The 54,951-nt window shown below is 67.6% G+C and carries 52 protein-coding genes, 1 tRNA gene and 2 pseudogenes; 25 read left to right on the top strand and 30 right to left on the bottom strand.

The genetic code is table 11. The features are described from left to right. Nucleotides 1–142 precede the first annotated feature (142 nt). Nucleotides 143–1,285, top strand: coding sequence for a branched-chain amino acid ABC transporter substrate-binding protein (locus Q3A80_RS28235; protein ID WP_040142930.1), 1,143 nt, complete (start codon nt 143–145; stop codon nt 1,283–1,285). A 194-nt stretch (nt 1,286–1,479) separates the two neighbouring features. Here the strand turns inward: Q3A80_RS28235 and Q3A80_RS28230 are convergent, their stop codons facing one another. Then, on the bottom strand, nt 1,480–2,694 hold the full coding sequence (locus Q3A80_RS28230) for an MFS transporter (RefSeq protein ID WP_446332100.1): 1,215 nt from the start codon (nt 2,692–2,694) through the stop codon (nt 1,480–1,482). A 261-nt stretch (nt 2,695–2,955) separates the two neighbouring features. Between Q3A80_RS28230 and Q3A80_RS28225 the strand changes: the two genes are divergently transcribed. The 3 genes from Q3A80_RS28225 (at nt 2,956) to Q3A80_RS28215 (ending at nt 5,658) form a co-directional block, all read left to right on the top strand. Beyond that, on the top strand, nt 2,956–3,615 hold the full coding sequence (locus tag Q3A80_RS28225) for a HugZ family pyridoxamine 5'-phosphate oxidase (RefSeq protein ID WP_446332099.1): 660 nt from the start codon (nt 2,956–2,958) through the stop codon (nt 3,613–3,615). Nucleotides 3,616–3,969: 354 nt separating this feature from the next. After that, nucleotides 3,970–4,263 (top strand): H-NS histone family protein, encoded by a 294-nt coding sequence (locus Q3A80_RS28220; RefSeq protein WP_006491875.1) that lies wholly within the window; start codon nt 3,970–3,972, stop codon nt 4,261–4,263. 237 nt (nt 4,264–4,500) lie between these two features. Beyond that, a complete protein-coding gene (locus Q3A80_RS28215) occupies nt 4,501–5,658 on the top strand; it encodes a cation diffusion facilitator family transporter (RefSeq protein WP_446332098.1) in 1,158 nt (385 codons plus the stop codon). 31 nt (nt 5,659–5,689) lie between these two features. Here Q3A80_RS28215 and Q3A80_RS28210 read toward each other — a convergent pair whose 3' ends face one another. From Q3A80_RS28210 to Q3A80_RS28200, 3 genes are all read right to left on the bottom strand, one after another. Continuing rightward, nucleotides 5,690–6,160, bottom strand: coding sequence for an Lrp/AsnC family transcriptional regulator (locus Q3A80_RS28210; protein ID WP_006477376.1), 471 nt, complete (start codon nt 6,158–6,160; stop codon nt 5,690–5,692). A gap of 79 nt (nt 6,161–6,239) precedes the next feature. Continuing rightward, on the bottom strand, nt 6,240–6,899 hold the full coding sequence (locus Q3A80_RS28205) for an exonuclease (RefSeq protein WP_446332097.1): 660 nt from the start codon (nt 6,897–6,899) through the stop codon (nt 6,240–6,242). After that, nucleotides 6,896–7,540 carry an MBL fold metallo-hydrolase gene (locus Q3A80_RS28200; RefSeq protein ID WP_446332096.1) on the bottom strand — a complete coding sequence of 215 codons (645 nt, stop codon included), beginning with the start codon at nt 7,538–7,540 and terminating at the stop codon, nt 6,896–6,898. The genes Q3A80_RS28205 and Q3A80_RS28200 overlap by 4 nt, the downstream gene beginning before the upstream one ends. 659 nt (nt 7,541–8,199) lie before the next feature. Here Q3A80_RS28200 and Q3A80_RS28195 point away from each other — a divergent pair. Then, nucleotides 8,200–8,811, top strand: coding sequence for a septal ring lytic transglycosylase RlpA family protein (locus Q3A80_RS28195; RefSeq protein ID WP_446332095.1), 612 nt, complete (start codon nt 8,200–8,202; stop codon nt 8,809–8,811). Nucleotides 8,812–8,907: 96 nt separating this feature from the next. Here Q3A80_RS28195 and rsmI read toward each other — a convergent pair whose 3' ends face one another. Beyond that, the gene (gene rsmI / locus Q3A80_RS28190; protein WP_446332094.1) at nt 8,908–9,786 is read right to left on the bottom strand and encodes a 16S rRNA (cytidine(1402)-2'-O)-methyltransferase; all 879 of its coding nucleotides are present in this window, start codon (nt 9,784–9,786) and stop codon (nt 8,908–8,910) included. Between the two features lie 46 nt (nt 9,787–9,832). Between rsmI and Q3A80_RS28185 the strand changes: the two genes are divergently transcribed. The 9 genes from Q3A80_RS28185 (at nt 9,833) to Q3A80_RS28145 (ending at nt 16,304) form a co-directional block, all read left to right on the top strand. Next, nucleotides 9,833–10,258, top strand: coding sequence for a YraN family protein (locus Q3A80_RS28185; protein ID WP_446332110.1), 426 nt, complete (start codon nt 9,833–9,835; stop codon nt 10,256–10,258). Between the two features lie 127 nt (nt 10,259–10,385). Continuing rightward, nucleotides 10,386–10,970 (top strand): SIS domain-containing protein, encoded by a 585-nt coding sequence (locus tag Q3A80_RS28180; RefSeq protein WP_446332093.1) that lies wholly within the window; start codon nt 10,386–10,388, stop codon nt 10,968–10,970. A gap of 17 nt (nt 10,971–10,987) precedes the next feature. Beyond that, a complete protein-coding gene (locus Q3A80_RS28175) occupies nt 10,988–11,785 on the top strand; it encodes a BON domain-containing protein (RefSeq protein ID WP_446332092.1) in 798 nt (265 codons plus the stop codon). Beyond that, the gene (locus tag Q3A80_RS28170) at nt 11,782–12,141 is read left to right on the top strand and encodes a c-type cytochrome (RefSeq protein ID WP_446332091.1); all 360 of its coding nucleotides are present in this window, start codon (nt 11,782–11,784) and stop codon (nt 12,139–12,141) included. The genes Q3A80_RS28175 and Q3A80_RS28170 overlap by 4 nt, the downstream gene beginning before the upstream one ends. Nucleotides 12,142–12,207: 66 nt before the next feature. Further along, nucleotides 12,208–12,283: transfer RNA gene (locus Q3A80_RS28165), tRNA-Ala, on the top strand. Between the two features lie 335 nt (nt 12,284–12,618). Continuing rightward, on the top strand, nt 12,619–13,059 hold the full coding sequence (locus tag Q3A80_RS28160; protein ID WP_446332090.1) for a hypothetical protein: 441 nt from the start codon (nt 12,619–12,621) through the stop codon (nt 13,057–13,059). 33 nt (nt 13,060–13,092) lie between these two features. Continuing rightward, nucleotides 13,093–13,797, top strand: a complete 705-nt coding sequence (locus Q3A80_RS28155; RefSeq protein WP_446332089.1) for a PspA/IM30 family protein — start codon at nt 13,093–13,095, stop codon at nt 13,795–13,797. Nucleotides 13,798–13,830: 33 nt separating this feature from the next. Continuing rightward, nucleotides 13,831–14,490 carry an OB-fold-containig protein gene (locus Q3A80_RS28150; RefSeq protein ID WP_446332088.1) on the top strand — a complete coding sequence of 220 codons (660 nt, stop codon included), beginning with the start codon at nt 13,831–13,833 and terminating at the stop codon, nt 14,488–14,490. A 92-nt stretch (nt 14,491–14,582) separates the two neighbouring features. Continuing rightward, nucleotides 14,583–16,304 carry a flotillin family protein gene (locus Q3A80_RS28145; protein WP_446332087.1) on the top strand — a complete coding sequence of 574 codons (1,722 nt, stop codon included), beginning with the start codon at nt 14,583–14,585 and terminating at the stop codon, nt 16,302–16,304. A gap of 80 nt (nt 16,305–16,384) precedes the next feature. On the opposite strand, the gene Q3A80_RS28140 is transcribed toward Q3A80_RS28145, so the two are convergent. Further along, on the bottom strand, nt 16,385–17,782 hold the full coding sequence (locus Q3A80_RS28140; protein ID WP_446332086.1) for an enolase C-terminal domain-like protein: 1,398 nt from the start codon (nt 17,780–17,782) through the stop codon (nt 16,385–16,387). 63 nt (nt 17,783–17,845) lie between these two features. After that, the gene (locus Q3A80_RS28135; protein ID WP_446332085.1) at nt 17,846–19,186 is read right to left on the bottom strand and encodes an MFS transporter; all 1,341 of its coding nucleotides are present in this window, start codon (nt 19,184–19,186) and stop codon (nt 17,846–17,848) included. On the opposite strand from Q3A80_RS28135, the gene Q3A80_RS28130 reads away from it, so the two are divergent. The 3 genes and pseudogenes from Q3A80_RS28130 to Q3A80_RS28120 form a co-directional block, all read left to right on the top strand. Beyond that, the gene (locus Q3A80_RS28130; protein ID WP_446332084.1) at nt 19,185–19,436 is read left to right on the top strand and encodes a hypothetical protein; all 252 of its coding nucleotides are present in this window, start codon (nt 19,185–19,187) and stop codon (nt 19,434–19,436) included. The two genes, Q3A80_RS28135 and Q3A80_RS28130, sit on opposite strands and share 2 nt — an antisense overlap. 39 nt (nt 19,437–19,475) lie before the next feature. Further along, nucleotides 19,476–20,108 (top strand): DUF2239 family protein, encoded by a 633-nt coding sequence (locus tag Q3A80_RS28125; protein ID WP_446332083.1) that lies wholly within the window; start codon nt 19,476–19,478, stop codon nt 20,106–20,108. A 16-nt stretch (nt 20,109–20,124) separates the two neighbouring features. Beyond that, nucleotides 20,125–20,472, top strand: a pseudogene (locus Q3A80_RS28120) (carotenoid oxygenase family protein); the annotation flags it as partial. Here the strand turns inward: Q3A80_RS28120 and Q3A80_RS28115 are convergent. The 4 genes and pseudogenes from Q3A80_RS28115 to Q3A80_RS28100 form a co-directional block, all read right to left on the bottom strand. After that, nucleotides 20,433–21,515: pseudogene (locus Q3A80_RS28115) on the bottom strand (ABC transporter permease); the annotation flags it as partial. The pseudogenes Q3A80_RS28120 and Q3A80_RS28115 sit on opposite strands and share 40 nt — an antisense overlap. Nucleotides 21,516–21,523: 8 nt before the next feature. After that, nucleotides 21,524–22,678 carry an ABC transporter permease gene (locus tag Q3A80_RS28110; RefSeq protein ID WP_446332082.1) on the bottom strand — a complete coding sequence of 385 codons (1,155 nt, stop codon included), beginning with the start codon at nt 22,676–22,678 and terminating at the stop codon, nt 21,524–21,526. A gap of 18 nt (nt 22,679–22,696) precedes the next feature. Next, complete coding sequence (locus Q3A80_RS28105; protein ID WP_446332081.1) at nt 22,697–23,395, bottom strand: ABC transporter ATP-binding protein; 699 nt, start codon at nt 23,393–23,395, stop codon at nt 22,697–22,699. Between the two features lie 10 nt (nt 23,396–23,405). Then, nucleotides 23,406–24,611 (bottom strand): efflux RND transporter periplasmic adaptor subunit, encoded by a 1,206-nt coding sequence (locus Q3A80_RS28100; protein ID WP_446332080.1) that lies wholly within the window; start codon nt 24,609–24,611, stop codon nt 23,406–23,408. 370 nt (nt 24,612–24,981) lie between these two features. Between Q3A80_RS28100 and Q3A80_RS28095 the strand changes: the two genes are divergently transcribed. Beyond that, nucleotides 24,982–25,215, top strand: a complete 234-nt coding sequence (locus Q3A80_RS28095) for a hypothetical protein (protein WP_446332079.1) — start codon at nt 24,982–24,984, stop codon at nt 25,213–25,215. A gap of 161 nt (nt 25,216–25,376) precedes the next feature. Here Q3A80_RS28095 and Q3A80_RS28090 read toward each other — a convergent pair whose 3' ends face one another. Continuing rightward, the gene (locus Q3A80_RS28090) at nt 25,377–26,144 is read right to left on the bottom strand and encodes a Mut7-C RNAse domain-containing protein (RefSeq protein WP_446332078.1); all 768 of its coding nucleotides are present in this window, start codon (nt 26,142–26,144) and stop codon (nt 25,377–25,379) included. 98 nt (nt 26,145–26,242) lie between these two features. Here Q3A80_RS28090 and Q3A80_RS28085 point away from each other — a divergent pair, with 98 nt between their 5' ends. Both Q3A80_RS28085 and Q3A80_RS28080 read left to right on the top strand, forming a co-directional pair. Next, the gene (locus tag Q3A80_RS28085; protein WP_446332077.1) at nt 26,243–27,112 is read left to right on the top strand and encodes an NAD(P)-dependent oxidoreductase; all 870 of its coding nucleotides are present in this window, start codon (nt 26,243–26,245) and stop codon (nt 27,110–27,112) included. 71 nt (nt 27,113–27,183) lie between these two features. Further along, nucleotides 27,184–27,819, top strand: a complete 636-nt coding sequence (locus Q3A80_RS28080; protein WP_446332076.1) for a LysE family translocator — start codon at nt 27,184–27,186, stop codon at nt 27,817–27,819. Between the two features lie 98 nt (nt 27,820–27,917). Here Q3A80_RS28080 and Q3A80_RS28075 read toward each other — a convergent pair whose 3' ends face one another. Then, nucleotides 27,918–29,195, bottom strand: coding sequence for an MFS transporter (locus Q3A80_RS28075; RefSeq protein WP_446332075.1), 1,278 nt, complete (start codon nt 29,193–29,195; stop codon nt 27,918–27,920). A gap of 97 nt (nt 29,196–29,292) precedes the next feature. Here Q3A80_RS28075 and Q3A80_RS28070 point away from each other — a divergent pair, with 97 nt between their 5' ends. Next, nucleotides 29,293–30,213, top strand: coding sequence for a LysR family transcriptional regulator (locus Q3A80_RS28070; protein WP_446332074.1), 921 nt, complete (start codon nt 29,293–29,295; stop codon nt 30,211–30,213). 204 nt (nt 30,214–30,417) lie between these two features. On the opposite strand, the gene Q3A80_RS28065 is transcribed toward Q3A80_RS28070, so the two are convergent. From Q3A80_RS28065 to Q3A80_RS28035, 7 genes are all read right to left on the bottom strand, one after another. Further along, the gene (locus tag Q3A80_RS28065) at nt 30,418–31,251 is read right to left on the bottom strand and encodes an OmpW/AlkL family protein (RefSeq protein WP_446332073.1); all 834 of its coding nucleotides are present in this window, start codon (nt 31,249–31,251) and stop codon (nt 30,418–30,420) included. 16 nt (nt 31,252–31,267) lie between these two features. Next, a complete protein-coding gene (locus Q3A80_RS28060) occupies nt 31,268–32,512 on the bottom strand; it encodes a DUF2957 domain-containing protein (protein ID WP_446332072.1) in 1,245 nt (414 codons plus the stop codon). Between the two features lie 155 nt (nt 32,513–32,667). Beyond that, a complete protein-coding gene (locus Q3A80_RS28055) occupies nt 32,668–34,104 on the bottom strand; it encodes a DUF2957 domain-containing protein (protein WP_446332071.1) in 1,437 nt (478 codons plus the stop codon). A 430-nt stretch (nt 34,105–34,534) separates the two neighbouring features. Continuing rightward, entirely contained in the window at nt 34,535–35,485 is a 951-nt protein-coding gene (argC, locus tag Q3A80_RS28050; protein ID WP_446332070.1) for an N-acetyl-gamma-glutamyl-phosphate reductase, read from the bottom strand. A gap of 196 nt (nt 35,486–35,681) precedes the next feature. Further along, entirely contained in the window at nt 35,682–36,254 is a 573-nt protein-coding gene (locus Q3A80_RS28045) for a flavodoxin family protein (RefSeq protein ID WP_446332069.1), read from the bottom strand. A gap of 215 nt (nt 36,255–36,469) precedes the next feature. Further along, complete coding sequence (locus Q3A80_RS28040) at nt 36,470–37,075, bottom strand: YbhB/YbcL family Raf kinase inhibitor-like protein (RefSeq protein ID WP_446332068.1); 606 nt, start codon at nt 37,073–37,075, stop codon at nt 36,470–36,472. 239 nt (nt 37,076–37,314) lie between these two features. After that, on the bottom strand, nt 37,315–38,001 hold the full coding sequence (locus Q3A80_RS28035; protein WP_006752465.1) for an orotate phosphoribosyltransferase: 687 nt from the start codon (nt 37,999–38,001) through the stop codon (nt 37,315–37,317). A 469-nt stretch (nt 38,002–38,470) separates the two neighbouring features. Here Q3A80_RS28035 and Q3A80_RS28030 point away from each other — a divergent pair, with 469 nt between their 5' ends. Then, nucleotides 38,471–40,741, top strand: a complete 2,271-nt coding sequence (locus tag Q3A80_RS28030) for an NADP-dependent malic enzyme (RefSeq protein ID WP_446332067.1) — start codon at nt 38,471–38,473, stop codon at nt 40,739–40,741. A 175-nt stretch (nt 40,742–40,916) separates the two neighbouring features. Here Q3A80_RS28030 and Q3A80_RS28025 read toward each other — a convergent pair whose 3' ends face one another. After that, nucleotides 40,917–44,507, bottom strand: a complete 3,591-nt coding sequence (locus tag Q3A80_RS28025; RefSeq protein WP_446332066.1) for an indolepyruvate ferredoxin oxidoreductase family protein — start codon at nt 44,505–44,507, stop codon at nt 40,917–40,919. Between the two features lie 319 nt (nt 44,508–44,826). On the opposite strand from Q3A80_RS28025, the gene Q3A80_RS28020 reads away from it, so the two are divergent. Further along, entirely contained in the window at nt 44,827–45,021 is a 195-nt protein-coding gene (locus Q3A80_RS28020) for a hypothetical protein (RefSeq protein ID WP_446332065.1), read from the top strand. A gap of 142 nt (nt 45,022–45,163) precedes the next feature. Here the strand turns inward: Q3A80_RS28020 and hppD are convergent, their stop codons facing one another. Then, nucleotides 45,164–46,261 carry a 4-hydroxyphenylpyruvate dioxygenase gene (gene hppD, locus Q3A80_RS28015; protein WP_446332064.1) on the bottom strand — a complete coding sequence of 366 codons (1,098 nt, stop codon included), beginning with the start codon at nt 46,259–46,261 and terminating at the stop codon, nt 45,164–45,166. Between the two features lie 211 nt (nt 46,262–46,472). Here hppD and Q3A80_RS28010 point away from each other — a divergent pair, with 211 nt between their 5' ends. Continuing rightward, entirely contained in the window at nt 46,473–46,997 is a 525-nt protein-coding gene (locus Q3A80_RS28010; RefSeq protein ID WP_446332063.1) for an Lrp/AsnC family transcriptional regulator, read from the top strand. A gap of 56 nt (nt 46,998–47,053) precedes the next feature. Here Q3A80_RS28010 and Q3A80_RS28005 read toward each other — a convergent pair whose 3' ends face one another. The 8 genes from Q3A80_RS28005 to paaA all read right to left on the bottom strand — a co-directional run bounded on the left by Q3A80_RS28005 (nt 47,054) and on the right by paaA (nt 53,323). After that, nucleotides 47,054–47,701, bottom strand: coding sequence for a GNAT family N-acetyltransferase (locus Q3A80_RS28005; protein WP_446332062.1), 648 nt, complete (start codon nt 47,699–47,701; stop codon nt 47,054–47,056). Between the two features lie 235 nt (nt 47,702–47,936). Further along, nucleotides 47,937–48,542: a TetR/AcrR family transcriptional regulator gene (locus tag Q3A80_RS28000; RefSeq protein ID WP_151066598.1), complete on the bottom strand. Its 606-nt coding sequence runs from the start codon at nt 48,540–48,542 to the stop codon at nt 47,937–47,939. A gap of 16 nt (nt 48,543–48,558) precedes the next feature. After that, nucleotides 48,559–49,380, bottom strand: coding sequence for a DUF1835 domain-containing protein (locus Q3A80_RS27995; protein ID WP_446332061.1), 822 nt, complete (start codon nt 49,378–49,380; stop codon nt 48,559–48,561). Between the two features lie 129 nt (nt 49,381–49,509). Further along, on the bottom strand, nt 49,510–50,598 hold the full coding sequence (gene paaE, locus Q3A80_RS27990) for a 1,2-phenylacetyl-CoA epoxidase subunit PaaE (RefSeq protein ID WP_446332060.1): 1,089 nt from the start codon (nt 50,596–50,598) through the stop codon (nt 49,510–49,512). A 2-nt stretch (nt 50,599–50,600) separates the two neighbouring features. Further along, nucleotides 50,601–51,164 (bottom strand): 1,2-phenylacetyl-CoA epoxidase subunit PaaD, encoded by a 564-nt coding sequence (gene paaD, locus Q3A80_RS27985; protein ID WP_446332059.1) that lies wholly within the window; start codon nt 51,162–51,164, stop codon nt 50,601–50,603. Between the two features lie 25 nt (nt 51,165–51,189). After that, nucleotides 51,190–51,993, bottom strand: coding sequence for a 1,2-phenylacetyl-CoA epoxidase subunit PaaC (gene paaC / locus Q3A80_RS27980; protein ID WP_446332058.1), 804 nt, complete (start codon nt 51,991–51,993; stop codon nt 51,190–51,192). Between the two features lie 10 nt (nt 51,994–52,003). Beyond that, entirely contained in the window at nt 52,004–52,288 is a 285-nt protein-coding gene (gene paaB / locus Q3A80_RS27975) for a 1,2-phenylacetyl-CoA epoxidase subunit PaaB (protein WP_006752453.1), read from the bottom strand. A gap of 36 nt (nt 52,289–52,324) precedes the next feature. Then, nucleotides 52,325–53,323 carry a 1,2-phenylacetyl-CoA epoxidase subunit PaaA gene (paaA, locus tag Q3A80_RS27970; protein ID WP_446332057.1) on the bottom strand — a complete coding sequence of 333 codons (999 nt, stop codon included), beginning with the start codon at nt 53,321–53,323 and terminating at the stop codon, nt 52,325–52,327. Between the two features lie 200 nt (nt 53,324–53,523). On the opposite strand from paaA, the gene Q3A80_RS27965 reads away from it, so the two are divergent. Continuing rightward, nucleotides 53,524–54,789, top strand: a complete 1,266-nt coding sequence (locus Q3A80_RS27965; protein ID WP_446332056.1) for an SGNH/GDSL hydrolase family protein — start codon at nt 53,524–53,526, stop codon at nt 54,787–54,789. Nucleotides 54,790–54,951 lie beyond the last annotated feature (162 nt).

Genomic DNA, 54,951 nt, shown 5'->3' with positions numbered 1-54,951 from the left:
GCTAAAAGCGGCCGTTTCCCCACGTGCTTGAGGCCAAGTGCATGAACGATGCAACCGGCGAATCGTCCAGTGAATGCAAACACAGGGATGGCAGCGGGGCACCGGGCGATGGCGTTTATTGGGACCGAAACTGGAGACTTACATGAATATCAAGATGCAAAAGCTGTTGCCGATCACCGCCGCAGCGATGCTGTGTGCTGCAGCTGCAAGCAACGCGTCCGCCGATCAAGTCGTCAAGATCGGCCACGTCGCGCCGTTGACGGGCGGCATTGCACACCTGGGCAAGGACAACGAAAACGGTGCACGTCTCGCAGTCGAGGAGATCAACGCCAAGGGTCTCACGATCGGCGGCCAGAAAATCACGCTGCAACTGGACCCGCAGGATGACGCGGCCGACCCGCGCCAGGCGACGCAGGTCGCGCAGAAGCTCGTCGACGACAAGGTCGTCGCGGTGGTCGGCCACCTGAACTCGGGCACGTCGATCCCGGCATCGAAGATCTACAGCGATGCGGGCATCGTGCAGATCTCGCCGTCGGCGACCAACCCGGCTTACACGCAGCAAGGCTTCAAGACCACGTATCGCGTGGTCGCGACCGATGCGCAGCAGGGTCCGGCACTCGCCGACTACGCGCATTCGAAGGGCATCAAGAGCGTCGCGGTGGTCGACGACTCGACCGCTTACGGCCAGGGTCTCGCGAACGAGTTCGAGAAGAAGGCGAAGGCGCTCGGCCTGAAGGTGATGTCGCACGACGCGACCAACGACAAGGCGGTCGACTTCCGCGCGATTCTGACCAAGATCAAGGGTGAAAACCCGGACGCGATCATGTACGGCGGCATGGACGCCACAGGTGGCCCGTTCGCGAAACAGGCGAAGCAGCTCGGCCTGCGCGCGAAGATCTTCGCGGGCGACGGCGTGTGCACGGAGAAGCTGGCCGACCTGGCCGGCGACGCGACCGACAACATCGTGTGCTCGGAAGCCGGTGCTTCGCTCGAGAAGATGCCGGGCGGCGCAGCGTTCAAGGCGAAGTACGAGAAGCGCTTCGGCCAGCCGATCCAGATCTACGCACCGTTCACGTATGACGCCGTGTACATCATCGCCGACGCGATGAAGCGCGCGAACTCGACGGACCCGGCGAAGATCCTCGCGGCGATGCCGGCGACGAAGTACACGGGCGTGATCGGCACGACGACCTTCGACTCGAAGGGCGACCTGCAGCACGGCGTGATTTCGCTGTACAACTACAAGAGCGGCAAGAAGACGCTGCTCGACGAAGTGAAGATGTAAGCTGACAAGCGGTCGACAGAAGGGGTGAAGGCGCGCCCGCGGCAACGCGGGCGCGCCTTTCTTTTTGCGCGACGCGACGCGGCAGCGGACGGCGCGCGCCGCCGCGCGGTCGGATCTTCAGATGCGCGAGTAGCTTCGGCGCGACGGCCGACAGGCGCGCGGGGCGGCACCGCGCGGCGTGCGCCGCCGCCCCGTCAGATCTTCAGATGCGCGAGCACCTTCGGCGCGACGGCCGCGACGAGCGCCGCGCACAGCGCGACGACCGACAGCCCGACCGTCAGGTTCGCGGTTTGCGCGACGCCGCCGATCACGACCGGACCGAACAGCAGTCCGAAATACGCGAGCCCGGCCACGTGCGCGAGGCCTTCGGCCGCATGAATGCCCTTCACGCGCGCGGCGGCGGCGAACAGCACGGGCATCATGTTCGCGAGGCCGAGGCCCATCAGCGTGAAACCCGTGAGCACGGCGATCGCATTCGGCAACAGCAGCGCGCCGACCATCCCGGCGCAGGCAAGCGACGCGCTCGCGAACACGAGCTGCGGCGCGCCGAAGCGGGCGCGCACAGCGTCGCCCGCGAAGCGCGCGATCGCCATGCCGCCGGAGAACGCCGCATACGCGGCGCTCGCGAGCGCGGGGCTCGCCGCGACGACGTCGCGCATGTAGACCGTCGCCCAGTCGTACATCGCGCCTTCGGCGATCAACGCGACCAGCGCGATGCCGCCGAGCATCCACAGCGCGGCCGAGCGCCAGCGATTGCCGCCGCCGTGCGCGTGCTCGTGGTGCGGGACGTGCGGCAGCACGGCCGGGCTCGCGGCCAGCAGCACGGCCGCGTTGAGCGCGGCCGCGAGCGCGAGATGCACGGCCGGCGCCATGCCGGCCGACAGCAGCGCGCCGCCGGCGGCCGCGCCCGACATCCCGCCGATGCTGAACATCCCGTGCAGCGACGACATGATCGGCTTGCCGAGCGCGAGCTCGACCGCGCTTGCTTCGGCGTTCATCGCGACGTCGAGCGTCGCCATCGAGAAGCCGAACAGCGCGAGCACGACGAGCAGCATCCAGTAGTCGGGCACGACGAGGATCAGCGCCGCGCACGCGGACATCACGAGCCCGCCGGCGAGGCACGCGGTGCGCGAGCCGACCCGCGCGATCCAGCGCGCGATCGTCAGCATCGCGGCGATCGAGCCGCCCGCGACCGCGAACAGCGCGATCGACAGCAGCCCGGGGCTCAGCGCGAACTTGTCGCGCACGGTGGGCACGTGCACGCCCCACGACGCGTACATCATGCCGGCGACGAAGAACAGCGCCATCGTGGCCGTGCGGGCGCGCTGGCGGACCGGCAGCGCAAGCACGCGATGCGCGTCGGGCGCTGCCGTGAAGTCGGGCGAGGATCGGGACGAGGATTCGGACACGGAAGGCTCTTCAATGAAAAATGCGCGGGGCGCGCCGCGCCCGTCGGATTCGTCCGATTCTATCGAACCGCTTACGGTCTTGCCGGCGCGCTGGCCGTCCGGCCGACCCTGCGCGGCGGATCGCGCGTGCGCGGCCCGCATCGGCCATCCGGCCAGTGCCCAGCGTACCGCTGCCGCGAGTAACATCGATGCGCAGGCGGCATGCCCGAAACCTCTGCAGGGCGCGCTTGCGCCGCCGCCGACACGACCGCAGGAGTGACCTTGAACATCGATCCCGACCTTCCGCTGCATCTGCTGCACCGCTGCGCGCTCGGCACGCTCGCGACGCATGCGCGCGACCCGCAAGGCTTTCCGTATCCGACGGTCGTGCCGTTCGCCCCCGATGCGGCGCATCGGCCGGTGATCCTCGTGAGCGGCCTCGCCGAACACACGCGCAACCTCGCCGCCGATCCGCGCGCGGGCTTCCTCGTCGTCGATGCGCCGGACGGCGACGTGCTGAATGCCGAGCGCGCGACGCTGCTCGGCCGCTTCGTGCCGCTCGGCGACGATCCGCATGTCGCCGCCCGCTATACGCGCTACGAGCCGGATGCCGCGCGCTATCTCGCGCTCGGCGATTTCGCGTTCTGGGCGCTCGACGTCGAGCGGCTGCGCTATATCGGCGGGTTCGGCCGGATGGGCTGGGTCGACGGCACGGCGCTCGATGCGCTGCCGCCGCTCGGGTTCGACGACGAACAGGCGTTGTGGGCGGCGTATGACGCGAGCGATGCGCGCCGCGACGGGCTCGAACTGCTCGGCGTCGACCGCCACGGCGCCGACTGGCGCTGCGACGGCCGCCGCGTGCGCACGCCGTTCGGCGCTGTGGCGGGCGACATCGGCGCGCTGCGCGAGCGATTGATGGCATCTGCGCGGGATGTGGCGTGACGTCGCGGCGGCCATCGCGTGTTTAGCGCGATATGGCCGCGTGATTTTCCCGAACTTGTCGCGGGATGAAAGCTTCGATTTTCCGGATGCAGGGTAATTGCGTATGTTGATAGACCGAATACCGGATCGGTAATGTCCTAATCTCTATGCAACCGCGTAAAAATTTGAGAAAAGGCCGTGGCCGGTCAAAATGACATGCGTGAATTACAATTGGTCTCGGGATTTTCATGAATCCCGGCTTCTATCAAATCTTTTTTGTGCTAATCTCTGCCTTCGAAAATCCGAGGCACAAATATTTCATGAATGGCGAGCTGGCTGTAGACCGGTGCCATTGATCATATCGAAAGGGAAACTATGTCTTCTTACAAGGACCTGCTGGCCCAGCGGGAGAAGCTGGAGAAGCAAATCGAAGAAGCGAAGTCGCGCGAATACGCCGAAGTGCTGAATGACGTGAAGCAGAAAATTGCCGACTACGGCTTTTCGCTCGCCGAACTCGGCCTCAGCCGCGCGAAGGCAGGCAAGGTCGGTCGCCCGCGCGCAGGCGTGGCCGCCAAGTACCGCGATCCGGAAACGGGCGCGACGTGGTCCGGCCGTGGCAAGCCGCCGCGCTGGATCGCCGGCAAGAACCGCGAACAGTTTGCGATTTAAACGATCGTTTAAGTCGTTGCCTCAAAAAGAGCCGCGTATCCATGCAGGAACGCGGCTTTTTGCATTGTGGTAACGGAATGTATGCGCGTTGTCATGGAAATGTCAGAATCGGTGCGTGAATGAAAATGCGACCCGTTCGCATAAGCGGTTGATTTAAATGGAAAATTTTGGGTTATCGGAATGCCCGGCGGGCCGCGTTTGATAGAATTCCGTATCCCAACCGATATCTCGTATTTCATGTCCACGTTCTCTGCCGACGCGCAAAGCGCGGATAAGCACGCGGTCGCACGCAAGAGCACGCTCGTCAGTATCGTGCTGAATGTCGTGCTGGCGACGTTTCAGATCGCCGTCGGCGTGGTTGCGCATTCGCAGGCATTGATTGCCGATGGCGTCCATTCGATTTCCGATTTGATCTCGGATTTTGTCGTACTGGTTGCCAATCGCCATAGTGGTGCATCGCCCGATGCCGATCACAATTACGGACACAGCCGCTACGAGACGGTCGCGTCGCTGTTTCTCGGCGCAATCCTGATCGCGGTCGGCATCGGCATGCTCTGGCGCGCCGGCGACCGGCTCGTCAATCTCGAAAACATTCCGGCCGTCCATTTCTCCGCGTTGATCGTCGCGCTGACCGTGCTCGTGTCGAAAGAGGGGCTGTTCCGCTACATGCTGCGCGAGGCGCGGCGCGTGCGTTCGGCGATGCTCGTCGCGAATGCGTGGCATGCGCGCTCGGACGCCGCGTCGTCGCTCGTCGTCGCGATCGGCATCGTCGGCAGCCTGGCCGGCGTGCGGCTGCTCGATCCGATCGCCGCCGCGATCGTCGGCTTCATGGTCGCGCGCATGGGCTGGACGTTCGGCTATGACGCGCTGCAGGACCTGTCGGATCGCGCGCTCGACGCCACCGCGTCCGCCGAAATCCGCGCGCTGCTCGCCGCGACGCCGGGCGTGCGCGACGTGCACGACCTGCGCACGCGCAAGATGGGCGATGCGGCGCTCGTCGACGCGCACATCCTCGTCGATCCGATGATCTCGGTATCCGAAGGGCACTACATCGCGGAAACCGCGCGTGCGCGCGTGCTGGACGATCCGCGCGTGCTCGACGCGCTGATCCACGTCGACCCGGAGAACGACGCCGCGCGCCGTCCGGCGCTCGCGCTGCCGCCGCGCGACGAGATCGCGGCGCGGCTCGAGGCCGCGCTCGCGCAGCGCGGACTGCATCCGGCCGCGATCAACCTGCATTACCTGAGCACGGGGCTCGAGATCGACGTGACGCTCGACGCCGGCGCAGGCGACAGCGACGCGGCGCTGGCCAGCCGGCTCGATGTCGACACGCTGAAGCGCCAGTTTGGCGCGCGCCGGATCGGTTTCACGCGCGGGCTGCCCGCGCAGGCGTGAGCACGCGCGGCGGGCGAACGCGGCGCGTGCGCTACAGCGGCAGTTGCGTGTCGAACTTGATTTCGCGCAGCACGACGCTCGTGCGCACCTGCGACACGGCCGGGATCTTGAAGATCCGTTCGTGCAGGAACACGTCGTAGGCCTTGATGTCGGGCGCGACGATCTTGAGGATGTAATCGGCTTCGCCGGTCGTGCTGTAGCACTCGGTGACTTCCGGGCAGGTCGCGATCTCGCGTTCGAACTGCTCGACCCCGCCTTCGTTGTGACGGGTCAGGTGCACGTGCGCGAGCGCGCACACGTGCAGGCCGAGCTTCTCGCGATCGAGCAGCGCGGTGTAGCGCTGGATCACGCCGGACTGTTCCATGTCCTTGATGCGCCGCCAGCACGGCGTGCTCGACAGCCCGACCTGGTCGGAGATTTCCTGCACGGAACGGCGCGCGTCGAGCTGCAACAGGCGAAGGATTTTTTGCGAAAAGGAATCGAGCGTCACCTGCGCCTCCATGCGGCAGCTACAACACGCTGAATGTTAGAGGGCCGCGAAAGGAAAGGCAATCTGGCAGCGTGCCGGTGAGCGAGATTCGCTAATTTGCGCGCGGATCCGTGGGGTTTTGTCCCGCGCCCGCCTGTTCGGACCGGTCGGTGTCGGATACCGCGAGGCCCGCGAGCGCCGCCTGCTGACGGCGCAGGTCGGCGAGCATGTTGCAGAACAGCGCGCCTTGCTCGATCGCATCGTCGAGCGCGACGTGCGTGTGCGGATGATCGTCGAACCAGTGCTTCGGAAAGCGCGGCTTGATCGCCTTGCGGTACGGCAGGCCCGTCATCGCGAACGCGAGCGTCTTGATGTCGAGCGCCGACCACGAGAACGGGCAGCGGCCCGCGAAGCGCATCATGTACCAGAACATGAACGTGAAATCGAAGCCGGCCGGCATCGCGACGAACACCGGCTTGCCGGGCAGCGCCTCGACCCACTCGACGTACGCGACGAGCGCCGCGTCGGGCGCCTGCAGGTCGCGCCGGCACGCGGCCCAAGCGTCCGGTTCCGTCTTCCACCACGCTTCCTGCACCGGATGGGCGCTGGCGCCGGGCAGCGTTTCGAGGTTCGCCGAGAACGTCGCGATCAGCTGCTTGTCCTCGGTATAGGCGGCCGACGCGAAGCTCAGCATCGAGTGCGGGCCGGGAATCGGGCCGTCGGCCTCGACGTCGGTGCTGACGTAGATTTCGGGGATCGCGGTCTGGTTCATCCGAACACCTTGTCCGACACGAACGGGTTCGTGCGGCGCTCGTCGCCGAAGGTCGACACCGGGCCGTGGCCGGGCACGAACGTGACGTCGTCGCCGAGCGGCCACAGCTTCTCCTTGATCGAACGCACGAGGTCCGCGTGGTTGCCGCGCGGGAAATCGGTGCGGCCGATCGAGCCGGCGAACAGCACGTCGCCGACGATCGCGACGCGGTGCGCGCGGCTGAAGAACACCACGTGGCCGGGCGTATGGCCCGGGCAGTGGTAGACCTCCAGCGTCTCGTCGCCGAACCGCACGGTGTCGCCGTCGTTCAGCCAGTGGTCCGGCTCGAACGTCTCGGCGGCCGGAAAGCCGAAGCGCTGGCTCTGCATCGGCAGCTGCTCGATCCAGAAACGCTCGTCTTCCTGCGGCCCGACGATCGGCACGCCGTAGTGCGTCGCGAGCGCCTTCGCGCCCGCGCAGTGATCGACGTGGCCGTGCGTGAGCAGCACCTTGTCGACCTGCACGTTCTGCCGCGCGATTTCCTGTTCGATCCGTTCGATGTCGCCGCCCGGATCGACGACGGCGGCGCGGCCGGTCTTTTCGCAGACGAGCAGCGAGCAGTTCTGCTGGAACGGCGTGACCGGGATGAGCGTGACTTTCATGGAAGCACCGGCGGCTAAAAGGATCGATTGTACCGGTCGCGCGCACGCGCTGCCGCCCTTGCGATGCAGTGCGCGGCGGGCGTCTGCGGGCAATCCCGGAGCATCCCGATTGTTACCGCCATAGAGAGAATCAATGGTCCGCCGCGGCCCCTTTTCGAGACAACGTTTTGATTTATGTATAATGCCGCCCATTGCGCGTGAATTTCACGCAATTCGCTGGTGTTTCGGCCCCGTTAAAGGAGGGGCATCGAAAACACCGTCAAGCATCGGCCGCCGGGGAGTCCGGCGGTGTATCCAGCACCGAGCGTTCGGTGCTCACGTCTTGTCCGGCCGGGTGCTGCGCGCCCGCCTGCGGCCTTGCTGCCGCGCCGCCGGATGAGGCCTGTGCCGCCGTTCCTGTGCGTTGGCTGTACGCGACGCGCGCGAACGTGAGAGCCATGTTCGATGGCGGCATGTGGGGTCTGGTCAGGCTGCCGGGGACAGGTTGCGCCAGACGTGAAAACTAATCAGGACGGTTGCGGCAGAAACGAAAGCCGCGCCCATGCTAGCCGCCTGCTCGCATCCGAGCGGGGCGTGCACGCATTTGCCGTCCGGGCCGCGTATCTGCGTTGTTCAGCAGCGTTGTATCGGTGCGGCCCGAACCAGAAGGCGACACGTCGATGAATTTTCGATTTCCGACTCGATTCGGGACCATTGCATTATTTTTTGCGCTCACGGGCTGTGCGGTGCCATCCAGCCAGACCACCGGCAGCATCGGACAGAAGAGCGCGGTCAACAAGACGGCCGCTGCCGCGAAAGCGGACGACGACAAGCAGCAACTGACTTTCGATTCCGCGCTGGCATCGATGCCGGCTGCCGACAGCAAGGACGCGAACAAGGCGTCGCTCGCGGATGCCGAGCCGATCGAAGGCTCGGATGTATCCGACTTCCGCCAGACCGGCCGGGCGTCGTGGTACGGCAAGGGCTTCCACGGCCGCCGCACCGCCAACGGCGAGCGCTTCAACATGAACGCGCTGACCGCCGCGCACCGCACGCTGCCGCTGTCGTCGTACATCAAGGTGACGAATGCGTCGACCGGCAAGTGGGTCGTCGTGAAGGTCAACGATCGCGGGCCGTACAAGCGCGGCCGCGTGCTCGACCTGTCGTATGCGGCCGCGAAGATGATCGGCCTCGTGCATGCCGGCACCGGCCGCGTGAAGATCGAAGGGCTGTCGCCGCAGGAAGCGCGCGAGGCCCGCGACGAGATGTTCGCGTCGCTGTCGTCGAAGTAACGCGGCGGTTCGTTCCGCACGATGCAAAAGGGCTGCCTTCGGGCAGCCCTTTTTCGTTTCCGCTCGCCGGGCGGCGGTGCCGCCCGGACTCGCCCGTCAGCCTTCCTTCAGCGCGAGCGCGCGCGCATACAGCGCGTTGCGCGACGCGCCCGTCAGCGCGGCCGCGAGCTTCGCCGCGCTCTTCACCGGCACTTCTTCCAGCAGCAGCTTGAGCAGCGCGTCGTGCGCGGTGTCGTCGGCTTCGCCGCTGTCGGCCGGCGCGCCTTCGACCACCAGCACGAATTCGCCGCGCTGCCGGTTCGCGTCGCCGTCGAGCCAGGTCTGTCCTTCGGCCAGGGTGCCCTGGAACAGCTGCTCGTGTAGTTTGGTGAGCTCGCGCGCGATCAGCAGCCGGCGCGCGGGGCCGAATGCGTCGGCCAGTGCGGTGACGGTTTCGGCGATCCGGTGCGGCGCTTCGTAGAACACCAGCGCGTACGGGTGCTGCACGAGCGCCTGCAGCGCGCTCGCGCGCTGCTTCGCCTTCGGCGGCAGGAAGCCCGCGAACGTGAACGCGCCGACCCAGTCGCCGGCCACGCTCAGCGCGGTGACCGCTGCGCTCGCGCCCGGCAGCGGCACCACCGCGAAGCCGGCCGCGCGCACCGCGTCGACGAGCCGTGCGCCCGGGTCCGAAATCCCCGGCGTGCCGGCGTCCGACACGTATGCGACGCGTTCGCCGGCGCGCAGCAGCTCGATCACGCGCAGCGCGGCTTCGCGTTCGTTGTGCTCGTGCACGGCGACGAGCGGTTTCGAGATCCCGTAGCGGGCCAGCAGCTGGCCCGTGTTGCGGGTGTCTTCGGCCGCGATGCGGTCGGCGAGGCCGAGCACGTGCAGCGCGCGCAGCGTGATGTCGGCGGTGTTGCCGATCGGCGTCGCGACCACGTAGAGCGCGGCGTCCGGGTAGTGCTGCGTTTGCGCGAGTTCGAGGAGGGCAGTCATGGCAGGCAATGCGCGCAAGGGCGGCGCAGGCGGAACAAGGACGGCATTGTGCCACGCGGCGGCGACCGCGCCCGGCGGCGGGCGGGGTTTGGCGCGCGGCGGCAACTTTTCCGGCACCGCGCGATCCAGATCGGTGGGCGCGACGTTCGAACAGCGCGCGCGGCAGTTCCTGGAGCGCCGCGGGCTCGCGTTCGTCGCGGCGAATGTGACGATGCGCGGCGGCGAGCTCGATCTCGTGATGCGCGCGCCCGACGGCACGCTCGTGTTCGTCGAGGTCCGCGCGCGGCGCAGCACGCGGCACGGCGGCGCGGCCGCGAGCGTCGGCTGGCGCAAGCGCCGGCGCGTGGTCGCGGCCGCGCTGCATTTCTGGGCGCGGCACGGCGCGGGCGCCGCGTGCCGTTTCGACGTCGTCGCGTTCGAGGCCGGCCGGCTCGAATGGCTGTGCGATGCGTTTCGTGCCGACGACGCGTAGCCGCGAGCTGTGACGAGATGTAAAGAGTTCTTCCCATACCCCCGGACAGCGCGCCGGAGTACGGTAAACTCGCCGCACCCATGACGTTGCGCGCGGGGTGCCCACGCGCCCAGTTCACCAGGAATCGATGTCAGTCGAACGTATTCAGCAACATTTCCGCGACAGTGCCGCGCTTCACGCCGAAGCGGCCGATGCGCTGTCGCTGCCGATCGCAGCCGCGGTCGACGCGATGTTCGCCGCGCTGGCGAACGGCAACAAGATCGTCGCGTGCGGTGACGGCCCGTCGGCCGCCGCCGCGCACTACCTCGCCGTGTCGCTCGTCGGCGGCTTCGAGCGCGAGCGCCCGGGCCTGCCCGCGATCGCGCTGGCCACCGATGCGTCGCAGGGCGGCCTCACCGGCGCGTCCGCCGCCGACCAGCTGTTCGCGCAGCAGGTGCGCGTACTCGGGCAGACCGGCGACATCCTGCTGGTGCTCGATGCGAGCGGCGCGTCGCCGCGCGTGCTGGCCGCGATCGGCGAAGCGCACGAGCGCGAGATGACCGTCGTCGCGCTGACGGGCGGCGACGGTCACGCCGTTGCTGCCGCGTTGTCCGACACCGATATTCCGATCAGCGTGCCCGCCTCGCGCGCGGCGCGCGTCCACGAAGTCCATCTGCTGACCATCCACTGCCTGTGCGACGGCATCGACGCGATGCTGCTGGGTGAGGATTGAACGAAGGAGAGCCGTCGATGAATCAAAGCCGCGTCAAACAGACGCTCGTCAGAACCACGTTGCTCGCCGCGCTGACGGCGGGCCTCGCGATGTCGCTGCAGGGCTGCGTGCTCGGCGTGCTCGGTGCGGCGGCCGGCGGCGGCGCGCTGATCGCGACCGATCGCCGCACGCTGGGCGCGCAGACCGAGGATCGCGAGATCCAGGTGAAGTCGCTCACGCAGATCAACAACGGGCTGCCGGACCAGTCGCACGTGAACGTGACCGTGTTCAACCGCCGCGTGCTGCTGACGGGCGAAGTGCCGAACGACGCATCGAAGCAGCGCGCCGAGGAAATCGTGCGCGGCATCAACAACGTGAACGGGATCGTCAACGAGCTGTCGGTCGAGCCGGCGTCGTCGCTGTCGTCGCGCGCGAACGACTCGTATCTCGAAGGGCGCGTGAAGTCCGAGTTCATCGCGACGAAGGGGCTGTCGGCGAACTACTACAAGGTCGTCAGCGAGCGCGGCAACATCTACCTGATGGGCCTCGTGACCGTCGACGAAGGCAATCGCGGCGCGGATGCCGCGAGCCAGGTGCCGGGCGTCGAGAAAGTCGTGAAGGTGTTCCAGTACATCCAGCCGCAGGACGCGCAAGCGCTGCAGGCCGCATCGCCGGGCAGCGCGTCCGGCGCGCAGGCCGCCGCGGCGCCCGCGGATGCCGCGACGGTCGGCGCCGTGCCCGATGCGTCGGTCCAGTCGACGCCGCTGCAACCGCCCGCGCCGATCTCGAATTCGTCGAACGTGCACCCGGGCAATCCGAAGGCGACGCCGCAATGAAGCCGACGCAGATGAAGATCACGCAATGGATGGTGCAGGCCGCCGCGGCCGCGGCGCTCGCGGGCGGTGCGCTCGGCACGGCGCACGCGGACGTCGGCGACGGCCTGAAGGTCGCGCGCAGCAACGCGTGCATGGGCTGCCACGCGGTGGACCGCAAGCTCGTCGGCCCGTCGTTCAAGGACATCGCCGCGCGCTACAAGTCCGACCCGCAGGCGGTCGCGAAGCTGTCGAAGAAGGTGAAGGAAGGCGGCTCCGGCGTGTGGGGTGCGATTCCGATGCCCGCGCACCCGCGGATGAGCGACGCGGATCTGCGCTCCGTGGTCGAATGGGTGCTCGCCGGCGCGCCGTCGAAGTGACGTGCGACGGGTGACGGAACCCCTATTGCCAAGCGCGGAAATGCCTGTGTATGATGGACGACTGTTGGGGCGGTAGCTCAGCTGGGAGAGCGTCGCGTTCGCAATGCGAAGGTCGGGAGTTCGATCCTCCTCCGCTCCACCAACGGAATTCCGGTATCCCGATGCTTTTCAAAAAAACCCCGCGGAGCGCTGCTCCACGGGGTTTTTTGCATTTCGACACGTATTCTGTCCGTCTCCTTTTCATTGCCGTCCGGAACCATCGGTGCTCCGGCCGCGCCCGCCCCGTCGACACTGCCGGTAACGCGTACTCGCGCTCTTCCGGTCCGCCGCGCAGTCGATTGCCCAATCTCAAAAATACAAACGTGTACATTCGCATACGATCGCACTATGCTTTGATCAATTGACTCGAAGAGGTTGCATATCATGCAAACCGTATCGGTAAGAATCCCCGAGGAGGATCTCGCGTGGCTCGTCGAATTGCAGCTGCCGGACGCGACGAGTCCGAGCGACAAGATCCGTGCGCTGATCGCGGACGCACGCCGCCGTATCAAGGGCGCCCACGACTTCGCCAGGTGCGCTGCGCTGTTCAGGGAGCAGGTACGGCCCGTCCTCGACGCGGTCGAAGCGTATGAACACGAGACGCATCACCATTCCGAACTCGTTACGCTGCTCGCGGCGCAGTTGCCGGACCTGATGGCGAGCCTCGTGACGGCGGCGCCCCCGGGCCGGGCGATCGCCGAAGCCGCAGGCGAGCTGGAAGCGCGATTGACCGCAAAAAGCATGCGGATGTTGCTCGGTTTGTTACGCCTGGCCGTGACCGGCAATCCTCCCGCGTATCATCGCGCCGTTCTCGATCCGTACGTGCGCGAAGTCAAGGAACTGGCGAATCTCATTCAGCCTTCACCGGCAGCGGGCTGAGCCGCCTGTTCGAACCACAAGGAGTGACAAGTCGTGACGACAGAACATTTCGGTACCCGGGTCAAAAGGCTGTTGACGGCCAATGTGCATGCGCTGATCGGTTCGCTGGAAACCCGCATGCCCCAGGCGATCCTCGAGCAGTATCTGCGCGAGTTCGACGACGTGATCGGTCAGGCGCGCGTGGCGCTCGGGCGGCACGAAGCCGCGCGCTACCAGGCAGCGAAAGCGATTGCGCGCATCAACAACGAAATAGAACGGCTGAACGACCTTTTGGGCACCGCACTCGCGCGGAGCGACGATGAAGCGCTGCGTGCGGGTGCGGAGCGCCAGATCGAACTGGAGGATCAACTCGGCGTGCTTCAGCAATCGCTTCACGATGCGAGCGAGCGTGCGCAGGTCGCCGAGTCCGAACTGCTGGGGCTACGTGCCAAGCGCGGTGAGATGGAAGTGGGTCTTCGCGAATTGATCGCGGCTCGCGCAGCCTGCACCGGCCCTGCCACGGGCGAGCCCCAGCCGGACAATGGGGCGGCGATCGATCCGCGAGCAGAGCAGCTCGAACATGGCTTCAACCGGACAATCGCCGGCGCGACCAGCGTAGCAGGGCTCGGAACCGCTGCATCGTCCGCCGATCCGTCGCTGTTGCATCGCCTCGAGGTTCTGCATAAGGAGCAGCGCATCGAAGAGCGGATCGCACGCCTGAAGTCCCGGCCGGGCGGAATGGCGGGCGACGTGTCCTGAGCGCCAGTCCGTGAACCTGAGAGCAAAACGATAATGACATCTTCACTGCTGCTGCCGGGCAACGCGCCGTTCATCGTCGCAATCGGCCTGATGGGGGCCATCGGGGTCCTGGAATGCCTGTCGATGCTGTTGGGGCTTAGCCTCACCGAGCATGCGGGCACGCTGCTCGTGCTGCATTTCGGTCTCGACCACGTGGATGGCGGCGCGGACGCCGGCGTCGTGGGGCAGTTTCTCGGCTGGCTGCACGTGGGCCGCGTCCCGCTGCTGATTTTGCTGATCCTCTTTCTGCTCGGCTTTTCGGTTGTGGGATTCGCATTACAGGCTGCGTTGCACGCGATAGCCGGCTTCATGATGCCGGCTGCGCTGGCAGCAGGACTGGCAGCGCTGGCGGCGCTACCGTTTGTGCGGCACACCGGCAAGCTCGTCGCGCTCATTCTCCCGCAGAGCGAAACCACTGCGCTGTCCGAAGTCGAATTCGTGGGCCGCACTGCGCGGATCGTGACCGGCGAAGCATCGGCAGGCAATCCCGCCGAAGCCAGGCTCGTCGACGAACACGGCCAGGCGCATTACGTTCGGGTCGAGCCGGACGAGGCCGGGCGATTGTTCGCGAAAGGTACGACGGTACTGCTCGTCTCGCGCATTTCTGGTTCGCACTATCACGCCATCGAAAACCCGCGGCCCGAACTGCTCTGAATCGCTCTTCGCCAACGCGCCGTCGTCATTCTGGACGGCGCGAGGGCGCATGTTGCTATCACCATCCGTAATACAGGAGTCGAACAAACATCATGATGAATGCACTCTCATACTGGGGCGCTGTCGCATTGGCAGTGATGGTGGGTCTTTGCGTGATCGGCCTGATCTTCGCGCGCCTTTACGTGCGCGCGTCCGCCGAACGGGCTTTTGTCCGTACCGGCCTCGGCGGACAGAAGGTGATCATGAGCGGCGGCGCGGTGGTGCTACCGGTCTTTCACGAGGTGATCCCGATCAACATGAATACGCTGAAGCTCGAAGTGAGCAGGGCGACACGGGACAGCCTCATCACGAAGGATCGGATGCGTGTCGACGTCGTCGTTGCGTTCTTCGTGCGGGTCAAGCCGACCGAGGAAGGCGTGTCGACTGCGGCGCAGACGCTCGGCCAGCGCACGCTCGCACCGGAGAACCTGCGCGCGCTCGTCGACGACAAGTTCGTCGATGCGCTGCGCTCGACCGCGGCGCAGATGACGATGCAGGATCTGCAGGACGCACGCGAGAAGTTTGTGCAGGGCGTGCAGAATACCGTCGCGGAAGATCTGACGAAGAACGGTCTCGAACTGGAGAGCGTGTCGTTGACCAACTTCAACCAGACGTCCAAGGAGTACTTCGATCCGAACAACGCGTTCGATGCCGAGGGCCTCACGAAGCTCACGCAGGAAACCGAGCGTCGCCGCAAGGAGCGCAACGAAGTCGAGCAGGACACCGAGGTGGCCGTGCGCGAAAAAAATCGCGACGCGTTGTCCCGGAAGCTCGAAATCGACCAGCAAGAAGCGTTCATGAAGCTGGAGCAGGAGCAACAGGTCAAGACGCGTACGGCCGAGCAGAATGCGCGCATCGCCGCGTTCGAGGCCGAGCGTCACCAGGAGGCCGAGCAGAGCCGGATCGTAGCCGAGCGGCAGATCCAGGAATCGGAAATCCAGCGTGAGCAGGCACTGCGCACGCGCAAGGTCGAGGCCGAGCGCGAAGTCCGAGTAAAGGAAATCGAACAGGCGCGTGTCACGCAGATGGCAGCGATCGAGCAGGCGAAGGTAACGGAGATCGCGCAGCAGGAGAAGGCCATCGTGATCGCCGAGAAGTCCGAGGCGCAATCGCAGGCGCAGGCGCGAGCGAGTGCATCGCTCGCGGATGCCGTGCGGGCCGAACAGCAGGTCGAGACCACGCGCCGGACGGCCGAGGCCGACCGGGCGAAGCAGGTCGCGCTGATCGAGGCCGCGCAGGAGGCGGAGACGCAGGCCGTTCACATCACGACGCAGGCGCGGGCCGAGCGCGACGCTGCGCAGATGCAGGCCGCCGCAATGGTGGAACTGGCGGAAGCGGCGCGCAAGAAGGGGCTCGCGGAGGCCGAGGCGCAGCGCGCGCTCAACGACGCGATCAACGCGCTGTCGTCCGACCAGACCAGCCTCAAGTTCAAGCTGGCGCTGCTGCAGGCGCTTCCGGCTGTGATTCAGCAGACCGTCGAGCCGATGAAGTCGATCGACGGCATCAAGATCATTCAGGTAGACGGGCTTAATCGTTCCGGGAGCACCGATGGTACGGTCGCCGCCGCGACGGGCGGCAACTTGGCCGAACAGGCAATGTCGGCCGCGCTGTCTTACCGCGCGCACGCGCCCCTGATCGATTCGCTGCTTGGGGAGATCGGCCTGTCTGGCGGATCGCTGCAAGGGTTGGTGCCGGGTGTCCGCCCGGATGCACCGCCGGTAGCGAACGTCGTCCACATGGCCGTGCCGCCCGAGTCCGGCAGCGGCGCGGCTTAACCCTCGATGCAGATGCCGCCGGGCCGGTCGGATGGTATGGCACGGGCCGTGCGGTTACCGCAACGCTGCCCGCGGTCACGTCACCCCCGCCCGAAACTCGGCCGCTTCGGATCGTACGTCCACCCCGGCACCAGATACCGCATCGCCATCGCATCGTCGCGCGCCGTGCCGCCGACCTCGCGATACAGCGCGTGCGCGGCTTCGACCTGCGCCATGTCGAGCTCGATCCCGAGCCCCGGCCGCTCCGGCACCGCGACCTGGCCGCCGACGATCCGGAGCGGCTCGCGCGTGAGCCGCGCGTCGCCTTCCTGCCAGATCCAGTGCGTATCGATCGCGGTGATCGTGCCGGGCGCGGCCGCCGCCGCATGCGTGAACATCGCGAGCGACACGTCGAAGTGATTGTTCGAGTGCGAGCCCCACGTGAGTCCCCAGTCGCGGCACAGCTGCGCGAGCCGCACCGAGCCCTGCATCGTCCAGAAGTGCGGATCCGCGAGCGGAATGTCGACCGCCTGCAGCCGTACCGCGTGATCCATCTGCCGCCAGTCTGTCGCGATCATGTTGGTCGCGGTCGGGATGCCGGTCGCACGGCGGAATTCGGCCATCACCTCGCGGCCCGAATAGCCGGCTTCCGGCCCGCACGGATCCTCCGCATACGCGAGCAGATGGCCTTGCCCGCGGCACAGCGCGATCGCTTCGGCGAGCGACCACGCGCCGTTCGGGTCGAGCGTCGCGCGTGCGTCCGGAAAGCGCGCCTTGATCGCCGCGATCGCTTCCATCTCGTCCGCGCCGGCCATCACGCCGCCCTTCAGCTTGAAATCGGCGAAGCCGTAGCGTTCGACCGCGGCCTCGGCCTGCTGCGCGATCGCCGCCGGCGTGAGCGCCGCTTCGTTGCGCAGCCGGAACCACGGATCGGTCGCGTGCGTGTCGTCGCGATACGGCAGGTCGGTGCGGCGCCGCTCGCCGATGTAGAACAGGTACGCGAGCATCGGCACCGCGTCGCGCTGCTGACCTTCGCCGAGCAGCGCCGCGACCGGCACGTCGAGATGCTGGCCGAGCAGGTCGAGCAGCGCGGCCTCGATCGCGGTGATCACGTTGTCGAGCCGCAGGTTGATCTCGTGCGGCTGGCGCAGCACGGCCGCCTCGCCGGCCGACGTCACTTCGTGGCGGATCGTGCGTCCGGCCCCCGCACCCGCGCCGGACAGCGCCGCGCGCACCGCGTTCAGCGTCGCCTGATAGCGCCCGATCGACTGGCCGACGACGAGGTCGGTCATTCGTTCGAGCGCCTGGCGGATGCCTTCGCCGCCGGGCACTTCGCCGACGCCTGTGTGGCCGCTGCTGTCGTCGAGGATCACGAGGTTGCGCGTGAAATACGGCGCGTGCGCGCCGCACAGGTTCAGCAGCATGCTATCGCGGCCGGCGACGGGGATCACCTGCATGCGCGTGACGCGCGGCGTGCCGGCGCGGCTGGATTCGGACATCGGTTTCGCTCCTGGTTCCGGTAAGGCACGGGCCGCCGGATGCGCCGGCGCGGCCCGCGCCATTCAGTTCAGCTCGACGCGGCGGATCTCGCCGACGACGAACAGGTAGCAGATCACGGCGACGAGCGCGTGCGCGACGACATACACCAGCGCGCCGTTGAACGAGCCGCTGCGGTCGACGATATAGCCGATCGCGATCGGCGTCGTGATGCTGGAAAGATTGCCGCACGTATTGAGCAGCGCGCCGCTCAAGCCGGCGATCTGGCGCGGCGCGGTGTCGGCGTTGACGGCCCAGCCGAGCGCGCCGAGCCCCTTGCCGAAGAACGACAGCGCCATGAACACGACGACGAGCACGTGCGAATCGGTGTAGTTGCAGACGATCATCGACATCGACAGCAGCATGCCGATCACGATCGGCACCTTGCGCGCGATCGACAGCGACCGGCCCTGCTTGAGCAGCGCATCGGACACGATGCCGCCGAGAATCCCGCCGAGGAAGCCGCACACGGCCGGAATCGACGCGACGAGTCCCGCGTTGAGGATCGACATCCCGCGCGCCTGCACGAGATAGACCGGAAACCACGTGATGAAGAAATACGTGAGCGCGTTGATGCAGTACTGCGCGACGTACACGCCGACGAGCATCCGGTTTCTCAGCAGCGCCTTCACGTGACGCATCGACGGGCCGCCGTCGCGCGCGCCGGTCGCCTGGTCGATGTTGACGAGCGCGCCGCCGTCGCTCAGATAGTCCAGTTCGGCGCGATTGATCCGCGGATGCACCTTCGGGTCGTACATCGTGCGGTTCCACACCAGCACGAACGCGAAGCCGAGCACGCCCATCACCGCGAACACCGACTGCCAGCCGAACGCGTGCACGAGCCAGCCCATCAGCGGCGCGAACACGACGGTCGCCGCGTACTGCGCGGCGTTGAAGATCGCCGATGCGGTGCCGCGCTCCGCGGCCGGGAACCACGTGGACACGATCCGGCTGTTGGCCGGGAACGATGGCGCCTCGGCCGCGCCGACGAGGAAGCGCAGGCCGAACAGCAGCGCGAACGCGGCCGCGCCGCCGAAGAAGCCGATGCCGCCTTGCAGCAGCGTGAACAGCGACCAGAAGAAGATGCTGAACGCATAGACGATCCGCGACCCGAAGCGGTCGAGCAGCCAGCCGCCCGGCAGTTGCGCGACCACGTACGACCAACCGAACGCCGAGAAGATGAAGCCCATCTGCACGTGCGTCAGGTGCATCGAGCGGGCCAGCGCCGGACCGGCGATCGCGATCGCCGCGCGATCCGCGTAGTTGATCGTCGTGACCGCGAACAGCACGGTCAGCACGAGCCAGCGCACGCGGGTGCGCCGGGCCGTTGCCGACGCGGATGCCGGCAATGCGTGAAGCGGATTCATGACTGTCTCCTCCGAAGGGCGGAAGGTGCCGTCGTGCGGCTGCGCGTCGGTGCGCGCGTTTTATGTGGCGAGCTTGCCGGCCGGAGGCCGGACGCCGATGCACGGTGGCGGGGCGTCCGGACCATTCTGTCATGGCGAAATTTGCGCTTTCATGCCAATTACTGACTTGATCGATTCAGGATTTGAATCAATCGTGAAATCGCCTGATTTTTACCCGGGCGATATTGACAACCAATTTATACCCGGATAAAAATAGCGCCATTCCGATTTCAGCCCATGGGCGGCCACGATGACGCTTTCCACGTTTGTTCCTTCCTGCACGGCATTCGACGGCCATCGGCGCGTCGCGTCGGGCGCGCTCGCGACGGTGGCGGTCGCGGTCCGGCACGCGTGCGGCGACGCGATGTCCGGCTCGATCGTGATCTTCGACGATGCGACCGGCCGCGCGATCGATCTCGACCTGCGCGGCACCGCGGATGACGTCCGTGCGCGTTACGCACCGGCGCCGGCACCGGCCGATCGCGCCACGCCGGCCGGCGCGCCGCCCGGCGCCGGCGAACAACGCGGCCGCGGCCGTCCGAAGCTCGGTGTCGTGCCGCGCGAAGTCACGCTGCTGCCGCGTCACTGGGACTGGCTCGCCGCGCAGCCGGGCGGCGCGTCCGTCGCGCTGCGCAAGCTGGTCGAGGATGCGCGGCGCACGCACGCGGCGGCCGACCGGCACCGCGACGCGCAAGCGCGCGCGTACCACTTCATGTCGGCGATCGCGGGCGACCTGCCGAATTTCGAGGAAGCCGCGCGCGCGCTGTATGCGGACGATCTCGCGCGGATGGCCGAACTGATTGCCGGCTGGCCGGACGACGTGCGCGATCATGCGCTCGCGCTGGCGCGCGGCGATCTGCCGCCGTCGGCCGAAGACTGCTGACGGAGCGCGCGACGCGATGTCCTCATTCGACCTGAACCGCGGCGCGCTCGCGCCGGTCGCCGACGAAGTCGATCTCGTCGGGTTGCGCGTGACCGGCACGATCCCGCCGGAGCTCGACGGCACGCTGCTGCGCAACGGCCCGAATCCGCCGGGCGGCCGCTTCGAAGGCAACGACGTGCTGTCGTGGTGGCCGGAAGCGGCGATGCTGCACGCGATCGCGTTCGACAACGGCCGCGCGCGTCACTGCGCGCGCAGCGCGTCGACGATGTTCAGCCGCGCGGCGCGCATCGCCGGCAGGAACCCGCCGACGAGCCCCATCACGAGCGAGAACAGCAACGTCTTCACGACGATCGCGGGCGTCAGCACGAAACGGAACGACAGGTCCGCGAAGGTCTGGAAGTTGGTCGTCGAGAATGACGCAAACTCCATCAGCGACGCGCACGCGAGCCCCATCACGCCGCCGACGAAGCCGAGCAGCAGCGCCTCCAGCAGGAACGCGGCAAGCACGTTCATGCGCTGGAAGCCGAGCGCGCGCAGCGTGCCGATCTCGGCGGTGCGGTTCGCGACCGACGCGTACATCGTGATCATCGCGCCGATCATCGCGGCGATCGAGAAGATCGTCGACAGCGTGATCCCGAGGATGTTGATGAAGGTCGACAGCGCCTTCGACTGGTCGCCATAGAAGGTCTGCTCGCGTTTCGCCTCGTCGGTCAGGCGCGGGTCGACGTCGATGTCGGCCTTGAAGCGCGCGAAGCCGTCCGCACTCGGGATGCGCAGCACCATCGACGAATAGCTGGTGCGCCGGAACGACTGCATCAGCTGGTCGACGTCGCCCCAGATCTCCGAATCGAAGCCGCTGCCGCCCGCATCGAACACGCCGACGACCGTCCAGTCGCGCTGCGCGAAATGCAGCCGGTCGCCGAGCTGCGTGCCGCTGAAGCCTTTCGCGATCGCGCTGCCGACGACGATCTCCGACGAACCGGGCGCGAACGGACGCCCGGCCACGAGCTTCACGCGCGGACGCAGCGCGAGCCCGGCCGGCGACACGCCGCGGATCACGACGTTCGACGGCTTGCCGCTCGACGTCTTCACGAGCGAGATCAGCACGACGGCTTCCTTCGACACCAGCGGCCGGCCGTCGGGGCCGAGCGCGACGGCCGGATGCATCTCGAGCGCGTTCGCCTGCTGGTGGTCGATCGCGCTCTGGATCTCGGTTTCCGCGCCCTTGCGGATCACCACCGCGTTGTCCGGTTCGCCGGTCGACACGAGCGTCTGCGTGAGCCCGGCATCGAGCATCTGCACCGTCGCGAACACGAAGATCACGAGCGCCATCCCGCCCGCGGTGAGCGCGGTCGTGAGCCGCCGGGTCCACAGGTTGCGTGCGATGTAGGTGAGCGGAATCGCCATGCTGGTCGTTACCCGATCGCCCGCAAACCCTCGACCACGCGCACGCGGGCCGCCTGCCACGCCGGCACGAGCGCGGCCGCGATGCCGACCGCCACCGAGCACGCGGCCTGCAGCGCCATCGTCCCGGTCGACACCCTGAACACCGGGAAGATGCCGCCCGCGGCCTGCTTGAAGAGGCTCGCGGCCGGCGGCGTCGCGAGCATCCCGAGCGCGCCGCCGGCCACCGCGATCACGACCGATTCGCCGAACACGATCAGCGCGATGAAGCCGGGGCCGAAGCCGAGCGCCTTCAGCGTCGCGTATTCGGCGGTGCGCTCGCGCGCACTCATCGCCATCGCGTTGGCCATCACGGCCGTGATGATCAGGATCACCACGTACGACACGACGCGGATCGCCGCGATGATCTGGTTCGACATCGCGACAAAGCCGAGCTGGAACGCCTGCTCGGTCTCGGTCAGCGTTTCGGCGAGCGAGTTCCTGAATACCGCGTCGACGTTGCGCGCGATCGCGGCGCCGTCGTCCGGGTTCGCGACGCCGAGCACGAACACGCCGACCTGGTCGGCCTGCTTCGGCGTGCGCTTGCGCACCGTCTCGTTCAGATAGTCCCAGTGGAACACCAGCTGGCGCGTGATCGTCGAGTCGTCGCGGCCGTCGAGGATGCCGCGCACGACGAAATCCCACGTGCCCGGATAGATCGTGCCCTTCAGCGGAATCACGTCGCCGATCTTGAAGCCGAACTGCGTCGCGAGCTGGCGCCCGACGAGGCAGCCGCGCCGGTCGCGGTCGTAGTCCGCGCGCTGCTGCGCCGGCAGGATGAATTCCGGATACAGGTCGAGGTAGTTCTCCGACACCGCGAAGCTCGCGAAGAAGTTCTTCGGATCGCGGTACACGCCGCCGAACCAGTTCGAGCGCACCACCGCCGTCACGCCGTCGACGCCGCGGATCCGGTTCTCGTAACTGACCGGCAGCGGGAACACCAGCGAGATCGCGTTGCGCGTGACGAGCCGGCCGCTGGACGCGGCGGCCGCGCCTGCGTACCACGCGTCGACCACCGTATGCAGCAGCCCGAACGCGAGCACCGCGATGGTCAGCCCGAGCACGGTCAGCAGCGTGCGCAGCCGGTGCCGCAGCGCGTTGCGTGCGATCAGCTTCAGCACGTACATCGTGCGCGCTCGCGTCGGTCAGCCCGCGTGCCCATCGATCAGCTCCCCTTTTTCCAGATGCACGAGCGAGCGCGCGGCGCCGGCCGCGTGCGCATCGTGGGTCACCATGATGATCGTCTTGCCGAGTTCGGCGTTCATCCGCTGCAGCATCGCGAGCACGTCGGTGGCCGATGCGCGGTCGAGGTCGCCGGTCGGCTCGTCGGCAACGATCAGCACCGGATCGGTGATCAGCGCGCGCGCGATCGCGACGCGCTGCTGCTGGCCGCCCGACAGCTCGGACGGATAGTGGCTCGCGCGATCGCCGAGATTTACCATGTCGAGCACCAGCTCGACGCGCTCGCGCCGCTCGCGGCGCGACAGATGCGTGAGCATCAGCGGCAGCTCGACGTTCTCGAACGCGGTCAGCACGGGCATCAGGTTGTAGAACTGGAAGATGAAGCCGACGTTCGCCGCGCGCCAGTCGGCCAGCTGCGCTTCGTCGAGCTGCGAGATGTCGAGGCCGCCCACGCGCAGCTCGCCGCTGTCGGGCCGGTCGATGCCGGCCACCAGATTGAGCAGCGTGCTCTTGCCGGAACCGGACGGGCCCATCAGCGCGACGAAGTCGCCTTCGCCGATGTCGAGCGTGATGTCGGTCAGCACCGGCACGACCTGGTTGCCGCGCCGGTACGACTTCGCGACGTGGCTGATCTCGACGAGCGGCGGCGGGGCGTCGTTCACGCTTGCCCCGCTACTTCTTCGCGACGGTCACTTTCGCGCCGTCCTTCAGCTTCGCACCCGGCGCGAGCACGACCGTGTCGCCCGGCTTCACGCCGCGGATCGCGACGAGCTCGCCGATCCGCGCGCCTTTCGTCACCGCCGTCGCATGCACGGTGTCGTCCTTCACGACGAACACGACCGGCCGGCCGTCGCGCTCGACCACGGCGCTCGCCTGCACGGCCGTCACCGGCTGCCGGTCCTGCGGCGACGCGGGCTTCGACAGGAACGCGATCTTCGCGCTCATGTCGGGCAGCACGCGCTCGTCGCGGTCGACGAAGCGCACCTTCACCAGCACGGTGGCCTTCGAGCGGTCGACCGTCGGCACGATCCGCGACACGCGGCCCGCGAAGCGCAGGTCGGGCAGCGCGTCGAGCTGGATTTCACACGGCTGCTCCGCACGGATTTTCGCGATGTTCGATTCGGCGACGTCGGCCTCGACCTCGAGCGTGTCCATGTCGGCGATCGTCACGACCGCGCCCTTGCTGTCCGACGCGGACGAGAACGGCGTGATGTTGTCGCCGACGTTCGCGTGCTTCGCGAGCACGATCCCGTCGAACGGCGCGCGGATCACCGTCTGGTCGACCGCGACCTGCGCGGCCTGCGCGTTCGCTTGCGCGGATACGATCGCTGCCTGGTCGCTGTCGACCGTCGCGCGCGCCTTGTTCACTCGGGCCGTGTCGGTGTCGAGCTGCGCGGCCGGCACCGCGCCTTTCGGCGCGAGCGCGGCCGTGCGGCGCAGCGCGATCTGCGCGTCCGTCAGTTCCGCCTGCGCGACGCCGAGGTTCGCGCGGGACACCTGCACCTGCGCGCGTGCCTGCGCAAGCGACGCCTGCACGTCGCGGCTTTCGAGCCGCGCGATGATCTCGTCCTTCTTCACGCGTGTGCCTTCGAGCACGCCGAGCCATTCGACGCGCCCCTGGCCCTTCGACGCGACGGCGGCCTTGCGCTGCGGCACGACGTAGCCGGTCGCGTTCAGCTGCGTGTCGTTCTGGTACGGGTACGCGGACGTGACGGACGTCGTATCGACCGTCGGCCGGCCGGTGAGCGCGAGCGCGGCGGCGATCGCGGCGATGACGAGCGCGGCGACGACCGCATAGCGGACCCAGCGGCGCCGGCGTGGCGCGGGCGCCACCGGACGCCGGTCGATTTTCAGTTTGTCCAGATTGTGATCGGGCAATTTGGGCGCCTCGCGTCGGCGGCGGTCGCGTGACCGGCCGCGATCCGGTTGGATCGGAAGGAGGCCAGTATAGCGTCGCCGCGGCGCGCGCGAGAGGCGGTTTGTCGGACGATTGACGCACGCGCCAGACGCCCGTCGCGCGGGCCTGAACGCCGCGCCCCCGGGGAAACCCGAGGGATGCAAGCAACGTGTCAACTCGGCGCGCGGGCGATGCGTTATGGAGCCAGTGCGTCAGTAATCGATCGAGGCGGAACGGTGCGAACCGGTCCGTCCGGCGGCGACCGGCAACCCGGCGCGACTGACGTTCCGATGCGGATGCCTCGCATCTCTTACCGGTACGTTTGACTTTTTCTCCGCTAAAGGAAGAACAATGAAGAAGACGCTCGCTTCGATCATGACCGCAGCATTCGCTCTCGCATCGGTTTCGGCATTCGCACAGGCTTCGGCCCCGGCCGCCGACACGTCGGCTGCTGCACCGGCACCGGCCAAGAAGGATCACAGCAAGCCGAAGCACGCGCTGAAGCACCACGGCTCGAAGAAGGGCCAGGCGAAGGCTGCAGCCGCATCGGCCGCCGGCACGAACGACGCAGGCGCGCAGAACTAAGCACGCTTCGCCGGGGCCGGCATTGCCGGCTGCCCGTCGCGAAACCCCGCACGCCCCGGCCTGCGGGGTTTTGTTTTTTCTGGCGTCCGCCGGATGGTGGGGATTGCCGGGGCGGCATCCGGCGGCGCCGCGCATCGCTCCGGCCTGCGGCGTTCCGTTTTTCAGGCGTCCGCCGAGTCGGCCGGACTCGCGCCCGGCGGCGGCGCGCGCATCGCATCGACCACCGCGCGCATGCGTCGCCAGTGCGACCCTTCCCAGAACACGCGCCGGCACACGTCGCAAGCGGCAAAGCGCCGATGCCGCTCGCGCACGCCGGGCGGCACGCGCGGCGCCGCGTCGGCCGCATCGAGCGCGTGCAGCGGCGCGTTGCAGCGCAGGCACAGCCGGAACGGCCGCATGTGCGGCGCGAGGTCGAGCCGCGTGAACAGCTCGCGCAGCTGCGCATCCGGCTGCTGCGCGTGCAGATAGCAGCCGCGCACGACCGCGCGGCGCTTCAGCAGCTCGCGGTCGCGGGTCAGCACGATCCGGCCTTCGCGCGCGGCGAGCGCGACGAGCGCGTCGTCGCGGTAGTGGTTGTCGTAACACGTGTCGAAGCCCGCGAGGCGCAGCAGTTGCGCGAGACCGCCGAGGTGCGCGTCGGCGACGAAGCGCCAGCGCTCGGGCTGCGGCGGCAGCGGCACTTGCGCCGCCGGCTGTGCGCGTTCCGGCTCGACGTCGATGCGGTCACCGTCGGCGAGCGGCCGGTCGAGCGCGGCCGGCGCGCCGTTCACGCGGAGCCGGCCGATTTCCGTATGCGGGACGCCGAGCGCCTCGATCGCATGCTTGACCGTCGCGTCGCGCGCGAACGCGTGCACGAACGCGCACCCGCGCTGCGCGGGCGCGAGAAACGCGTTCAGCTCGTCGTGGAAGCGAAAGGTCGCGGTCGCCATCCGCGCAGTATCGCACCGCGCACGGCCGGTCGGCGGGGGGCTGCAGGCGGCGTCCATCTGTGTTTAACTCCCCGCTTCACGAGTCGAAGGAGCGGGCAATGGATCTCGGATTTATCGGGCTGGGCGAAATGGGGCAGGCGATTGCGACGAACCTGCTGAAGGCGGGGCACACCGTGCGGGTCTGGAACCGGTCGCGCGAGCGTGCCGAGCCGCTCGCCGCGTTCGGCGCGCAGATCGTCGCGTCGCCGGCCGACGCGTTTCGCGGCGACGTCGTATTCTCGATGCTCGCCGACGATGCGGCCGCACGCGCGGTATTCGACGACGCGCTGCTCGCGCAGGCGCCGCGCGGCCTGATCCACGTGAACATGGCGACCGTGTCGGTCGCGCTCGCCGAATCGCTCGCGCACGCGCATGCGTCGCGCGGGCTCGACTACGTGGCCGCACCCGTGATGGGCCGCCCGGACGTCGCGGCCGCCGCGCGCCTGACGATCATGGCCGGCGGCCCGGCCGAGGCGATCGACCGCGTGCAGCCGCTGTTCGACGCGATCGGCCAGAAGACCTGGCGGTTCGGCTCGCTGCCGCAGCACGCGAACGTCGCGAAGATCGCCGCGAACTTCACGCTCGCGTCGGCGATCGAGACGCTCGGCGAGGCGTCGGCGCTGCTCGGCGCGCACGGCGTCGCGATGCGCGACTTCCTCGACGTGATCACGAACAGCGTGTTTCCGGGGCCGGTCTACGCCGGTTACGGCGGGATGATCGCCGAGCGCAGCTACGAACCCGCGCGTTTCAAGGCGCGCCTCGGGCTCAAGGACGTCCGGCTCGCGCTGGAGGCTGGCGATGCGGCGTCGGTGCCGCTGCCGGTGGCGAGCGTCGTGCGCGACAGCCTGCTCGATGCGCTCGCGCACGGCGGCGGCGAGCAGGACTTCGCGGTGCTCGGCGAAGTCGCGCTGCGCCGCGCGGGCCGCTGACGCCGCGCGGGACAGAAACGCCGCGCACACGGCATAATCGGCATTTCGTTTCTCTTTCGGCTGAGGCGCGCATGAACCTGCATACGTGGTGGCTTTTCGTGGCGACGGTGTTCGTCGTGTCGGCGATTCCGGGCCCGAACATGCTGCTCGTGATGACGCACGGCGCGCGGCACGGGCTGCGCCGCTCGTCGGCGACGATGGCCGGCTGCCTGAGCGCGCTGGTACTGATGCTCGCGGTGTCCGCGGCGGGGCTGGGCGCCGTCCTCGAGGCGTGGCCGGCGATGTTCAACACGCTGCGCTTCGCGGGCGCCGCGTATTTGATTTATCTCGGCGTGAAGGCGTGGCGCGCGCGCGTCGACGATGCGCCGGCCGCCGACGTCGATGCGGTGTCGCACGGCGCGTCGGCATCGCGCTGGGCGCTGTTCCGCAACGGTTTCCTGGTCGCGGGCAGCAACCCGAAGGCGATCCTGTTCGCGGCCGCGCTGCTGCCGCAGTTCATCAATGCAGCGGAGCCGACGCTGCCGCAGTTCGGCATCCTCGTCGTCACGTTCGCGGTGATCGAGGTCAGCTGGTATCTCGTCTACGCGTCGTTCGGCACGCGCATCGGCGCGACGCTGAAGAGCCAGAGCGTCGCGAAGATCTTCAACCGGCTGACGGGCGGTCTCTTCGTCGGTTTCGGCGCGATGATGGCGCTGGTCCGTCACTGATTCAAGCTTCCGCGGCAGATGCCGCCGCGGCCTGCCGGACGCCCCGCGCCTCGCTTGAGGGCGGGGCGTTTTCACGTCCGCGCCCCGTTACGCCCCGATCACGCGCGCGGCCATGCGGTCGCACCGGTCCGGCGCCCGGCCGACACGCCGAACGCGGCGGCCGCGCCCGCGAAGGCGAAGCCCACGCCGCATACGGCGCTCCAGCCACCCCACGCCCACGCGCTGCCCGCGAGCGCCGCGCCGAGCGCGCCGCCGACGAAGAACAGCCCGACGAACAATCCGTTCAGCCGCCCGCGCGCGGCCGGGTTCAGCAGGTTGATGTCGCGGCGGCCGATCGTCTGGTCGACGATCACGCCTGCATCGAGCAGCGCCGCGCCGCCGGCCAGCAGCGCCAGCGCGGCGCCGCGGTGCGCGTGCGCATCGAAACCGAACCAGCCCGCGCCGGCGACGCCGAGCACGGCGAGCGCGACGAGCATCGTCACGTGGGCGAACCGCTGCGCGGCCGGGCCGTGGCCGCGATCGCCGGCGCGGCCGGCCAGCGGCGTGACGATCGCGCCGCTCGCGCCGGCAAACGCGAACAGCGCGATTCCGTGCAGGTCGAGGCCGAACGGCGGCTGCGCGAGCCGCAGCCCGACGGCGGTCCAGAATGCGCTGAACGCGGCCATCGCGAGCGCGGCCGACACGGCATGGCGGCGCAGCACCGGCTCGTCGGCCAGCAGGCGGCCCATCGACGCGAGCAGCGCGCGATAGCCGGCCGTCGCCGTCGGCACGCGCGGCGGCAGGCGCCGCGCGAGCACCGCGGCGATCGCCGCGTTCGCGAGCGCGGCCAGCGCGTAGAACGCGCGCCAGCCCGCGGTGCCCGCGATCAGGCTCGCGAGCGGCCGCGACAGCAGGATGCCGAGCATCAGCCCGCTCATCACGTTGCCGACCGCGCGGCCGCGCTGCGCTTCGGGCGCCATCGCCGCGGCCATCGGCACCAGCATCTGGATCACGCTCGACGCGGCGCCCGCGGCCAGCGTCGCGAGCAGGAACACGGTGCCGGAGCGCGTGAAGGCCGGCAGCGCGAGCGCGGCCGCGCACGCGACGAGCGTCGCGACGATCAGCCGGCGGTTCTCGAGCAGGTCGACGAGCGGCACCAGCAGCACGAGGCCGGCCGCGTACCCGAGCTGGGGCAGCATCGCGACGAGGCCCGTGAGGCCCGGTGGCAGGTGCAGGTCGGCGGTGATCGGGCCGGTCAGCGGCTGCGCGGCGAACAGATCCATCACGATCACACCGACCGTCGCGGCGAAGAAGAGCGTCATGCCCGCGCTCAGCGCGGGCGCCGCGCCGCGTGCGGGGCGGCCGGCGGCGGGGCAGGAATCGGCAGGGCAGTTCATCGGAAACCCGGGTCGTTGATTGCAGGAATCCCCATCGTAGGTGCCCGATGTTTATGCGACAATTGAAATATGTCTAACATGATTATGCGAGTTTGATTTGAATACGCGTGATCTCCAGGCGTTCGTCGCGGTGGTCGACAGCGGGTCGATGGTCGCGGCGGCCGCGAAGCTTCATCTGACGCAGCCGGGCCTCACGCGGCGCGTGCAGAACCTCGAAACGCTGCTGGGCATGCCGCTGCTCGAGCGGCAGAGCAAGCCGCTGAAGCCGACTGCGGCCGGCCGCGACGTCTATGCGCTCGCGCGCAACGTGCTCGGCGCGGTCGACGAACTGATGGCGGCCGGCGCGCCGGACAGCGAGCCGTCCGGCGAGTTGCGCATCGGCGTGCCGCCGTTCCTGTCCGAACTGGCGCTCGAGCGGCCGATCGACCGGTTGCGCGACGCGTTTCCGCGCCTGACGCTGCGCGTGACGGCCGGCTGGTCGCCGGCGCTCGTGCAGGCGATCGAGCGCGGCACGCTGGATGTCGCGACGGTGATGGTGCCGGCGAGCGCGGCGCTGCCCGACACGCTGACGGCCACGCTGCTCGGCACGCAGCCCACGGTGCTCGTCGCGGCGCGCGACTTTCCGCTGCCGGACGGCCCGCTGTCGCTCGACGTGCTGTCGCGTTTCCCGTGGGTGCTGAGCCAGGACGGCTGCGGGATGCGTTCGGCGCTGAGCCGGGCGCTGGGCGCGGCCGGACTGCCGTTCGACGTCGCTGTCGAGGCGTTCGGCTCGGAACTGCAGCTATCGCTCGTCTCGCGCGGCGCCGGGATCGGGATCGCGCCGCCGAATGCGCTGGCACGCAGCGCGCATCGCGATGCGCTGAGGGTGGTGGAGACGGCGGGGCTGGAGACGCGGATCAACGTGTGGATCGTGCACGGCGCGCTGCCGGGCCGGCTGACGCGGCCGGTCGCGCTGCTGCGCGACGCGCTCGGCGAGGTGCTCGAGCGGGAGAACCTGAAGGGGTCGGATGGCGGCTAGCGATCTAGAGCGCGCATTCGAGGGAAAATCCTTATTTTCTCTACGGAAATGTTGCAATGCGGAAACCGATTCGCTATAGTTACACCTGTCTCCTCCATGTCTCCTCTGATATGGATTCAGCCCGCCTCTTAGGCGGGCTTTTTTTTGCCCGCGTTTTTGGCGCGAGCCATCCACTCGTCTTCCGTCCGTCCTCCGTCTTCCGCGTCAGAACTTGTACGTCATCCCGACGTAGCTGATGATCGGGTCGGCCTTCAGGTCCGATTTCGACTCGGAGAGCACCGTGCCGTCCGCTGCCTTGATCGTCACCGTCGACGTCGTCTTCAGCGGGATGTAGGTCACCGATGCGACCAACCCGAAATGCTCGGTCATGTTGTACTGCAGGCCCGCGTTGAACACCGGCTGCCATGACGACGATGCCTTCGCTTCCACCGACGTCGTGCCCGGCTTGCCCGCGCCAGCCGCGAGAATCGCGCCGAGGTTGTCCTGCGTCTGCTTGATGAAGTTCGTGTTGAGCTGCAGGTCGCTGAACCAGTTGTACGACACGCCGAGCCCGAGGAACGGCCGGAACTTCGCGTTCGCCGCCCCGAAGTAGTACTGCAGGATCGCTGCCGGGCTCCACTGCCGCACGCTCTTCACGATCGGGTTCACCGATCCGAGCCCGATGTTCTGCGTGCCGAGCGCGCCGGCCGGGCCCGGCGGCTTGATCGTGCCCTGGCCCGACACCTTGAACACCGGCGGCACGCCGGCCACCGACGTGACCGCGATGTGGTCGGTCAGGAAGTGGCTGATCGTCAGGCCGACCGTATCCGCGCCGCTCGTGCGCAGCCCGGTGCCCGGCGACGTGAACGACGGCGGCAGCCGCAGCGGCGTGTTGATCGGCGTCGGCGCGACGTTGGTCGTCATCGGCGTGCTGCTTTGCTGCGGCATCACGTGGAACCAGCCGAGCGTGACGACGTTGCTGCCGGCGCTCTGCGCGTACGCCGCGAGCGGCGCCAGGGCGGCGGCCCCGGCCGCCGCGCAGAGAAGAGTCTTCTTCATCACGGCTTGCCTCCGCTTACTGGACGAACGCGCCGATCGTGAAATACGGCGTCGAACCCGCGTTGTCGAGGAAACCGAACACGCCACCGGTGAAGATGAACTTGCCGGTCGGCGACGTGCTGCCCGAACCCGTGTGGATCGTCGTGACCGTGCCCGGCACCTTCTGCGTGTAGTCGAGATCGAGCGCGGTCGCGAGCGACGCCTGCGACGGCTGGAACGGATCGAGCAGCGTGGCCTGGTTGTTGATCAGCGCGGTGGTCCGGTAGTCGAACTGGCTGTCGACGCCGATGTATTCGCCGTTCTGCGACCCGGCCGCGATCGCCGTCTGCGGCGCGAGGATCGAGATGCTCGATTCGTCGTCGGCGGTCAGGCCCGGCACGCCGTTGCTGTCCGGCGTCGGGTTCGGGTTCGCGACGCCCGTGCGTACGAGGATCGGCACCAGCTGGTTGCGCAGCTTGCCGACGATCATGAAGCCCTTGCCCTGCGGCGTCGCCGACAGCGTCGGCTTCAGCTGGCTCGCGTAGTTGTTGCTCTGGAACGCGCCGCTGCCGTCGGCCGACTGCACGAAGTTCGTGCCCTGCTGCATGCACGCGCCGGCGAACTGGCCGGTCGTGTCGCACTTCGTCCACGTGCCGTCCGCGTTGATCGTCACCTTCGCGTCGATCGACGCCGGCGCGAACTTCTGCGACGGCACTTCGCCGAAGCCGACGTGGCTGTACGTGCCCGCGACCTTCGTGATGTCGGTCTCGATCGACGAGAAGCCGATGAACGGGTAGTACGGGAATTTCGTGTCGGGCACCGCGGCCTGGCCGAGCACGCCGTCGAACTGGATCTCCTTGCCGGGAATCGTGCCGCCCGCGACGCCGAAGCCGACGAAGATGCGCGCCGGACGCGACGCATCGAGGCTCGCGCCGTTCAGCCGGAACGCGCACTGGTTCAGCTTGTTGGTCGGCAGCAGCGTTTCCTGCGTGAGCGTGCCGCTGTCGACGGTGCCGGCGCGGGTCGGCGTGACGGTGCCGGTCTTTTGCGGAACCGGCGATTCGATATAGGTGACCTGCCAGGTCATCTTGGTCGTGTCGAGCTGGACCTTGGCGAGCTCGCCGCTGCCGGCGCCGCCGGTGAACACGGTGCTGTAGTCGAGCGTCGCCGGGCACAGCCGGTCTTCGACGAGCGGCGGCGGATTGTCGCCGTCGCCACCGCCGCCGCATGCGGAAAGAAGGGGGGCGGCAAGGGCCGCCGCCAGAACGAGGTTGCGCTTCATGTTGCTCCTCCAGATTTGTCTTGTCCGGCGGCCAGCTCCCTGTCGGCCGCTTCTGTTGCTTGTACTCGTGCTGCCCGCGCGGTGCGGGGCGCCGTCGTTTCGTGCCTTCCCTGCATTGCGCGGCGACGGCCGGGCCGCCGCCGCGTCCCCGATCGCTACTTGCTGATCTGCGCGCCGACGCCGAAGTACGGTGTCGACGACGTGCTCGAATTCGCCGACGTCGACGTGACGCCGCCGTTCACCGTGCCCTGGATCAGCGCCGCATAGAGCCCGCCCGTCGCGATCACGACGCCCGAGGCGGACGGGTAGGTCGCGCCGCTCGCCGGCGTCGTCGCCGTGTTCAGCAGGCCCGGCGTCGCCTGGCCGTAGTCGAGCGTGAAGCCGTCTTCTTCGGCCTGCGTGGTCGGGTTGATGAACGAGGCGTTGCCGCCGCGGATCAGTGCGGCCGTGTACTTGAAGTTCGAATCCGCGCCCGCGTAGCCGCCGTCGATCGCGCCCGACTGGATCGCCGTCGCCTTGCCGAGCACCGCGATGCCCGATTCGTCGTCGACCTTCGCGTCGGTATGCAACGCCGCGTCGGTGCCGAGATACACGTAGCCCGTGCGCACCACCACCGGCACCGTCGCGCCGTTGAGCTGGCCGATCACCATGTGCGCGGTCGCCGATTTGCCCGTCGCGCCGATGAGCGGCAGCTTCGTCTGCGGCAGGATCTGCGGCGCCTTCGTGCTGTCGAGGTAGCCGCCGTTCGCGGTGTTGACGGTCCACGGATCGCCGGTCGTCAGGCAGCCGCCCGAACTCGTCGACGTGCACGCTCCGTTCGCGTCGAACGTCTCGCTCGAGTTCACGCCCTTCGTCGCGTAGTTGCCCGACGGCACGAGGTGATAGAGCAACGCGTTGTAGGTGCCCGGCAGTTTCGTGAGGTCGGTCGTCGTGCTCGCGAAGCCGAGGAACGGATAGAAGTCGAAGTGACGGTTCGGGACCTGGCCGACGTTCTTGTAGACGGGAACGCCGAGGACGCTGATCGTCAGCCCGTCGTACTGCACCGTCGCGCCGGGGATCCCGCCGCCCGCGACGCCCATGCCGACCAGCAGCATCGGCGGATTCGCCTGGTTGAAGTCGGCGGCCGTCGAATAGGTGGAACCGTTCGGCGCGGTGCCCGAACCCGGCGTGAGGACGAACGCGCAGCGCGTCTGCTCCGCGGTGGGAAGCGTGCCGGTCGGCGGATGAACGACCTTGCCGGTGATCGTGGTGCCGGCGCGGCTCGGCGTGACCGTGCCGGTCGCGAGCGGAATCGGCGACTCGAGCCACTTCAGCGTGTACGTCATCGCGACCGCGTCGATGTTGACGCTGACGATCTCGCCGCTACCGGCGCCGCCGAGGTACGTGCTCTTCACGATGTCGGCGTCGGCCGGACACAGCGCGCCGTTGACGGGCTGCGAGGGCGGCGGTCCTTGCGTGCCGCAGCTCGATCCGGAACATTGAGGGGTGTTGATCGGCGCGAGCGAGCCGCCGGAATCCCCTCCACCACAGGCAACCAGGAAAGGGGCGATGGCAAAGGCCGTTGCCACCCCCTTCGATAAGGCGTGCGACATGCCGCTGTCTCCAATCGTTTAATTGTGCGAGCTAATGTCGCTGCGCGGATTTTTGCTGTCAATTGATGAACTCGTCTAAAAAAGCCGATTGAAACGAAAGGCGCGTCATGCGTCCTTGCCGGATCGGGCTTTCAGTAAGAATTAAAACGGGTGGACGGCGCTAGAGTGCTGCTTGAGTGGGGTTCCTGCCACGGCCGGACGGGGGCCCGGGGCCTTCCCGCGTATAACGGCAGTGTTTAAAGCGGCGGTATCCGGTTTATCCCTATTCGGGATGGACTGGAGAAAAGGAGGGTGAAATTTATTTGCCGGTATTCGCGCAATGGAAAGCTTGTAAATATTTGTAAATGCGTGAACCGGATTTTATTTATTGCCTCGCGCGGGCAAATAAAAAGCCGGCCAGCGGCCGGCTTTGCATCGGATGCAAGCAGGATCAGCGCTTGAGGCCCGTATCCTCGGCGGCGCCGATGTTGAGGTTCATGCACTGGATCGCCGCGCCCGACGCGCCCTTGCCGAGGTTGTCGAGGCGCGCGACCGTGACGAAGCGCTCTTCGTTGCCGAACACGAACAGGTCGACGCGGTTCGTGTCGTTGTTCGCCTGCACGTCGAAGAAGCCGCTGTCGAGGTTCGCGTCCGCATTGAACGGCGCGACGCGCACGAACGGTTCGTCCGCGTAGTACTCGGCGAACACGCGCTGCACGTCCTGTGGCGTCGCGCGCTTCGCGAGCTGCTCTGGCGAGAAGTACGTCGTCACCGCGAGGCCCTTCAGGAACGGTCCGACGATCGGCGTGAAGATCGGCGCGTGCGCGAGACCCGTGTGCGCGGCCATTTCCGGCAGGTGCTTGTGCGCGAGCGCGAGCGCGTACGGCCGCGGGCTCGCGAGCTTGCCGCCCGGCGCCGCGTTTTCGTACTCCGCGATCATCGACTTGCCGCCGCCGCTGTAGCCGGTGATCGAGTAGCTGTGCGCGGCGAAGCTCGGCGCGACGATGCCCGCATCGACGAGCGGACGCATCGCCAGCACGAATGCCGACGCGTGGCAGCCCGGCACCGCGATGCGCTTCGACGTGCGAATCTTTTCGCGCTGCGCGCGGGTCAGTTCCGGCAGGCCGTACGCCCAGTCGGCGTTCGTGCGGAACGCGGTGCTCGCATCGATCAGCGTCGTGTTCGGGTTCTCGACCAGCGATGCCGATTCGCGCGACGCGACGTCCGGCAGGCACAGGAACGTGACGTCCGATGCGTTGATCAGGCGGCGGCGCTCGTCGACGTCCTTGCGCTTCGCTTCCTCGATGCGCAGGATCTCGATGTCGTTGCGCGCCGACAGGTATTCGAAGATCTTGAGGCCGGTCGTGCCTTCCTGGCCGTCGACAAAAACTTTGGTGCTCATTTCGCTCTCACTGAATGAAACGGGAGCCGCGGGCGCCCTGAAACCGCCATTTTAAGACGTCATCCGGCGGCCCTGCACCGCACGGGGCGAAAAAAAGACGGCCCGCGGGCCGTCTTGTGTCCCTTTGGCCCGCCGCCGCGCCGCGCAGCCGCGCCGGCGGCGGTGCGAGCGGGAAGGCGGGCGCGCGCGGGCGCGTTCAGCGGCCGCCGGCCACCCAGCGCGCCGTCGCTTCGGCGACGCGCCGGCCGAACGCCTTCGCGGTCTCGAGGTCGCCGGGCAGCGGGCCCTCGTCGGGCGTCGCGTCCGCCGGCGACTGCGCGAGCAGGCCCGTGAAGCCGCCGACATAGTTGATGTCGTTGCGCGTGGCCGTCTTCGAGTTGGCCGGCATCATGCCCGTGCCGACCCACACCATCCCATGCTGCATCGCCAGCGTGACGAAATACTGAATCGTCGAGAACTTGTCGCCGTTCATCGTCGCCGAGTTCGTGAAGCCCGCGGCGATCTTGTCCTTCCACTTCTGCGTGAACCACGGTTTCGACGTGGCATCGGCGAACTGCTTGAACTGCGCGGACGGGCCGCCCATGTAGGTCGGCGCGCCGAAGACGATCGCGTCCGCCGCGTCGAGCGCGGCCCAGCCCGCGTCGTCGAGTTCGCCGACGGCGATCAGGCGTGCGGTGGCGCCGGCATCCTGTGCGCCCGCGTGGACGGCGTCGGCCAGTTTCTGCGTGTGACCGTAGCCGCTGTGATAGACGATGACGATGTTCGACATGAAGCGTTCTCCGGAAGGGGGCGACGCGGCGGGCGCGCGGCCTGCCGCGTCACGCGCCGCGTGCGGGCGGCGCGACGGATGCGCGGCGGGATGCCGCGATCGGTGCCGCCGAGTCTAGCAAGCCGAAATGACGGGAGAAAAGCGCGCGGGCGGCGCACAGAAATTCGCGGGCGCGGGCAATCGCGGCATGGCGCGCGGCGGTCGCGCGCAGTCGCTTACTGCCCGTAGGTGACCGTGAGCGTTGCGGTGCCGATCGTCAGCGTGCCGATCTCGTGCTCGAACATCGGCGCGGGGCGCCCTTGCGCGACGCGCAGGTCCGTGCCCTTCAGCGCGTAGACGGTGATCACGTAGCGGTGCGGCTTGCCGGGCGGCGGACACGGGCCGCCGTAGCCGTCGATCCCGAAGTCGTTGCGCGCTTCGGTCGCGCCGATGCGCCGCAGGAAGCCCGACGCGCTCGCGTCGGCGGGCAGGCTCGTGACGGTGGCCGGAATGCCGGCGACGGCCCAGTGCCACCAGCCGTGCCCAGGCGCGTCGGGATCGAAGATCGTGATCGCATAGGCGCGCGTGCCAGGCGGCGGATTGCGCCAGCCGAGCTGCGGCGAGCGGTTCTTGCCCTTGCAGTCGCCGCGGTCGAACACGTTCGCGGCGCCGACGCGCCCGCCGGGCTTCAACTCGTCGCTCGACACGGTGAACGGGCCTTCCGCGCGCGCGGACAGGGCAGGGAACGCAGCGCACGCGGCGGCGGCGCAGAGAAGAACGGCGACGAACGGAGACGGACGACCCGGAGACGCAGGCGAAGTGATCCGGCGATCCACACGCATATGGCGCTTCTCCCGTCACGTGGGCCGGGCCGAGGCTCCCGGCATTGTTGGCGTTGTACGTTGCCCGCGCCGCTGATGGCGGCGATGGATCAAGTCTAGCATTAGGGTTCGATGAGGATGCGTGCTGCGGGCGGCGATTCGGCATGACCCTGTCGCGGATCGACGGACGAAAAAAAAACCGCTCGCGGTGCAGCGAGCGGTTTTTTGAGCCACGGTGCCGGCCCGCAAGCCGGCGCGGCTTATTCCTTCGGGGCCGTTGCGCCACCGTGCGCGGCCGACCATTCGGCCGGTGCGTGCAGGAACTTCTCGACTTCGTCGAGCGTCTTCGTCTCGAAGTAGCCCGATGCCTTCGCGACGCGCAGCACGTCCCACCACGTTGCCAGCGCGTGCAGGTCGACGTCGATGTCCTTCAGGACCGACACGCTTTCCTTGAAGATGTTGTAGTGGAACAGCACGAAGCAGTGGTTCACCGTCGCGCCGGCGGTGCGCAGCGCGTTGACGAAGTTGATCTTGCTGCGGCTGTCGGTCGTCAGGTCTTCCACCAGCAGCACGCGCGAGCCTTCTTCCAGATGCCCTTCGATCTGCGCGTTGCGGCCGAAGCCCTTCGGCTTCTTGCGCACGTACTGCATCGGCACCATCATGCGGTCCGCGAGCCATGCCGCGAACGGGATGCCGGCCGTCTCGCCGCCCGCCACCGAGTCGATCTGCTCGAAGCCGACGTCGCGCATGATCGTCGTTTCCGCCATTTCCATCAGTGCACGACGCACGCGCGGATACGAGATCAGCTTGCGGCAGTCGATGTAGACGGGGCTTGCCCAGCCGGACGTGAAGATGAACGGTTTTTCGGCATTGAAGTGCACCGCCTGCACTTCGAGCAGGATTTTGGCGGTCGTATCCGAGATCGACTGACGATCGTAGCCTGTCATGGGCATTCCTTGGGTGATGAGCGAAGAGCGGGCGCGGGCCCGGTGGCGCAGCAAGGGGAACCTGCCCGAAGGGCCGGGGTGCGATTGGCGGGTCAATCGGTCCAATCGCATCGCTGCGCGCGTAGCCGGCTATTTTACCCGATTCAGGCCGGTTTTCGGCGGAATTCGCGCAGCTTCGGCGCGCGGCTCGCCACCGGCGAAACAAACGGGGCGCAATCATCGCGAGGCTGATGCCCGGGATGCGGCGTCGCACCAACGGACGTCATTTAGGGGGTGTACACTAGGCGACCCTTAGAAATCGTTCAGTACTTTGTACTTTCCTCTTGCCACCCGCCAAGGTCCGATGGCGTGCCGACCCGGCGCGTCGCGTGCCGTCTCGCAGTCGACCATCCCCTCGATTCAAGCAGACGCGGCCCAAGGTGCTGTGTACTGAACCGTCAAAATTCCGCATGTCTCTCGCAGGTCAATCATGGACGAACAACTGAAGCAGGCCGCACTCGCTTATCACCAGAACCCGAAACCCGGCAAGATTTCGGTCACGCCGACCAAGCCGCTGTCGAACCAGCTCGATCTGTCGCTCGCTTATTCGCCGGGCGTCGCCGCCGCGTGCGAAGCGATCCACGCCGATCCGCTCGACGCGCAGAAGTACACGTCGCGCGGCAACCTCGTCGGCGTCGTGACGAACGGCACGGCCGTGCTCGGTCTCGGCAACATCGGCCCGCTGGCCGCGAAGCCGGTGATGGAAGGCAAGGGCTGCCTGTTCAAGAAGTTCGCGGGCATCGACGTGTTCGACATCGAACTGTCGGAATCCGACCCCGACAAGCTCGTCGAGGCGATCGCGATGCTCGAGCCGACGCTCGGCGGCATCAACCTCGAGGACATCAAGGCGCCCGAATGCTTCTACATCGAGCAGAAGCTGCGCGAGCGCATGAAGATCCCCGTCTTCCACGACGACCAGCACGGCACCGCGATCATCGCGTCCGCCGCGATCCTGAACGGCCTGAAGGTCGTCGGCAAGAAGCTGTCGGAAGTGAAGCTCGTGTGTTCGGGCGCGGGCGCGGCCGCGATCGCGTGTCTGGACCTGCTGGTGAACCTGGGTCTCACGAAGGCGAACATCCTCGTCGCCGACTCGAAGGGCGTGATCTACGAAGGCCGCGGCAACCTCGATCCGTCGAAGCAGCGCTATGCGGCGACCACCGACGCGCGCACGCTCGCCGACGCGATCGTCGGCGCGGACGTGTTCCTCGGCTGCTCGAGCGCGGGCGTGCTGAAGCAGGACATGGTCAAGACGATGGGCGAGCGCCCGCTGATCCTGGCGCTCGCGAACCCGGAACCGGAAATCCGCCCGGAAGACGCGAAGGCCGTGCGCCCGGACGCGATCGTCGCGACCGGCCGTTCGGACTACCCGAACCAGGTCAACAACGTGCTGTGCTTCCCGTTCATCTTCCGTGGCGCGCTCGACGTCGGCGCGACGACGATCACGGAAGAAATGAAGCTCGCGTGCGTGCGCGCGATCGCGGAGCTGGCCGAGGAAACCGACCAGAGCGAGGAAGTCGCGAAGGCGTATGAAGGCCACTCGCTCGAGTTCGGTCCGGAATACCTGATCCCGAAGCCGTTCGATCCGCGCCTGATCATCAAGATCGCGCCGGCCGTCGCGCAGGCCGCGATGGACTCGGGCGTCGCGACGCGCCCGATCCAGGACATGGACGCATACCGCGAGCAGCTCGGCGCGACCGTGTACCGCACCGGCATGGTGATGCGTCCGGTGTTCGCGACCGCGAAGAAGAAGCAGGCGCGCATCGTGTTCGCCGAAGGCGAGGACGAGCGCGTGCTGCGCGCTGCGCAGTTCGTGCTGCTGGAGAAGATCGCGAAGCCGATCATCGTCGGCCGTCCGTCGGTCGTCGAGATGCGCCTCGCGAAGATCGGTTCGAAGCTGAAGGCCGGCGTCGATTTCGAGATCGTGAATCCGGAAGACGACACGCGCTACCACCGCTACTGGCAGGCGTACCACGAGATCGGCGCGCGCGACGGCGTCACGCCGGAAGTCGCGAAGGCCGCGCTGCGCAAGTTCAACACGCTGATCGGCGCGATGCTCGTGCATCTGGGCGATGCGGACGGGATGATCTGCGGGATGATCGACACGTACCACACGCACCTGAAGTTCATCGAGCAGGTGCTGGGCCGTGCGAAGGGTGCCGAGCACTACGCGGCGATGAACCTGCTGATGCTGCCGGGCCGCAACCTGTTCCTGTGCGACACGTACGTGAACGAACTGCCGAGCGCCGAACAGCTCGCCGACATGACGATCCAGGCGGCCGCCGAGATCGAGCGCTTCGGCATCGCGCCGAAGGCCGCGCTGCTGTCGAACTCGAACTTCGGCAGCGCGCCGTCGGCGTCGTCGCGCCGGATGGCCGAAGCCCGCAAGCTGATCAGCGAGCGCGCGCCGAGCCTCGAAGTCGACGGCGAAATGCACGGCGACGCGGCGCTGTCCGAAGCGGTCCGCAAGGCCGCGTTCCCGGGCACGACGCTGTCGGGCGAAGCGAACCTGCTGATCATGCCGAACGTCGAAGCGGCGAACATCGCGTACAACCTGCTGAAGATGGTCGGCGGCGAGGGCGTGACGGTCGGTCCGTTCCTGCTCGGCGCGGCGAAGCCGGTCCACATCCTGACGCCGGCCGCGACCGTGCGCCGGATCATCAACATGACGGCGGTCGCCGCCGCGAACGCGAACACGAAGTAAGTTCGCGCCCGCGGGTGCCGCGCGCGATGCGCGGCGCAAACGAAAACGCCACGGAACCTGCGTTCCGTGGCGTTTTTTTCATGCGCCTCGTGAAGCGTCGAGCGTCAAGCACCGGGCACCAACCGCCAGCCATGCGGCGACGGGCGTCCTGACCGCGAACGCCCGCCGCGCCCCGTCACGCGACCTGCTGGCGCGACTGCCCGCCCGTCGGCGAACGCCACTTCGCAAGCAGCGTGTCCCACTTCTGGCGCACCGCGCGCAGGTTGTTCTCCTTCACGTGGCCGTAGCCGCGAATGCCGTCCGGCAGCGCCGCGAGTTCCAGCGCGAGCGGGCGATTGGCCGCATTCAGCCCGGCCAGCACTTCGCCGATCAGCGCTTCGTACTCGCCGATCAGCGCTCGCTCGGTGCGGCGTTCGGCGGTGCGGCCGAACGGGTCGAGCCCGGTGCCGCGCAGGAACTTCGCCTTCGCGAGCAGCCGGAACGCCGACAGCATCCACGGGCCGTATGCCTTCTTCACCAGATGGCCGTGTGCATCCGTCTTCGCGAACAGCGGCGGCGCGAGGTGGAATTTCAGCTTCCAGTCGCCTTCGAACTGCGACGACAGCCGCGCGAGGAATGCGGGATCGGACTGCAGCCGCGCGACCTCGTATTCGTCCTTGTACGCCATCAGCTTGAACAGGTTGCGCGCGACCGCTTCGGTCAGCGGCTCCTGCATCGCGTCGCCGTCCGCGAGCGCGCGTTCGGTGGCCCGCACCTTGTCGACGAACGCCGCATAGCGCGATGCATACGCGGCGTTCTGGTACGCGGTGAGGAATTCCACGCGCTTCGCGATCAGCGCATCGACCGCCTTCTTCGTGTGCAGCGAGATCACCGTCGCGCCCTGCGCGGGGCGTGCGTCGCCGGCCGCGGCCTGCTTCACGCTCGCGAGGTCGTGCGCGGCGCGGCGGCCCCAGTCGAACGCCGCGCGGTTCTTCTCGACCGACACCGCGTTCAGCTCGATCGCGCGTTCGAGCGACGCGAGCGTGAGCGGCAGCCAGCCCTTCTGCCACGCGTAGCCGAGCACGAACGGGTTCGTGTAGATCGCATCGCCGAGCAGCGCGACCGCGAAACGGTTCGCGTCGATGAAGTCGACCGATTCGCCGGCCGCCGCGCGGATGTCGTTCTCGGCGGACAGGCCGGGGAACGCCCAGTTCGGATTCTTGATGAACTCGGCGGTCGGCGTCTGCGCGCTGTTGACGACCACGCGCGTCGCGTCGTGCCGCATCCGCGACGTGCATTCGTCGCCGGCCGTGACGATCGCGTCGCAGCCGATTACGAGGTCGGCTTCGCCCATCGCGATCCGCGTCGCATGGATGTCGGTCGGCGCGTGCGAGATCTGCACGTGGCTCATCACGGCGCCGCCCTTCTGCGCGAGACCCGTGACGTCGAGCACGGTCACGCCCTTGTTCTCCAGGTGCGCGGCCATGCCGAGCAGCGCGCCGATCGTGACGACGCCCGTGCCGCCGACGCCCGTGACGAGCACGCCGTACGCGCGGTCGATCGCCGGCAGCGCCGGCTCCGGAATCGGCGGCAGCGCACCGCCGTCGACCGACACGGCCTTCGGCTTCTTCAACTGGCCGCCTTCGACGGTGACGAAGCTCGGGCAGAAGCCCTTCACGCACGAGAAGTCCTTGTTGCAGCTCGACTGGTTGATCTGCCGCTTCGTGCCGAATTCGGTTTCGAGCGGCTCGACCGACAGGCAGTTCGACTGCACCGAGCAGTCGCCGCAGCCTTCGCACACCGCGTCGTTGATCACGACGCGCTTCGCCGGATCCGGATACGTGCCGCGCTTGCGGCGGCGGCGCTTCTCGGTCGCGCAGGTCTGGTCGTAGATCAGGATCGTCGTGCCTTCGATCTCGCGCAGCTCGCGCTGCACGTCGTCGAGCTGATCGCGGTGATGGATCGTCACGCCGGGCGCGAGCAGCGTCTTCTGGCTGTCGTACTTCTCCGGCTCGTCGGTGACGATCACGATCTTCTTCGCGCCTTCGGACGCGAGCTGGTGCGTGATCTGCGGCACCGTCAGCACGCCGTCGACCGGCTGGCCGCCCGTCATCGCGACCGCGTCGTTGTAGAGGATCTTGTAGGTGATGTTCGCCTTCGACGAGATCGCCGCGCGCACCGCGAGCAGGCCCGAATGGAAATAGGTGCCGTCGCCGAGGTTCGCGAACACGTGCTTTTCGTCGGTGAACGGCGCCTGGCCGATCCACGGCACGCCTTCGCCGCCCATCTGGCTGAAGGTGCTCGTGCTGCGGTCCATCCACACGGTCATGTAGTGGCAGCCGATCCCGGCGATCGCGCGCGAGCCTTCCGGCACGTTGGTCGACGTGTTGTGCGGGCAGCCCGAGCAGAACCACGGCTTGCGCTCGGTCTGCACGTGCGGCTTCGCGAGCGCCATTTCCTTCGCGTTGATCACCGCGAGCCGCGCGGCGATGCGTGCGCGCACGTCGGACGGCAGCTCGAACTTGTCGAGGCGCGTCGCGATCGCCTTCGCGATGATCGCCGGCGACAGCTCGTAGTGCGCGGGCAGCAGCCAGTTGCCCATCGGCACCGACCATTCGCCGCCGGCGCCGTCCTTCTCGTCGAACTTGCCGAACACCCGCGGGCGCTGCGCATCGGGCCAGTTGTACAGCTCTTCCTTGATCGCGTATTCGAGGATCTGGCGCTTTTCCTCGACGACCAGGATTTCGTCGAGGCCGCGCGCGAACGCCTGCGCGCCCTGCGCTTCGAGCGGCCACACGCAGCCGACCTTGTACAGGCGGATGCCGATCCGCGCGCAGGTTTCGTCGTCGAGGCCGAGGTCGATCAGCGCCTGGCGCACGTCGAGGTACGCCTTGCCGCCCGTCATGATCCCGAAGCGCGCATTCGGCGAATCGATCTCGATCCGGTCGAGCTTGTTCGCGCGCACGTACGCGAGCGCCGCGTACCACTTGTAGTCGAGCAGCCGCGCTTCCTGCACGAGCGGCGGGTCCGGCCAGCGGATGTTCAGGCCGCCTTCCGGCACGATGAAGTCGGTCGGCAGCACGATCTCGGTGCGATGCGGGTCGATGTCGACCGACGCCGACGATTCGACCACGTCCGTCACGCACTTGAGCGCGACCCACAGGCCCGAGTAGCGGCTCATCGCCCAGCCGTGCAGCCCGAAGTCGAGATATTCCTGCACGTTCGACGGAAACAGCACCGGCAGCCCGCAGGCCTTGAAGATGTGTTCGGACTGGTGCGCGAGCGTCGACGATTTCGCCGCGTGATCGTCGCCGGCGAGCACGAGCACGCCGCCGTGCTTGGACGAGCCGGCCGAGTTCGCGTGCTTGAAGACGTCGCCGGTGCGGTCGACGCCCGGGCCCTTGCCGTACCACATGCCGAACACGCCGTCGTATTTCGCGCCGGGGTACAGGTTCACCTGCTGCGAGCCCCACACGGCGGTCGCGGCGAGATCTTCGTTGAGACCGGGCTGGAAGACGATCTGGTGGGCCGCGAGGTGCTGCTTGGCCTTCCACAGCGACAGGTCGAGGCCGCCGAGCGGCGAGCCGCGATAACCGGAGATGAAGCCGGCCGTGTTGAGGCCGGCGGTGCGGTCGCGTTCCTGCTGGAGCATCGGCAGGCGCACGAGCGCCTGGATGCCGCTCATGTACGCGCGGCCGCGTTCGAGCGTGTATTTGTCGTCAAGCGTGACGGACTTCAGCGCGGCTTCGAGCGACGCGCGTTGGCCTGCGTCTAGCGGGGCATTCATTAACTGTCTCCTCCACCCAGTTTGGGATCACCAAAACTTCGATTGCGTCGACGTCTTGTGGACGCGTCGGCAGTGGCCGGCATATTGGCCGGTTTCAGATGATGGTAGCACTGGGATAAACCCGCCGGCCACCGGCCGGCGTACCGCGCCGCGTCGACGAAACGGCACGGGGCCATGCGTTACATCATGTAAAAGCATGTAAAGCCGGTCCCATCGTCGTGCAAATGCCGTTAATCTTGTCGGCCTGCCGGAGGTGCCCGGCCGTGTCGGCCCGTTTCGACGCGACCGGGGAGGCGCCGGCAGTTTTAAAGGAGGTGCAATGAACACACGTCATATCCAGAGTTTCCTGATCGTGTCCGCCGCGTTTTTCGCGATGACCGGCCCGGTGCACGCGGAAGGCGCGAGCGCACTGGCGGCAGCCGGCGCGCAGATGCGCCAGATCGCGTCGACGCAGGACATCGACGCGCAGCCGGCGGCCGAGCGCGCCGTCGCGCCGAAGGCGGCCGTGCGTTGATCCGTTCGCGTGGCCGCCGGGCCGCGCCGAAACGAGAAAACGAAAAAAGGGCGGGAATCGCGAGATTCCCGCCCTTTTTCCTTGTGCCGCCGGTGCGTGCGCCCAGCCGGCTTGCCGGCGGCCGGCCGCCGGGCCGTTTGCGTCAGGCCTTGTCCTGCACGACGCCGCGGCGGATCTGGTCGAGCTCGATCGATTCGAACAGCGCCTTGAAGTTGCCTTCGCCGAAGCCCTGGTTGCCCTTGCGCTGGATGATCTCGAAGAAGATCGGGCCGATCTGGTTCTCGGTGAAGATCTGCAGCAGCAGGTCGTCGCGCGCGCCGTCGATCAGGATCTTGCGCTTCTTCAGCTCGCCGAGCGATTCGCCGTGGTTCGGCACGCGGCGGTCGACCAGCTCGTAATACGTGTCGATCGTATCGAGCAGCTTCACTTCCTTGCCGCGCAGGCCGTCGACCGCGCGGTAGATGTCGTTCGTGCCGAGTGCGATGTGCTGGATGCCTTCGCCGTGATACGCGTCGAGGTATTCCTGGATCTGGCCGGCCGTGTCCGAACCTTCCTCGTTGATCGGAATGCGGATCTTGCCGCACGGCGACGTCATCGCCTTCGACTTCACGCCCGTCACCTTGCCTTCGATGTCGAAGTAGCGCACTTCGCGGAAGTTGAACAGCCGCTCGTAGAACTCCGCCCATTCCTGCATGCGGCCGCGATGCACGTTGTGCGTCAGGTGGTCGATGTACGTGAGGCCGTGGCCGACCGGGTTCGGATTCGCGCCGGCGATCGGCTCGAAGTCGACGTCGTAGATACTGATGTCGCCGATCGCGCCCGGCTGCGCGCCGTTCTTGCCGCGCCAGCGGTCGACGAAATAGATCAGCGAGTCGCCGATGCCCTTGATCGCCGGGATGTTCAGCTCCATCGGGCCGGTCTTGTTGTCGAAGCCCCACGCGCCGAGTTCGAGCGCGTGCTTGTATGCCTTCGCGGCGTCCTGCACGCGGAACGCGATCGCGCAGATCGACGGGCCGTGCAGGCGCGCGAAGCGTTGTGCGAACGAGTCGGGTTCGGCGTTGATGATGAAGTTGATGTCGCCCTGGCGGTAGACCGTCACGTCCTTGTGGCGATGGCGCGCGATCGCGGTGAAGCCCATCCGTTCGAACAGTTGTCCGAGCGCTTTCGGGTCCGGCGCGGTGTATTCGATGAATTCGAAGCCGTCGGTGCCGACGGGGTTGTCCCAGTTGGGGATCTGCATGCCGTGTCTCCTGTCTGCCTGGCGATCGGCCGCGGCGCTCAGACGCTCGCGGCCGGTGTCATGGGGAAGGCGATGCGTGCGGCGGTGCGCGCAGCATCGGTCCATGCGACAAAGTGTAGCGGGCAGAGCGGAGCGTAAACTTGCGAACTTGATTGTCCCTGCCTACGATGGCGCAATTTCCAGTCTCGAAATAATCATCGGAGGGCAGAAAATGGCGCAGGTCGAATTGGATGCCATCGACCGGCGGATTCTCGCGATTCTTCAGGAGAACGGCCGGCTGTCGAACCAGGAGATCGCGGAGCGCGTGAACCTGTCGCCGAGCCCGTGCCTGCGGCGGATCCGGCGGCTCGAGGAAATCGGCGTGATCACCGGCTACGTCGCGCTGCTCGATCCGCAGAAGCTCGGGCTCGATCTGCTCGCATACGTGAGCGTGCGGCTCGAGAAGCGCGGCGGCGTCGCGCCGGTCCGTGCGGACGAGACGGCCGCGCGAGCGGGCGCGACGCATGCGGAGCTGTTCCGCGCAGCGGTGCAGACCTGGCCCGAAGTGGTCGCGTGCCACGCGATGACGGGCGACATGGATTACCTGCTGCGCGTGCAGGTCGAGGATATGGCGCACTTCTCCCGCTTCGTGCAGGAGCATCTGCTGCACCATCCATCGGTGATCGACGTGAAGACGAGCTTCTCGCTCGAGTGCTTCAAGGAGACGACGGCGCTGCCGATCCGGTCGGTGCGCTAGCGCGAGGGGAGGAAAAGGAGCACCGGGCGCCCGCAGGGCGGCCCGGTCGGCCGATGTTACGCCGTCAGTGCGGCGGGCATCAGCGATTCGATGAACTTCGACGTGCGGTGCGCCTGGCGCTTGAGCGCATAGTCGAACACCGCGGCCTGTTCCTGCAGCATCTCGGCGAGGATCGTCGAGTGGTCGGCCGGCGGCAGCGACAGGTACGCGTCGGCTTCGCCGTATGCGTACTCGATCCGCATCCCGGACTTCTTCGCGATGTGCATCATCGTCGCGTTGCGCGACAGGCAATGCATGTACAGCATCGTCACGCGGGTGTTGCGGCTGCGGATCGCCGCGCGCTCGAACAGCTTGGAGCCGACGCCGCGGCCGCGCGCGCTTTCGAGCACCGACACGCCGAATTCGGCCGTGCGCTTGTCGCCTTCCGCCGGCAGGTAGGCCAGGTGGCCGACGCCGATCAGTTCGAGCGCATGGTCGAACACACCGAACACGGTGTCGCGACCGAAGTCGATCGTGCGGACATAGTTCTCGATCACGTGATCGGGCACCATCTGGCCGAAGCGCAGCAGGCGGTCCTCTTCGTTGAGCGAGAGAAAGTGGGTGAGCATTCGCTCACGGTCTTTGGAAGCCAGTTCCCTGACGAGAACCGGCGCAGTCCCGGCGCGGCCGACAGCAGCGGCACGGCGGTTCGATTGCGTGTTCATCGTGGGTTCCTCAGTGTGTTGCTGCACAAACGGCTTGTGCAATGCAACAGCATTCTACCCGAGCAGGGTTGGGGAAAACCCGTATTTGACGTTATTTGTGCCGAGGGGGAATTCTAAATCTGCTTAGTTAATATCGTATCTGTATGATTTAAAACAGATTTAAAATTCATCATATGAAATGCGCGACGGTCGGCCGCAGTGTGCCCGTCGCGCAACGCGTGCTGCTGTGCGGCAATCACGCGCGGGGCGACAACCCGTGTTCCATCAGGTCGATCACCTGTTCGGCGAAGTCGCGGTAGCCGAGGCGGCCGCCGGGCTTCAGCCACGTGAACGTCCAGTTGATCATCCCGAACACCATCATCGTGACCGACGTCTGGTTCTCCTTCGAGATCCGGTCGGGGTAGGCACGAGCGAGCTGACGGGCGAAAGCCGCGACGATGTCGCGCTGGCGGTCGAGCACGATTTCGCGCTGCGCATCCTCCAGGTATTTCACGTCGTTGAGCAGCGCGACATGGCGGCTGTGCGACGTTTCATACTCGGCGAGGAACGCGCGAACGAGTTCGGCGAACGCGTCGCGCTCGCTGAGCCCGCGCCGCTGGCTCGCGCCTTCGACCTCGGCGATGATCAGCATCAACCGCTTCGTGTAGCGGTCGAGCAGGTCGAACAGGATCGCTTCCTTGCTCTCGTAATAGTGATAGAGACGTGCCTTCGACGTGCCGCTCGCGGTCGCGAGATCGGACATCGACGTGCTCGGGTAGCTCGTCTGCGCGAATTTCTCGGCGGCGAGATCGAGGATCTGCTCGCGCTGGGATTCGTGGTCGGGCGCTCGGGTACGGGCCATGGTCGAATGCGGAAAGTTAGCGTTGGCGGGGCGCGGCTGCCGCGCGCACCTGCGTGGAAGAGAGGGCGGCCGGTGCGTCGTCCTGCAGCTCGAGCCGGCCCGCTGCCGCGAGTTCGCGGCAGCGCCACCACGCGATCGAGTCGCTGACGAACAGCCCGCCGCGATCGGCGCCGGCCATGATCGCACCGACGAGATGCCGCGCGGGCAGCCAGCCGGATTCGGCGTGCGCGACGATCAGCGCGTCGAGATCGGCGTATTGGCCGCTCTTGATCGTGTTGCTGATCCAGTAGCGCAGCTCGGCATTCAGGTGTTTCGCCTCCTGCCATTCGAGCGCGAGGCGGCCGATGCGCAGCACCGAGATCGGCGCGGCGACCGGCCGTTTGCGGGCGAATGCCGCCGGCGGGAACATTCCGGTCGCGCAGGCCTGGTCGGTGCGGGTCAGCGCCGCGCGCTGCGGCGCGTCGAGATCGGCGGCCGACAGCCGCACCTCGTTCAGCCGCTGCGGCACGTTGCGCAGGTGATAGGCGACACGGCGCAGCAGCAGCTTGTCGCCGACGCTCGGCGCATGCCAGACCACCACCTGGCCGGTATCCGTCGCGAGCTGGTCGAGGCGTGCGAATTCCGCTTCGATTTCCGCGTTCCAGTCGGGGATCTGGTCGCCGAGCACGCGCTGCCAGAACGCGGCGCGCGTATCGGGCGTCTCGTCGGCGCCCTTCAGCGGCCCGACCGCCAGATCGTCGAGCAATCCGACGACGCGCTCGTCGCGTCCGGCCTGCGCGAGCGCCTCGCGCAGCGACGCGGCGGCGGTGCCGCCCTGAATCACGTGAATGGTACTCATCGGCCTGTCGTCAACAAAAGAAAACCGCCGGCCGGGCGGACGCGATGACGTCCAGCCGGCCGGCGGCCCCTAGTGTAAGCGAGATGTGTGACGGCGAGAAACCGGCGCGCCGCGCCGGTACGACGCCGCTCAACGCTCGTCGAAGCTCACGACGACCTTGTCGCTGATCGGGTGGCACTGGCACGTGAGCACGAAGCCGTCCTTCACTTCATGTTCCTCGAGCGTGTAGTTCTTCTCCATCCGGACCTCGCCTTCGATCACCTTCGCCCGGCACGTGCAGCACACGCCGCCCTTGCACGCGTACGGCAACGCAAGGCCCGCGCGCAGACCGACGTCGAGCAGGCTCACGCCTTCGTACGGCAGGCGCAGCTTGCGCTTCTTGCCGTCGAGCACGATTTCGAGATCGGCGGCGGGCGTCTGCTCGGTGATCTCGACGACGGGCGCGCCGGCCTGCGGCAGCGGCGTGCCGAAGCGCTCGACGTGCACCTTCGCCGCCGGCACGCCGGCCGCCTTCAGCGCGGCTTCGGCTGCATCCATCATCGGCGCGGGGCCGCAGATGAACGCTTCGTCGATCGCGTCGGCCGGCGTCAGCGTCGCGAGGAATTCCGCGCATTTCGCCTGGTCGAGCACGCCGTTGAACAGCTCGACGTCCTGCTGGTCGTCCGACAGCACGTGGTACAGCACGAAGCGGTTCATGTAACGGTTCTTCAGGTCCTCGAGCTCCTCCGCGAACATGATCGCGTCGACGCTGCGATTGCCGTAGATCAGCGTGAACGTGCTGCGCGGCTCGAGTTCGAGCGTCGTCTTCACGATCGCGAGCACCGGCGTGATGCCCGAGCCGCCGGAGAATGCGACGTACTGCTTGCCGTGATCGGCGTTCAGGTGCGTGAAGAAGCGGCCGTCCGGCGTCATCACGTCGATCGTGTGGCCCGGCTTCAGCGTGTCGAACGCGAAGTTCGAGAAGCGGCCGCCGCGCACGCGCTTGATGCCGATGCGCAGTTCGCCGTCGCGGTCGTAGTCGGTCGTGCCGACGCAAATCGAGTACGACCGGCGCGTTTCCTCGCCGTCGATGTGGGTCTTCAGCGTGACGAACTGGCCTTGCGTGAAGCGATACGCATCGCGCAGCTCCGGCGGCACGTCGAACGAGACGGTGACGGCGTCGGCGGTCTCGGGCCGCACGTCGCGGATACGCAGCGGGTGAAATTGCGGGGTCGCCATGATCAATAGGGTTTGAAGTAGTCGAAGGGTTCGCGGCAGTCGACGCAGCGATACAGCGCCTTGCACGCCGTGGACGCGAATTGCGCGAGACGCTCGGTGTTCGCGGAGCCGCAGCGCGGGCAAACGGGCGCGGCGACGGGCCGCGGCACGAAGCGCACGACGTTTTCCCGCGGCGCGGCGCTGCCGCACTGGCCGACGGGTGGCGCGATGCCGTACGCGCGCAGCTTGTCGCGCGCTTCCTGCGTGATCCAGTCGGTCGTCCACGCGGGCGCGAGCACCGTCTCGATCCGGTGCGGCGGCAGGTCGGCGGCCTGCATCGCTGCGGCGATGTCCTCGGCGATCTGCGACATCGCCGGGCAGCCCGAGTAGGTCGGCGTGATCACGACTTCGAGCATGCCGTCGTCCGTGCGACGCACGTCGCGCAGGATGCCGAGCTCGCGGATCGACACGACCGGGATTTCGGGATCGGGCACCCCTTCGAGCACGTCCCACGCGCGCGCAAGCAACGGGTCGTTGCGGTGCGCGGCCGGTACGGCGTTGGCGGGGGCGGTGGTCTGGACGGACATCGTCGGGCTCCGTTGGGTCGGCCGGTTACCAGCTCGCGCCGGGATGCTGGCGCGCGAGGCTCTGCATTTCCGCGAGCAGGTAGCCCATGTGCTCCGAATGCTCGCCCTGCTTGCCGGTCGTGACGTGCTGCACGGGCGCCGGCAGCGTGAGCGTCGCTTCGGCGAGCGCATCGTCCACGTCCGCGCGCCATGCGGCTTCGAGCGCGGCCGGTGCCGGGCCGACGCCCGCTGCGCAGATCGCATCGTCGACCGCGTCGGCCGCGAAGAATTCGCGCGTGTACGGAATCAGGTAGTCGAGCGCGGCCTGCGCACGGCGATGCGATTCGTCGGTGCCGTCGCCGAGGCGCACCAGCCATTCGCGTGCGTGCTGCACGTGATAACGCGTTTCCTTCACCGATTTCGCGGCGATCGCCGCGAGTTGCGCGTCCGTCGACGTTTCGAGCGCGGTCCACACGTGCAGCATCAGCGTCGCGTAGAGGAAGTTGCGCACGATCGTCACGGCGTAGTCCTTGTCCGCGTGCGCGGTGCCGGCGAGCGGGCCGTAGTGCGGCAGCTCGGCGAGCGTGAAGTTCGCGAACTCGCGCTCGGTGCGGAAATACGCGTAATCGTCTTCCGTCTTCGCGGTGCCGTTGAGCTGGCGTTCGAGTTCGGCGGCGTGCGTGTACAGCATGCGGGCCTGGCCGATCAGGTCGAGGCTCATGTTGGTGAGCGCGATGTCTTCCTCGAGGATCGGGCCGTGGCCGCACCATTCGGCGTTGCGCTGACCGAGGATCAGCGCGTTGTCCGCGAGGCGCAGCACGTAGGAGAGGTGTTCGGGCGTGATCATCATGGCGCGGGCGTTACATGTGGTTGACTTCGTCGGGCAGCGTGTAGAACGTCGGGTGACGGTAGATCTTGTCGCCCGCCGGTTCGAACAGCTCGGCCTTTTCGGCCGGATCCGACGCGGTGATCGCCGACGACGGCACCACCCAGATGCTCACGCCTTCCTGGCGGCGCGTGTACACGTCGCGCGCCATGCGCAGCGCCATCGACGCATCGGCCGCGTGCAGGCTGCCGCAGTGCTTGTGGTCGAGGCCTTGCTTGCTGCGCACGAACACTTCCCAGATCGGCCATTCCTTGTTCATCACTCTCTCCTGAATCCTGTATTCGATGGTTGCCGCTCAGGCGGCGTGCTGTTCGGCGCGGGCGCGGCGCTTCGCTTCGTGCGCGAGCGCGGCTTCGCGCACCCATGCGCCGTCGTCGTGCGCCTTCACGCGGGTCGCGAGGCGTTCCTTGTTGCACGGGCCGTCGCCGTTCACGACGCGCCAGAATTCGTCCCAGTCGATCGCACCGTAGTCGTAGTGGCCGCGCGCTTCGTTCCACTTCAGGTCCGGATCGGGCAGCGTCACGCCGAGCACCTTGGCCTGCTCGACCGTCGCGTCGACGAACTTCTGCCGCAGGTCGTCGTTCGAAATCCGCTTGATGCCCCATTTCGCGGACTGATTGCTGTGGACCGAATCCGCGTCGCTCGGGCCGAACATCATCAGCACCGGCCACCACCAGCGGTTCACGGCCTGCTGAACCATCGCGCGCTGCGCATCGGTGCCCTTCATCATCGACAGCAGCGCGTCGAACCCCTGGCGCTGGTGGAACGACTCTTCCTTGCACACGCGGATCATCGCGCGCGCATACGGGCCGTACGTGCAGCGGCACAGCGGGATCTGGTTCATGATCGCGGCGCCGTCGACGAGCCAGCCGATCACGCCGACGTCGGCCCAGGTCGGCGTCGGGTAGTTGAAGATGCTCGAGTATTTCGCCTTGCCGGCGTGCAGCGCGTCGATCAGCGAATCGCGCGAGACGCCGAGCGTTTCCGCCGCGCTATATAGATAGAGGCCGTGGCCGGCTTCGTCCTGGACTTTCGCGAGCAGGATCGCCTTGCGCTTCAGGCTCGGCGCGCGCGAGATCCAGTTGCCTTCCGGCAGCATGCCGACGACTTCCGAGTGCGCGTGCTGCGAGATCTGGCGGATCAGCGTCTTGCGATAGGCATCGGGCATCCAGTCCTGCGGTTCGATCTTGCTGTCCGCGGCCATGACCGCGTCGAACCGCGCTTGCTCGGGCGACTCGGCTGCGGCGTCGAGCGGCGCGACGTTGCCGGGGATGTCGAGGGATTGCGTGTACATGGCGGAGGTTCTCGTCCGGTTGAATGTGTGCGAAGTATAAACCAACCGACCGGTCGGTTAATAAATTTCTTGTGGATTTGCGGGGAGACTCGGGTAAACGAGGGGCGTCGGGGCGCGAACATTGGTGGCCGAGCGCACCGGGCGCGTGACAGCGGCGGCTTCTGCGGCACAATGCCCGCTTTCCGATGAGGATTTCGCCGATGTCATTCCGAAGCAGTTTCGTTGCGACCGTGCTGGGCGCGTCCGTTTTCCTGTCCCCGTTCGGCGCGTCTGCCGCGCCGGCCGGATGGGTTGCCGCCTGGGCGACCGCTTTGCAGCCGATTCCCGACCTGGCTGCGCCGCCGCCGCTGTATCGCGCGCCCGACGTGGCTGGGCGCACCGTCCGGCAGATCGTCTACCCGACGGTATCGGGACGCGCCGCGCGGATTCGGGTGAGCAACGCCTACGGTCGCGCACCGCTGGTGATCGAGGCAGCCGGTCTCGCGCGCGCAGGTGACGGCGCGACGCTGGCCGATGCGGCGAGCGCGCCGGTGCGCTTCGGCGGCAACGCGGCGGTGACGCTCGCGCCGGGCCAGGAGCTCGAAAGCGATCCGGTTGCGATCGACGTGGCGGCCGGGCGACCATATGCGATCAGTCTGCGGATGGGCGCGAACCAGCGGATGACCGTGTGGCACCGGGTGTCGAACCAGGTCAATTACGTGTCGGCGCCGGGCGATCACGTGAGCGATCCGGGCGCAGGCGCATTCCGCACACGCTTTACGCAGTATGCGTGGGTGACCGAGCTCGCTGTGGAGGCCGGCGCTGCGCGGGCGAGCGTCGCGGCGATCGGCGATTCGATCACCGACGGGCTGCGCTCGAGCCTGAACCGCAACCATCGCTGGCCGGACGCGCTCGCGCGCCGGCTCGCCGCGGCCGGCACGGAGTCGCTCGGCGTTGTGAATCTCGGGATCAGCGGCAACCGGCTGCTCAGCGATTCGGCGTGCTACGGCACGTCGCTGGCGTCGCGGTACGAGCGCGATGCGCTGTCGCGGGCTGGGGTGAAGGCGGCGATCGTGCTGATCGGCATCAACGACATCAATTTCGCGGCGATGCCGCCGCGTGCCGGGCTCGATTGCGACAGCCCGCACACGCAGGTCACGGCCGCGTCGCTGATCGACGGTTATCGACGGTTGATCGAGGCCGCGCACCGCCGGGGCGTGAAGGTTTTTGGCGCAACGCTCACGCCGGCCGGGTTGCCGGCCGGGCGCGAGGCGATCCGGCTCGAGGTGAACCGCTGGATCCGGAGCGGCGGCGGGTTCGACGCAGTGGTCGACTTCGATGCGGCGCTGCGCGACCCGGCGCGGCCGAGCGTGCTGCAGCGCCGGTACGACAGCGGCGACGGCATCCACCCGAGCGACGCCGGCTACGCGGCAATGGCCGAGGCCGTGCCGGTCGAGCAATTGCAGGCGACGGTTCGCGGCAACTGATGCCGCTTTATATATAGAGGGAGACGTCGCGACGAACTGCGATTTGTTTCACGGACCTCGGCGCCCCTGTCCGCCAAGCCCCAAGCCCCCCGTGCGCGGTAGCGCACGGGGGCTTTTTCAAAATATTTTCACGAAGGGGTTGCGCGGAGTGGGGTGGGTGCT

The organism is Burkholderia sp. SR8 (assembly GCF_052851275.1).
Note: the sequence above shows the minus strand (reverse complement) of the source record. Positions and strands in the feature narration are given on the sequence as shown.

What these genes read in the sequence shown, in the direction of transcription:
- Q3A80_RS28040 (WP_446332068.1), bottom strand. Translation starts at nt 37,075, where the DNA reads ATGCGTGTGGATCGCCGGATCACTTCGCCTGCGTCTCCGGGTCGTCCG.
- Q3A80_RS28210 (WP_006477376.1), bottom strand. Translation starts at nt 6,160, where the DNA reads ATGGAGGCGCAGGTGACGCTCGATTCCTTTTCGCAAAAAATCCTTCGC.
- Q3A80_RS28065 (WP_446332073.1), bottom strand. Translation starts at nt 31,251, where the DNA reads ATGAAGAAGACTCTTCTCTGCGCGGCGGCCGGGGCCGCCGCCCTGGCG.
- Q3A80_RS28080 (WP_446332076.1), top strand. Translation starts at nt 27,184, where the DNA reads ATGAACCTGCATACGTGGTGGCTTTTCGTGGCGACGGTGTTCGTCGTG.
- Q3A80_RS28145 (WP_446332087.1), top strand. Translation starts at nt 14,583, where the DNA reads ATGATGAATGCACTCTCATACTGGGGCGCTGTCGCATTGGCAGTGATG.
- rsmI (WP_446332094.1), bottom strand. Translation starts at nt 9,786, where the DNA reads ATGACTGCCCTCCTCGAACTCGCGCAAACGCAGCACTACCCGGACGCC.
- Q3A80_RS28150 (WP_446332088.1), top strand. Translation starts at nt 13,831, where the DNA reads ATGACATCTTCACTGCTGCTGCCGGGCAACGCGCCGTTCATCGTCGCA.
- Q3A80_RS28195 (WP_446332095.1), top strand. Translation starts at nt 8,200, where the DNA reads ATGAATTTTCGATTTCCGACTCGATTCGGGACCATTGCATTATTTTTT.
- Q3A80_RS28025 (WP_446332066.1), bottom strand. Translation starts at nt 44,507, where the DNA reads ATGAATGCCCCGCTAGACGCAGGCCAACGCGCGTCGCTCGAAGCCGCG.
- paaE (WP_446332060.1), bottom strand. Translation starts at nt 50,598, where the DNA reads ATGGCGACCCCGCAATTTCACCCGCTGCGTATCCGCGACGTGCGGCCC.
- Q3A80_RS28175 (WP_446332092.1), top strand. Translation starts at nt 10,988, where the DNA reads ATGAATCAAAGCCGCGTCAAACAGACGCTCGTCAGAACCACGTTGCTC.
- Q3A80_RS28205 (WP_446332097.1), bottom strand. Translation starts at nt 6,899, where the DNA reads ATGAACCAGACCGCGATCCCCGAAATCTACGTCAGCACCGACGTCGAG.
- Q3A80_RS28085 (WP_446332077.1), top strand. Translation starts at nt 26,243, where the DNA reads ATGGATCTCGGATTTATCGGGCTGGGCGAAATGGGGCAGGCGATTGCG.
- Q3A80_RS28010 (WP_446332063.1), top strand. Translation starts at nt 46,473, where the DNA reads ATGGCGCAGGTCGAATTGGATGCCATCGACCGGCGGATTCTCGCGATT.
- paaB (WP_006752453.1), bottom strand. Translation starts at nt 52,288, where the DNA reads ATGAACAAGGAATGGCCGATCTGGGAAGTGTTCGTGCGCAGCAAGCAA.
- Q3A80_RS27965 (WP_446332056.1), top strand. Translation starts at nt 53,524, where the DNA reads ATGTCATTCCGAAGCAGTTTCGTTGCGACCGTGCTGGGCGCGTCCGTT.
- Q3A80_RS28180 (WP_446332093.1), top strand. Translation starts at nt 10,386, where the DNA reads ATGTCAGTCGAACGTATTCAGCAACATTTCCGCGACAGTGCCGCGCTT.
- Q3A80_RS28020 (WP_446332065.1), top strand. Translation starts at nt 44,827, where the DNA reads ATGAACACACGTCATATCCAGAGTTTCCTGATCGTGTCCGCCGCGTTT.
- Q3A80_RS28140 (WP_446332086.1), bottom strand. Translation starts at nt 17,782, where the DNA reads ATGTCCGAATCCAGCCGCGCCGGCACGCCGCGCGTCACGCGCATGCAG.
- Q3A80_RS28060 (WP_446332072.1), bottom strand. Translation starts at nt 32,512, where the DNA reads ATGAAGCGCAACCTCGTTCTGGCGGCGGCCCTTGCCGCCCCCCTTCTT.
- Q3A80_RS28215 (WP_446332098.1), top strand. Translation starts at nt 4,501, where the DNA reads ATGTCCACGTTCTCTGCCGACGCGCAAAGCGCGGATAAGCACGCGGTC.
- Q3A80_RS28125 (WP_446332083.1), top strand. Translation starts at nt 19,476, where the DNA reads ATGACGCTTTCCACGTTTGTTCCTTCCTGCACGGCATTCGACGGCCAT.
- paaA (WP_446332057.1), bottom strand. Translation starts at nt 53,323, where the DNA reads ATGTACACGCAATCCCTCGACATCCCCGGCAACGTCGCGCCGCTCGAC.
- Q3A80_RS28090 (WP_446332078.1), bottom strand. Translation starts at nt 26,144, where the DNA reads ATGGCGACCGCGACCTTTCGCTTCCACGACGAGCTGAACGCGTTTCTC.
- Q3A80_RS28045 (WP_446332069.1), bottom strand. Translation starts at nt 36,254, where the DNA reads ATGTCGAACATCGTCATCGTCTATCACAGCGGCTACGGTCACACGCAG.
- hppD (WP_446332064.1), bottom strand. Translation starts at nt 46,261, where the DNA reads ATGCAGATCCCCAACTGGGACAACCCCGTCGGCACCGACGGCTTCGAA.
- Q3A80_RS28055 (WP_446332071.1), bottom strand. Translation starts at nt 34,104, where the DNA reads ATGTCGCACGCCTTATCGAAGGGGGTGGCAACGGCCTTTGCCATCGCC.
- Q3A80_RS28000 (WP_151066598.1), bottom strand. Translation starts at nt 48,542, where the DNA reads ATGGCCCGTACCCGAGCGCCCGACCACGAATCCCAGCGCGAGCAGATC.
- Q3A80_RS28075 (WP_446332075.1), bottom strand. Translation starts at nt 29,195, where the DNA reads ATGAACTGCCCTGCCGATTCCTGCCCCGCCGCCGGCCGCCCCGCACGC.
- argC (WP_446332070.1), bottom strand. Translation starts at nt 35,485, where the DNA reads ATGAGCACCAAAGTTTTTGTCGACGGCCAGGAAGGCACGACCGGCCTC.
- paaD (WP_446332059.1), bottom strand. Translation starts at nt 51,164, where the DNA reads ATGTCCGTCCAGACCACCGCCCCCGCCAACGCCGTACCGGCCGCGCAC.
- Q3A80_RS28005 (WP_446332062.1), bottom strand. Translation starts at nt 47,701, where the DNA reads ATGAACACGCAATCGAACCGCCGTGCCGCTGCTGTCGGCCGCGCCGGG.
- Q3A80_RS28095 (WP_446332079.1), top strand. Translation starts at nt 24,982, where the DNA reads ATGAAGAAGACGCTCGCTTCGATCATGACCGCAGCATTCGCTCTCGCA.
- paaC (WP_446332058.1), bottom strand. Translation starts at nt 51,993, where the DNA reads ATGATGATCACGCCCGAACACCTCTCCTACGTGCTGCGCCTCGCGGAC.
- Q3A80_RS28110 (WP_446332082.1), bottom strand. Translation starts at nt 22,678, where the DNA reads ATGTACGTGCTGAAGCTGATCGCACGCAACGCGCTGCGGCACCGGCTG.
- Q3A80_RS28035 (WP_006752465.1), bottom strand. Translation starts at nt 38,001, where the DNA reads ATGACAGGCTACGATCGTCAGTCGATCTCGGATACGACCGCCAAAATC.
- Q3A80_RS28200 (WP_446332096.1), bottom strand. Translation starts at nt 7,540, where the DNA reads ATGAAAGTCACGCTCATCCCGGTCACGCCGTTCCAGCAGAACTGCTCG.
- Q3A80_RS28030 (WP_446332067.1), top strand. Translation starts at nt 38,471, where the DNA reads ATGGACGAACAACTGAAGCAGGCCGCACTCGCTTATCACCAGAACCCG.
- Q3A80_RS28235 (WP_040142930.1), top strand. Translation starts at nt 143, where the DNA reads ATGAATATCAAGATGCAAAAGCTGTTGCCGATCACCGCCGCAGCGATG.
- Q3A80_RS28220 (WP_006491875.1), top strand. Translation starts at nt 3,970, where the DNA reads ATGTCTTCTTACAAGGACCTGCTGGCCCAGCGGGAGAAGCTGGAGAAG.
- Q3A80_RS28130 (WP_446332084.1), top strand. Translation starts at nt 19,185, where the DNA reads ATGACTGTCTCCTCCGAAGGGCGGAAGGTGCCGTCGTGCGGCTGCGCG.
- Q3A80_RS28170 (WP_446332091.1), top strand. Translation starts at nt 11,782, where the DNA reads ATGAAGCCGACGCAGATGAAGATCACGCAATGGATGGTGCAGGCCGCC.
- Q3A80_RS28135 (WP_446332085.1), bottom strand. Translation starts at nt 19,186, where the DNA reads ATGAATCCGCTTCACGCATTGCCGGCATCCGCGTCGGCAACGGCCCGG.
- Q3A80_RS27995 (WP_446332061.1), bottom strand. Translation starts at nt 49,380, where the DNA reads ATGAGTACCATTCACGTGATTCAGGGCGGCACCGCCGCCGCGTCGCTG.